Genomic DNA, 45,083 nt, shown 5'->3' on the forward strand with positions numbered 1-45,083 from the left:
ACTGTTATTCCAAACGTGTGGTCGGGTGGGCCATCGCCGACCACATGCGTGCCGAGCTCGTCGAAACCGCGTTGCGCAACGCCGCCGCCACGACCCTGATCCGGCCCGGCGCTACCTGGCACTCAGATCGGGGCAGCGTCTATACCTCCGGCTCGTTCCGAACCCTTGTCAAGGACTTGGGCATGCGTTCTTCCATGGGCCGCACCGGGGTGTGCTGGGACAATGCCGCCGCGGAATCGTTTTTCTCAGCACTGAAAAACGAGCGAGTCCACCGCACGGTCTACGCCACAAAAGAGCAGGCCCGCAAGGACGTTATCCGCTACATTGAAGGGTTCTATAACAGCCGGCGGCGGCATTCCGCCCTCGATTACCAGTACCCCAACGATGTCCATTACAGTTACCAGCAGCCGCACCAGGCAGCGTAAGAGAAAACACTAACTCCGCTGTCCGAAATTCACGCAGCAGCCCAGAGACAGGGCACTCTTGACTGCTTTGGCTGCTGCTGTAATAGCGTGCAGTAGCCTATTTGCTTTGGTAGAGGGGTCTTTTTCGCCAGCAAGGAGTTCTTCGTAGAATTCCTCTGTGGGCCCTGCGACAACCAGGGCGCCGGAGAAGAAGCTTAGCCCGGTGTATGCCGCGGTTATAACTTCTGTCCCATGGGAACGTGCGAGATCAATCAGTTCATCGACTTTGCCAGCCTTCACGTCGTCGGTGGGGTACCCGTGGCTACTGGGCTGGTGGATGACCAATTTGGTTACCTCTAGTTCTTCGAAGACACCGAAGAGGCCGTTGATATGGTCGTCGTCCGGATGGGTGCAGACCATGAGGTCGATGCGCGATGCTGCGTAGTAGCGCCTGACATGGGCGCCTATTGCAGCGCTCGTTTCGTGAAAACCACCATCGATAAGCATCACCCGCTCAGTTGCTGTCCCGGGATCCGTGAAATGGCAAAGGATTGCATCTCCGGTGTCGGTTTTGTCTCCAACGGGGAGGAAATCAATTTCTATCATATTTTGACCTAGCCTTTCGTGTCGCGCTGTCGCGCTAACGGGATTGCTGAAGGTTTAGTCGACAGCTGGGTTTGATGGCTTCTTAATCGGCGGTGGCCACATTGTTTATAGTCTCGGAATATCTTCGCGATTAAGTTTCCCCTTTTGCGTTCGGTAAGGACTTGAAAAGAAGAGTTCAGCACCGCGCCACGCATTAAGGAGCACGCATAACGGCCCACTCCGGGCAAGGGGAGTGGGCCGTTATAACCTATTAGTTAGACGTTAGGACTCTTCGGGGGCGCCCTGGCGATCGATCCCAAGACATGAGCCAGTCCTCGACGGCAGCTTTAACTCGAAGAGGTCCGGCTGCCGTTTCGACTACTGGCACTGGGAAACCTTCAAGTGTCGAGAGCTGTCTTGCTCGTTGCCGGGAAACATTCGCCATGTGGGCAATTTCTATGTACCCGACAAGCTCTGGAAACGTAGGCGTACCACTCTCTGTTTGGCGTGTTCTTTCGTCCATCACATCTATCTTGCTCACATGCAGACCGCCCAAAAGTGAGTGGACAGGTTCTAGCACATCATTGAGGGAGGCCACGGCTTCCTGGGCGCTGTGCGCTTGCAACGAAAAACTTATACCACCTGTCAGTCGATCCCTAGAGATGACGAAGAGCGCTTGATACTTTTCTAGGGCATCTAGAACGTCAAACTCAACGTCTTCGGCCAGAGCAAGCGAAAAAATGAAGTCAACCTCTACAAACCATCTGGACTTGGTCATACCAACTCTCCTTTCTCCATCTAGTTAAGAACTTGCTTTCAAACGAGTCGCTTTCAAATCTAGCGGATAGTTCATCATTACAGCTCCTTAATTCGTTTCTACGAAATGTGTACCTAGGATCGATAGGAAGGTGTCATTTTGGGAAACCAGCGTCTTGCCCTATGTTGGTTTCCCCAAATGAGACTTTACCTTCGCAGTTTCACAAACCCTGACTCGCGGAGCCGAATCATAATATCGTTAGAAATTGGAGCGTCCGGATCCAGGTCGGTAACGACAATCGCTAAATCAGTAGCGGCATTACCGGGCGGCAGAATCGTCCATCCTCTATTAGATACTTTGACTACGAATCCTTGCGCTTCGAGTTCGTTGCGAAGGCCTCTGTTGAATGGTGGGTTCATCAGAAACCTCCTATGTAGCCTAGGTAGCACTTTTTAGTTGTAAAACGTCCGGCGCGGACGTCCTAGTCCAAGCTTACTGGCATCCCTTGTCAACGACAAGGGATGCTCTGGGAGTCATGTGGGGGCTGCGACCTCGGAAACCGAACGCTTACGGTGAATCATGAGCAAGGTGGAGGGCGGAAACTACGGTCAAGGCTGCTGCCGCCATGAAATAGACTGCAGATTCTGAGATTAGTGTGACCGGATGTGCTGCGACGCACCTTGATTAGGTAGTCAGGGGAGGAAGCTAGCAGTAGATGCCGGTCCTGCGACTGACCGCAGTTTGTTTCGGGAGACGGAATTCTTCTATCCACAGAGCCTTCGAGCTAGGTGGGCAACTTTTGTCTTCATGCCAGTTCAGGGCTGCAAAATCTGCTCAGTCTCTCTGGTCAGTTCAGGAAGAGATTCAATGATTGCATCTATTTGGCCAACGAGTGCTTCGGCGCTCTCACCGTTCGACCAGTGGATCAGGTGCGTTTGGGGACTATTGCGAAGTTGAGAACCGCCAGCAAGTACTTCCGGTGGTATTTCAGCCATGGAAACCACAATCAAGTCAGTAAGTACTTCTCTGGCTAGAGCCAACTCAAAAAAATCCAGAACGCGGTTGAGGCTTGCCGGGCGAAGGTAATCCCAAGATTTGAACTCGACCATGATCCTGCGGCCCTTGAGACTCAGTAATGCGTCGGGCCTCGTAAAATGACCTGGGCGAATTTGCAGGCGTGGCATGATCTCCAGCTCACCCAAACGTGTCCAGCGACCCTCTAATGCTCTCAATCCGGCACTGTCGTATTCGGCTGCCAAAGCAGCGTTCGAGGCTGCCGGTGAGTTGGTTACATCCGCAAGATTTCGGAACGATCGAGCTTCAGTCTTTATGTCTCGAGGTGGGGCGTCCGACTGAAGACCGTCTTCTCCTCCTGGAAGATAGTGATTTGACACACCGGAAACTGCGTCACGCTGGAAGCGCTCGGTTGCCATCTTGGATAGCGATACCAACAGATCTGCCGCGAGAGCAGGCGCGATTCTTTCTTGCTTTGGGTCCTTCGGGATAACTCGGTCAGTGACCCACTCGAACTTTTCCCACCAAGACTCGGCCGCGGTCTTCACTCGTTCAGCGCGAAGACCCCGGTTGAAAGTGAGCGCGGCTATCACTGCTGCCAACACAGCAGCCCAGCCAGCGGCCGCAGGGCTGGTCGCGAACGCTTGTCCGAAGTCTTCCCAGTCTTGGCCGCTCTTCCATTGCAAAGCCGCCGGAATCACGATCAACATGAAGCTCACCACTACGGTAACCATCCCGATCAGAACCACTAGGGACCAGATCGTCCGACGTAAAGCGATGCTTCTCGACCAAACGGCGCGAAAAGCCTTCCGGTTCTTCTGCCATAAGCCGGCGATTGGGCTTATGACAGTGACGTGTGAGTCACTTGCCGTTTTTGTCTCGTTGTGGTCGGAACTGGCCCGCTCTGCAGTCATCTGTGGAGTATAGGGGAAATACGAAGTCAGCTTTATATCGAACTAAAAGTTATTAATTTGGGTCAAGGTGGTCGTCCTGGAATCATCCGGCTGCGCTCTGAAAAGTGTTGACGTCAGTCGAGTTCGAGCTGTTCAGAAGCAGCCCCCAAAAATCCCTGCTACCTGAGATATGTCAGGAGCAGCGTTAGGCTCTCAACAGAAAAATCAGGAGTTATATAGGTCCAGATCGAGTTCCTCTTGGACGCCACCTTCACCGGGAAACGCGCGGCGAAAGTGGCGAAGGAAGGTATCCCAGTTTGGGGAGATTCGCATGAGGGCAATGACTTGAGCTAAGTGCATCTCCAAATGTCGATTCCCAATGTCCTCTGTCAGCAACTGATGGTGTCGATAAGCGCGGTGGCCAGCATCGTCAATCACAGGGTTCTTCCGACGGAGTTCTTCTACAACACCGGGAGGAAGCTTGTCGTAGACCAGCTGGGCGGTGAACTGTCCGACCGCCTTCGGCCTGGCTACTGACAAAGGCTTGTAGGTCCAGCCCCTTAACCGGAACAAATGACGATAGAACTCATCGGGAAACTTCTTCGTCCAGGGAATCAGCTCAGGAGAGATGTAGGCGGCAAGGATCTGACTAAGCTCATCCCGATCTCGCTCGTCCTGGTAACCCGTAGCTTCGTCAACGAGTGCAATGATGCCTACAGCAGCGAAAGCTCGAATCAGCAGGTCCGCGTATCTTGCATACCGGTGTTCCTGCTCCGTGACCAGCATTTGGGCATCTCGCGCACTGAGGATTGCTTCCGCCACCTTCAACAAGACGGTCGCTTCATAGCCGGCCGAAACCTTCTGCGATTTCGCGGAAGTCTGGTACTGAATCGGATTGGCAAGTGCCGCCTTCAGATCCTCGGTGAGGAATGGGCGCAATGTCGAGTGCGTGGAGATTCGTTCGATCCCCTGTCCTCGCCCCTTCATGCCGATGGACTTGGTCATCGATCTACCCGATATAACACGGGTTTTATCGTCCAATACGTAGCACTGAATCACTTCTCCACCTACGGGAAGGGCCCCTCGGTGAGTAGCCACTGGGTTCTCTGTCATGGGAATCTCTTCTCTGAAACGATGAGGTTCATCGACGCAAGGAATCGCGCGTCGGTGTGTCTTGCTATCTGTATTAAGCGGCTCATTCGGCATGCCGTGTTCTTGTTTATGGAAAGGGTTGCAGCCAAGTTGCGCGCAGTCGATTGTGTGTAATCCTCTGAAAGAACGATGACAACAGCGGCCAGCCATTTTCGTAGGTCCACGCGTGTCCCGGATAGGAATGTGCCCGTCGTGACGCTGTAGGAAGAGTTGCAGTAATTGCAGTGATGTCGCCCTTCCTTAGGCAATGGGGTGCTGCGCTGTGATGTGCAGTATGGACAGGTAGCGCCATCTGGCCACCTAGTAACTTCTAAGTGATCGAAAAATGAGGTCGCTGTCGGGAATCGACTGTTTACGTCTGCAAGGACCTTATTCACAACTTCAACCATACGAGACCAGTCCACCATCTGACCTACCGTGAACTAGTACAAGGCACTTTTGCCCTACCGCAAACTGGGACAAATGGATACTAAAATGACGCTTCATGGATCAAGGCCCGGCCAGGGTAGTGAAGGCCCTGTTTGGATGGTTAGGCTGCCGCCGTTAGGTGTGACTGTTAACTCAGAATGGCGGCTTTTTCACAACTCGGTTTGGCGGTTTTACGTGCCGTTTGAGGATCTTTGACTGACTCGGGCCGGATCGCGAAGGTAGGGTGCAGCTATGAGCGCCCCAACTGAACGAACCCATCTCCTTGACCCGAATCCCAGCGTGATAACTGACTTGATCGAAAAGGTAGTGGGCCAGCCGTGGCCGGAACATGAAGATCAGTTCAACACATATTTCAAAGGGATTGGTTGTACCCCGGGACGGGCTTTAAAGCACGAGGAAGACTTGCCCGAATCGATGTCGGGCGTGCTGATCATGCCGGCTGCAGGCATGGAAAGCGGATCGTGGTGTGCGCTCGATAGCAAGCTCTTTAGTCTGAACTTCACGTTCTATCCCGGGATGGTTGAAGAGCTAGCAGCATCAGATGTGGGCGGACGTCTTGTCTATGAGCGTCTCAACAGTGCGTACGGAATAACCGACCGAATTCCCCAGGGTGATGGTAATTGGTCGGCCGCATGGACGATGCGCGAGACGTCAATTGACCTACACGCTCACGTCAATCAGGCGCCAATGATGCAGCTTGGTCTAAGCCACAGCGCGCTAACTGCGATTCATGACAAGCAGTACATCGATCGACGCGGATACTAGCCAAGATGCGCTCGAAAGAATCTGACTGACGCGCCGAACGCGATTGATAGCGAGCTGCACTATTAGGCCTGGCTGTGAGTCGCAACGCTGAGTGGCATGTTCTACTTCGCGTTCAGCTCCCGTGACCGGCGGTAGAAAGTTGCGCGGGACATGCCGAGGTCGCGGGCGACCTGCGCGGCCGGCTCACCACTATCGACGAGTCTGAGAGCGTTTCGGATTTTGCTGTCACTGATCAGGCGTGGCCTTCCTCCTAGATCTTTCCCGGCTTCCCGCCGTTTCCCGATCGAGTCGACGATCCGCTCTCGCTTGATGTCGTGTTCCATCTGCGCCAGCGCCGCCATGATCGTGAACAACATTGAGCCCATCGGGGTGGACGTATCAACGTCGCCGCCGCCGAGGTTCAACACCCGAAGACCGGCTTCCCGGCCGCGGAGCTCCTGGGCGAAGTCGAGCATGTTCTGCGTCGATCGTCCCAACCTGTCCAGGGTCGTCACTACTAGCGTGTCCTTGGCCTCCAACGCAGTGAGTGCCCGATCAAACTGGGGTCTCATCGCCCGCGCACCGGACACCCCGTGGTCAACGTATAAGTCATCACGCCGCACGCCGGCCGCGATCAAGTCTGCCTCCTGCCGATCCGTCGACTGAGGCCGAGTTGAGACTCGTGCGTATCCAATCAGCTTCGCCACATCACTCCAGGTGTCTCGTATCTAAGGGTTCCTACCATGATCCGAGCATACGGTTTCGAGGCATAGATATGAGAATTTCGGACCCCGAAGATTCCGGTAACGCCGACCGAACAGGGAGTTGCGCGAAGAGACGCCTCGTATCTCTAGGCTTACAAGACGTCAAACCGCCAAACGAAGCTGTGAAAAAGCCGCCATTCTGAGCTAACAGTCACAGCCGGGGGAGTGGCGGAAAGGTATCGCGGTGAAGGACCGACATACGGGCATGGCCTCGCTGGCCTCGCCTGCTGAGCCTGGCACATTGATCGCCCGGGACTCGGTGCCGGGTGAAGTCGGGGCACGGGCCGGATGGGCGATTCCGCGTGAGGCTCGAAGGTGGGAACCACTATGAACTGGGTTGCCTCGGCTTTCCCGGTGTTCATGGGACTGATGGCAAACTGTGGAAGGCTTTACTTCACCAAACGAAGGGACCAACACGCATGAATACGCCGAACTGGGTGGAGCACGTGGTGTGGTGGCAGGTCTACCCGCTGGGCTTTACCGGAGCCGAAAAGTCGGCCCACCAGACGCCGGACCAGGCCGATGAGCGCCACGCAGACGGCGGGGATTCGACTCCCGCGCGGCGCGGTCTGATACACCTAGTGGCCTGGCTCGATTACATCGTGGAGATGGGCGCTTCCGGTCTTGCCCTCGGCCGGTACTCGCTTCTGAAACGCACGGCTACGACACCACGGACTACTACCGCATCGATCCCCGGCTCGGCAACGATGCCGACTTCGATGAACTGGTGGCGCAGGCCCACGCACACGGGATCCGGGTACTCCTCGACGGCGTTTTCAACCATACCGGCCGATCCTTTGCCCCCTTCAGCCATACGCTTGAGCAGGGTCCGGGGGCGACGACGGCGGGCTGGTTCAGCCTCTCCTGGCCGGACAACTGGGTGCCGGGCATCGAACCCGGGTATAAAGACTTTGAAGGACATCACCACCTTGTGGCACTGAACCATGAAGAGCCCGCTGTAGCGGATTTCGTGGCCGATGTGATGAAGCACTGGCTGCGCCGAGGCGCCGACGGATGGCGCCTCGACGCCGCCTACGCGGTGCCGTCGTCGTTCTGGGCTAGTGTCCTTGATGATGTCCGCTCGGAGTTCCCGGATGCTTATTTCGTGGGGGAGTATATCCACGGTGATTATCCGGCGGATGTCCGTGCCGGGCACCTGGATTCAGTCACCCAGTACGAACTGTGGAAGGCGATCTGGAGTTCGCTTGCGGAAGCGAACTTCTATGAGCTGTCCGCCGCGTTGGAGCGCCACAACAGCTTCCTGGACACCTTTGCGCCGCTGACCTTCATCGGCAACCATGACGTCACACGCATAGCGAGCCGGCTTGCGCCGTCGGGCCGGCTGGCCCATGCACTGGTGCTGCTGTTTACCCTGCCGGGCACGCCCGCGATCTACCACGGGGATGAGCAGGGCTACCGGGGCATCAAGGAGGAACGCGCCGGGGGCGACGACGACATCCGCCCCTCCTTCCCCGCTTCCCCGGCCGACCTCTCAGACGTCGGGCAACCGATCTATACCCTGCACAGGGAACTGATCGGGCTGCGGCGCCGGAACCATTGGGTGCACGCATCCCGGACCCGGGTGCATACGCTCAGCAATGAAGAGCTGGTCTACGAGGTGCACGACGACGGTCATGCCCTGTTCGTGGCAATGAATCTCAAGGACACCTCGGTCACGCTGGAGGTTCCGGCTGCAGCGCGCGACGTTCTGGCCGGCGGAGGCGGGCTGGACGTCCCGGGGGGTTGGCTGACCCTACCTCCGAAGGGGTGGGCCATTTTGGGCCTGGCTGACGCTTAGAAGTTTGCCCCCATATGGGGGCACGGTGATGAGTTCGCCAGCACCGATCACCCGAACTTCTTCCATTGCCCTTCGGAGATCACCTCGACGGAACCATCAAGGACTTGGATGGCGGTCTGTTCGTCGATGGCATAGGCCGGGCATCCTAGGTCGGCGGCCCAGAGGGCAGCGTGGGCAGGTGTGTTGGTCGGGAAAGCATTTAGGTGCGGGAAGATCGAAAAGTCCACCACCCCCAGAGCGCGATCATCCGGTGCGGACGGCCACTCGACGAAGTCTTCGCCGATCCGGGGCGTCATCACCATGCTCCCAGCGCTCACACCTACCCACACAGTGTCGGGAAACGATGGCAGCATGTCGACCAGTCCAGACTCCCGCATCCAATGGGACAGGTACGCCGCGTCGCCGCCGTCGACCAATATTGCGTCGGCTTCCCGAAGCCAAGGGACCCATCGCTCTTCGCCGATGGTAGGCAACGCAGTGAGCTCGAGAACTCCGAGGGAAGCCCAACCCAGGCCGGACAAGTGACGGAAGTCGGGCTCGGCGGCCAGCAGGGCCCGCACCGATGCCGGTCCACACATCGGGTGCCCCCACTGCGCGGTCGGGATGATCAAGGCGTGGCACCGGCTGATCGGCTCGTCCACGCTTTCCGCGCTCGATAAGGCTGGCCCTATCTGTCGCTATGCCGGCTGGACAGGGTGAGCCACAACCGGTGCGTAGTAATAACCACTGCCAGCCACCCGAGTCCCAGGGTCGCAGCGACCACCACGTCGGTCACCCAGTGGTGGCCCAGATAGACCCGGGTGGCGGCCATCAGGAAGGTGAACAGCAGCGCGGCAGCAACGATGAGGGCCCGGGTTCGCTTGCGGTGTTCGCTCAGGACCAGCAGGTAGGCGATGATCCCGGTGATCACCATGGCGTTCAGCGTGTGCCCGCTGGGGAAGGAAGGCGACGATTCGTACGGGGGAACAGCGAACTCCAGGGGCGGACGTAACCGTCCAATCGCGTTCTTTCCCAGGACAGTCATCAGGAGGGAACCGGCGGCAGCGACTGCCACGAGGATCAGCGGGGTGACCGACCGTCGTCGGAAGCAAAGCGCGGCAATGGCTGCGGCGGTGAGGATCGGCATCGCAATCGGTCCGCCCAGGAACGTGAACCCGGTGGCCAGGGCCACCAATGCCGGATTGCGCAGTTGCACCGACGCATCCAAAGCTGGCTGATCAATGATGGCTATGCCGTCCGTCTCGGCAACCGCCTCATACACTTCGGCTGATGCGACGGCGAGCGAAACCGCGAGCCCGCCACCGACCACCAGGATCAGCAACATCGCCCAGTGCGGCCCGATCCAGCCGGCCAGGACGCGGACCCACCGGACCAGGAAGCGCCCCACGGGCGTGGTCCAGCGGGTGTAATCCTTGCCGCCGGTGAAACTGTCCTTCTCGGGTGTCATTTCTCGACTTTAGCGCGACAGCGGGGCCTAGGCTGGTGTCATGAGTGAACACCAATCGATGCGTGACCTCCTCCGCGGGGTCCCCGCGTTCCCCGACTCCCTGCCCGCCTTTGACCCGTCCGCTGCACCGGGTTCGCCGACCGACCTGTTCCTTGAGTGGCTGGCCGCGGCAGTCGAGGACGGCGTGGCAGCGCCGCACGCTCTCACGCTCGGCACCGTGGACCGGGACGGGATCCCGGACGCCCGGGTGGTGATCCTGAAGGACGTCGACGACAACGGTTTCTCCTTTGCTACCAGCAGCGACAGTCCCAAGGGCCGGCAACTGGAAGGCGCACCGGCTGCGGCGTTGACCCTGTTCTGGCCGACGGTGGGCCGGCAGATCCGTATCCGGGGCTCTGTTCGCCCGGCGGGCACGGAGGAGAACGACGCCGACTTCCGCCGCCGCCATCCCGTAGCCCGGGCGTTGGTGCTCGCCGGCGAGCAGAGCAGCGTCCTGCGCTCCCGGGACGAACTGGACGACGCCGTCGCAACCCAGGTGCAACGACTGGAAGGGGACGGTCCGACACCCGGTTCGACCACGTGGACCGTGTACACGGTGTCCCCGGACAGCGTCGAGTTCTGGCAGGCCGACCCGGAACGCCGCCACCTGCGGCTCCGGTACGCCCGGGACGGTGCTGGCTGGTCCCGTACATTGCTCTGGCCCTAGGCTGACCTCGCCGGGCCATGCCCGGTGAGGATTCGGCCCGGCACGGACCCGGACACGGCAACGGGCTGGCGAAAACGCCATCTCCCGCTGTTCACTGACGTTTCCACCGCCGGTCATCTGGCCGTCACCGGCTCCCCACCCGGGACTGTCACCGTTGTGGCGTGAGGATCGTGATTGTTGCCGAGACATTCCTGCCCGCCGTCAACGGGGTCACCCACTCCGTCCAAAAGATGCTCGAGCACTTCGCCGCCCGCGGCGACGAGGTGCTGGTGATCGCCCCCTCAGGCGCGGGTGCCGCCGAGGAGCCAATCGGCGGCCGAACGGTGCGCGTCCACCGGCTGCCAGCGGTTCCCCTGGCGGGCTACGGCACTGTCCGGGTCGCCCTGGGCGGGGTCGCCAGGGTGCGGAACATCCTCGCCGACTTTGCACCCGACATCATTCATCTGGCGTCACCGTTCGAGCTGGGATGGCGTGCCACCCGGGCTGCAGAGCAACTCGGGATCCCGGTGGTCGCGGTCTACCAGACTGATGTTCCCGGGTATGCGGCACGGTACGGTGTACCGTTCCTGACCAACTGGGCGTGGCAGCGGGTTCAGAACATCCACGAGGGCGCCGCCCGCACCCTTGCACCCTCCACCGCGGCCGTGAACCAACTGCAGGGCCACGGCATCCCCCGGGTTCAGTTGTGGCGCCGGGGTGTCGATACGGGCCGGTTCCATCCCGGCCGGCGCGACGAGGAACTCCGGACACGACTTGCCCCGGGCGGAGAACGGCTGATCGGCTACGTGGGCCGGCTCGCGGCGGAAAAACAGGTTGAGGACCTGAGGGTCCTCGCTGACATCGAGAACACCCGGCTGGTGATCATTGGTGATGGTCCTTTACGGAGCACCCTCGAAGAGGCGCTCCCGAACGCCGTCTTTACCGGTTTCCTGGGTGGCGGAGAGTTGGCGACGGCGGTGGCCAGCCTCGACCTCTTCGTGCATCCCGGTGAACTGGAAACGTTCTGCCAGACCATCCAGGAGGCAATGGCCTCAGGCGTCCCGGTGGTGGCCACCGGTAAGGGCGGACCAGTGGATCTGGTGGATGTTTCCCGCACCGGGTGGCTTTACCGGCCGGGCGACCTGGACCAGCTGCGCCGCCAGGTGGTGGACCTGATCGGCGACGACGCCAAGCGTCTCGCCTTCGCCGAAGCCGCCTTCGCGAGCGTCCAGGGCCGCACCTGGCCGGTGCTCTGCGAACTGCTCATTCAGCACTACGAGGAGGTCCTGGTTGAACACGCCCTACTGCGCCTCTGAGCCCGAAGCACCCGCCGTTGCCCCTCACCTCGGGGCCGCTGGCCCTACATGAGCGGGCGCACGCTACGGTACGTCGCCCTGGGTGATTCCTTCACCGAGGGGGTCGGAGACCCGAACAAGCACCTGCCCAACGGGGTGCGCGGCTGGGCCGACCGGGTCGCCGAGAAGCTGGCCAAGGACCAGCCGGGCTGGGAGTACGCGAACCTGGCCGTACGCAGCAAACGACTGCGCCACATCGCCGCCGAACAGCTGGAGCGGGCCGTGGACCTGCACCCCACCCTGATCACCCTCTACGCCGGGGGCAACGACATCCTCGACGCGGGGACCTCCGTGCCGCAACTCCTGGCCGACTACGAGGAGCTGGTGGCGCCCCTGGCCGCCACCGGAGCCCGGCTGCTGCTTTTCACCGGGTACGACGTCGAGGTGACACCCGCCCTCCGGCTTCTTCGGAAGCGGCACCAGCTCTATAACGACGGCGTCCGGCGGATCGCTGACGCCTATGGCGCGGACCTGGTGGACTATTGGACCTTCAGCGCCTACCAGGACCGGCGGATGTGGGGCCCGGACCGGCTGCACATGTCCAAGGCCGGCCACAGGTACATGGCCTCGCAGGTGCTGGACCTCTTGGCAGTCCCGCACTCGGTGAAGCTGGCGGACTGGGACCCGCCGGTCCCGAAGACGTTCAGGGAATGGGAGCGCGAGCAGCGGCGGTGGATCCACGACTGGGTGCTCCCCCTGGCCGGCCGCAAGATCCGGCGGGTCACCCTGGGCGACAACCTCCCGTCGCGGTGGCCGAACCCGGTGGTGGTGCCGCCGAAGGGTGGCCTCCGCCGGCTGGTCAGGGATGAGGGTCTACCGACGACGGCGCCGGTAAGGTAACCGTCCGGGCTAGCTCACCAGCCCGGCCCCGACGATCAGCAGGATTGTCGCGAACACCGCACCCGAGACGATCAGGGTCACCATTGTGTATCCGAGGATGTCCCGCATCTTCAACCCGGCGATGGCCAGCAGCGGCAGCGCCCAGAACGGCTGGATCATGTTGGTCCACTGGTCACCGTAGGACACCGCCATGATCGCGATCGCTGGGTCCACGCCCAGGCGTTCAGCGGCGTCGAGCATGATCGGTGCCTGGACCGCGAACTGGCCACCACCGGAGGGCACGAAGAAGTTCACGAGACCGGCGGACAGGAGCGCGAACAAGCCAAACGTCGTCGGGCTGGCGATACTCACAATCGCGTCGGAGACCAGGTTGATGAGCCCCGTCGTCGTCATTATCCCCATGATCCCCGCGTACAGGGGGAACTGGAGCAGGATCTCACCGACGTTGGAAGCGGCGTTCTTGGTGAGGGCGATGAGCTCGAACGGGCTGCGGACCAGCAGGAACAGCAGGGCGAGGAAGGTCCAGTTGACGATGTCCAGGGTGGCGGTGCCGCCCTGCACGTAGTGGACCACCAGGTAGGCGACCAGCGCCACGCCCACCAGGGTGGTGAGGATCCGGCTGGCGTCGATGCGGTCGGCGGGGGTGACAACCTCGTCGTCGAGCTTCACATCGTCGGACCGGCGGGCGTCGACCTCCAGTTCGGTGATCTGATCCCCGGCACGCGGTGAGACGAGCGCCAGCGCGGCGGCCACCAGGATGATCGTGGCAATGGCGGCGGTGATGTTCCACCAGGAGAAGGTGGTCTCGGTGATGGGAATGGTGCGCCCCAGCTGCTCCGCGATGAAGGAGCCTTCGGTGGCGGCGGTCAGCGGGCCGGATCCCGAGTACCCCATGTGCCACACCACGAAGCCGGAGAAACCGGCGGCGACGAGCATCGGGAAGTGCAGGGCCATTCCGCGCTCGCGGGCCTGCGCGGCGACCTCCTTCGCGAGCAGACCACCGACGACGAGACCGAGCCCCCAGGTGATCAGGGACGCGGCGGCAGCAACCACAAACACGAAGACGTACGCCTGCAGTGGGCTTCGGGGGATCCCGCCGAGGCGGGCCAGGAGTTTACGGACCGGGCCCGTGTGGGCGAGTGCGTGCCCCAGCAGCAGGATCAGCGCCATCTGGGTCATGAAGGCGAGCAGCCCGGCCAACCCGTCGCCCCAGCCGGTGAGGACGTCCACGGGGCCGGCGTCGGTGAAGACCAGCGCGGCGAGGGCAACCACCAGGCTGAGGACCACCGCGAACACCAGGGCGCTGGGCAGGAAACGTTCAACCACCGAGTTGATCGGCCGCATGGCCGCCGACACTGCTGATGTCTGCTGTTTTGAGGGGGGACCAGAGGGTGCCATGGTGGTGTTCTCCTGTGAAGTGACGTCGTTGTCGGTTCGGTGGGGGCCCCGATCCGGCATCAACGTTACTTCACCGGGAACCGCAACGGACCAATGTGTACGACAATGGTGTGCACAGCACGATCCCCACCACCTGCCGTGAAAGGTAAGTCGTTGATCAAAGAGATTGCCGTTTTCAGTGGACAAGCAAGCGGGGGATTCGCGGCGGAGATCTGCGGGCACCTGGGTGTGCCGTTGCTCCCCTCCCGGTTGCAGCGTTTCGCCAACGACTGCCTGGAGGTGCAGCTGCTGGAGAACTGCCGGGAACGGGACGTGTTCATTGTCCAGCCGCTGGTCAAACCGGTGCAGGAAAACCTGATGGAGCTGCTGATGATGATCGATGCGGCCCGCGGTGCCTCCGCCGGGCGCATTACCGCGGTGATGCCCCACTACTCCTACGCCCGCTCCGACAAGAAGGACGCCCCGCGCATCTCGATCGGCGGCAAGCTGGTGGCTGACCTGCTGACCACCGCGGGTGCTTCGCGGGTGCTCACCATGACCCTGCACGCCCCGCAGGTGCAGGCCTTTTTCGGGGTGCCCGTCGATCAGTTGCACGCCCTGCGCGAACTCGCCGCGCACTTCCAGGACCTGGACCTGAGCAACACCATCGTGGTGTCGCCGGACCTGGGTAACGCCAAGGCCGCGACGGCGTTCTCCCGCCTTCTGGGCACCCCCGTCGCGGCGGGCGCGAAGGAACGGTTCGAGAACGACAGGGTGCAGATCACGTCGATCATCGGCGATGTGCGGGACAAGGACATCGTGGTGCTCGACGACGAGATCGCCAACGGGAGCACCGTCCTGGAACTGCTGGACCACCTGGCCAAGATGGGCGCTCGGAAGGCGCGGGTGGTGTGCACCCACGGTATTTTCTCCAACGGGGCGGTGGAACGCATCGCCGAGCGCGACGACGTCATCGAGGTCCTCTGCACCGACACGGTCCCGATCGGGGCCGAGAAGTCCCATCCGAAGCTGAAGGTGATTTCGGTGGCCAATGCCTTCGCCGAGGCGATCCGCCGGATTCACACCGGCGAGTCGGTGAGCGAGCTCTTCCAGGGGTAGGGCATCAACGTCTAGAAGCCAGCGTCTGGCCGCCGGTCCTCCCGAACGGCTGGCGGTCCTGGCCGAGGATTGCTCCGGCGTGCGGAGACTAGGTGGCCGTCGCCAGTCGGCGGCGCAGCTCGGCTGCTGCGTCGCTGGGTGGGGCGCCCTCGGGAAGCGGTCCCCGACCCCAGAGCCAGAGCAGCAGCTCCGTTGGTTTTCCACTGATTTGGGCGTCTGCCCGATCGCTGACCAGCCGCTCCAGTGTTACCACCGCGGGGTTGATCGTCACCGTCCAGGCGAGCCCCGCGGTCCGCAGGGTGACCGTCAAGCCGGTGGCGCCGTCGTCGGGCTTGCTGCGCACCAGCATGACGGTGAGCACCTCATCGATCCCGTCGACGGCGAGGTCCGGGTCGATCGGCGATGCGGTACCCAGCGCCGATTCGAGGTCGTAACGGTGGATGGAGGTCTCGTGGGCCAGCCGGCGGATCCAGAAGCCAACACTCTGATCGTCCTTGACCCAGGTGAACGCCGGATCGCCCGGTGCGTGGGTATCGAACTGCTCCATCAGGCGGGCGTAGCACTGTCGCAGCGCGTGAACCGGCTCCAACTGGGCAAGCTCGGCGGGTGGCCAGGTGCCGGCTGGCTTGGCAGCGGTCCTGATGGACTCGGCCTTATGCAGGTAGACCATCGCGGTGTGCCGGATCAGATCCTCGCCGGACCAGCCGGGACACGCCGGCACCTGCGCGGTGAGCGCGGCGGCCGCCACCTCGACCATCCGTGCATGATCACGGTCCAACAGCGCGCGGTATCGATCGAAGGACAGGGCATACGGGTACGGTGCGGTCATTACCCGAGTCTAGATACCCCACGGTCCTCAGCCCCGGAGGCGGTGACCTTGCCGTTCACGCCGGGCAGGCTCAAGGCATGTTACTGGCCGGTAATGTAGGGGTATGCATCTTCTGCTTCGGACCCTGCTGACCCTGTTCATCTCCCGGCGCCGCCCGCGCCTCAGCATCTGGGGAGAGTCGTCGTTGCCCCTGCGGGTGCTGCCCACCGACATCGACATTGCGATGCATGTCAACAACGGCATGTATTTCTCGCTGATGGATCTGGGCCGCTTCGACCTGATGATCCGCAGCGGCACCTGGTCCCAGATGCGCCGACGGGGCTGGAGCCCGGTGGCCAACGGCGAAACCATCAGCTTCCGCAAATCCCTGACACTGGGGCAGCGCTATACGATCGAGACCCGGATCGTCGGGTTCGACGAGCGGGCCATCTACTTTGAGCAGCGCATGGTCAGCGCCGGCGAGATCTACGCGAAGGCAGTCATCGCCACCCGCCTGGTCTCCAGGAGCGGTCCGGTCAGCAACGAGGACATCTTCGCCGCCTTCGGCGAGCCGCCAGCGGATCTGGTGCTCCCCGAGTGGATTCATGAGTGGCGGCTCAACAACTCCCTCCCCAGCACCCGCCGTCCCGCACCCCACAGCTGGGTCCGCTAGCGGTTGCCCGCCGTCGCCGCGCTGGGGGCGGCAGCTGGAAGGAGCTGCAGCAGCCGGGCCGCGACGCTGATCGCGATCACGGCAGGCGCTTTGCCAGCGATGTCTTGTAGTCCGATGGGGCAGCTGATGCGCGCGATCGTCTCGCCCGCATGGCCCTCGGTCTGCAGCCGCGCCCGGAAACGTGACCATTTGGCGCTGGACCCGATCAGACCGACCGAGCCCAGGTCGCTGCGGTGCAGGGCCGCGTCGCACAGCAGGAAGTCCTCGGCGTGGTCATGGGTCATGATGAGCACATGGGCCCCGGCGGGCAGGGTTCCCAGCACCGAATCCGGCACGGGACTATGCACGGGGTGGACGTCGGCGACCCCGCCGAGTACGTCGGCGAGCCGGCCGGGGCTGGCCTGGTCCGCCCGGCTATCCACCAGGTACAGGTGGACGGGCAGCCGGGACAGAATGCGCGCCAGCTCGTGGCCCACGTGACCCACACCGAATACCGCCACGGTGGGCCGGGGCAGGAACGGTTCGAGGAGGACCTCGACGACGCCGCCGCAGCACTGCTTCCCGTGCTGGGTGACAGCGCGCTCATTGAGTGTGAAGGTGAGGTTCTCGGGGGTGGTGGCGCCGCCGTCGAGCATGGCACGGGCACGGTCGATCACGGTGGCCTCCAGATTGCCGCCGCCGATGCTGTCCCACGATTCGCGTGCCCCCACCAGCATTTTCGCCCCGGCCTCCCGTGGAGCGTGGCCGCGTACCCCGGTGACCGTGGCGAGCACTCCGGGCTGATCCGTCGAGCGGAGACGCTGCAGCGCTTCCAACCAGTCCATGTCAGTCAATGTAGCTCAGCCGATCCGTCCCAGTCAGTCACCCTGGATTCCACCCTGGTGCGCTGGCTCGGGGATTGGCAGGAACGGTCGATCATCCTGCGCGCCGGTGGTTCCGCCGTCGCGCGCTGCCTGCGCGTCCCGGGCCTGCGTGAGCGCCCAGAAGACCGCCTCCGGAGTAGCCGGGCTGGCCAGTTGGGCCTCCCGACCGCCCGGCCCAAACGCCGCTGCCGCGAGGCGGAGCGCCTCCCGGACGCTGAAGGCGAGCATCAGCGGTGGTTCGCCGACTGCCTTTGACCCGTAGACCACCCCATCCTCGGTGGCCCGCTCGAAGAGGTGCACGTTGAACTCCTCGGGCATTTCGGAGAAACTGGGCAGCTTGTAGGTGCTCGCCGATTGGGTGGCCAGCCGACCCCGATCCGGCCCGTCGGACACATCCCAGCGCAGATCCTCGAGGGTCAGCCAGCCGGCACCCTGCACAAAACCACCCTCGATCTGTCCCACGTCGATGAGCGGTGACAGGCTGTCGCCGACGTCGTGCACAATGTCGGTGCGCAACTGGCGGTAGGCCCCGGTGAACCCGTCGACCTCAACCTCGGAGGCAGCCGCCCCGTAACTGAAGTACTTGAACGGTTCGCCCTGCATGCGCGAGATGTCCCAGTGCAGACCCTCGGTCCGGTAATATCCGGCGGCGGAGAGGGAAACCCGTTGGAAGTACGCGTCGCGGGCCAGGTCCGCGAAACTGATCTCCCGGTCGGTGAAACCGATGCCGGTGACCACGCCCTTTACGAAGCGGACGTCGTCGGGGTGGATATTTAGTTTCCGCGCGGCCACCTCGGCTAGACGGTCACGGATCTGCTCACAGGCGTTCTTCACCGCCCCGCCGTTCAGGTCAGCGCCCGAACTGGCGGCGGTTGCCGACGTATTGGGGACCTTGTCGGTGCGGGTGGGGGCCAGCCGGACCAGTGCCAGCGGCACGCCGAGTGCCGTCGCCGCCACCTGGCGCATCTTCGTGTGCAGCCCCTGCCCCATCTCGGTGCCACCGTGGTTGATGAGGATTGACCCGTCCTTGTAGACGTGGACCAGCGCGCCGGCCTGGTTGAACGCGGTGAGGTTGAAGGAGATGCCGAATTTGACGGGTGTGACGGCCAGGGCACGCCGGAGGTGCGGGTGGCTGGCGTTGAATTCCCTGATTTTCTCCTGCCGGCGGACGACGTCGGCGCTGTCGTGGAGTTGCTGCCAGATGGCCTGCAGCCGTTCGGCGTGCCGGACGGGCTGGCCATAGGGGGTGGTCTGCCCCGGAACGTACAGGTTCCGCTTCCGAAGCTCACCGGGTTCGACGCCGAGGAGCGGCGCGCAGCGTCCCAGGATGTCCTCGATGACGAACATGCCCTGGGGGCCGCCGAATCCGCGGAACGCGGTCTGGGAGGTCTTGTTGGTCCTGGCCACCCGGCCATGCACCTCCACGTTGGGAATCCAGTAGGAGTTGTCGATGTGGCACAGCGCCCGGGCGAGGACTGGCTCCGACAGGTCAAGGCTCCACCCGCCGTCGCTGGTCAGCGTGGCTTTGAGCGCCTGGATCCGGCCCTCCTCATCGAAGCCGGCCTCCCAGCGGGCATGGAACGGGTGCCGCTTGCCGGAAAGGGTGATGTCCTGGGTCCGGTTGAGCCGCAGCCTCACCGGGCGGCCGGTCAGGGTGGCGCCCAGCGCGGCAATGGCCGCGAAACCGTGGGGCTGCATTTCCTTCCCACCGAACCCGCCGCCCATCCGCAGGCACTGCACCGTCACCTCGTGGCTCTGCATACCGAGGACGTGGGCGACGATTTCCTGCGTCTCGGAGGGATGCTGGGTGCTGCAGTGAACAAAAACCTGCCCGCCCTCGTCGACGTACACGAAGGAAGCATGGGTCTCCAGGTAGAAGTGTTCCTGGCCGCCGAACTCGATGTCACCACTGAACCGGTGCGCGGAGGCGGCCAGTGCGGCATCCGCCTCGCCCCGGCTCAGCGTCGGCTGGTTGCCCTGGAAACTCTCGGCCCCGATGGCTTCGGTCAGGGTCAGGAGGGACGGCAGCGGCCGGTACTGGACCTGCACCGCCTCGGCTCCGAGGCGGGCTGCCTCAAGAGTTTCCCCCAACACCCAGCACACCGCGTGGCCATAGAACATGACCTCGGTGGGAAAGAGCGGTTCGTCGTGTTTGATGCCGGCGTCGTTGATTCCGGGCACGTCCGCCGCCGTCAGGACCCGGACCACCCCGGGAACCGTGAGCGCCACGTCGGTGGTCAGCGACTCGACCAGGGCGTGGGCGTGCGGTGCCTGCACGGGCCAGGCGTGCAACACGTTCGCGCTGCGGACCACGAGGTCATCGGTGTAGAGCGCCTCCCCAGTGACGTGGAGGTCTGCACTTTCATGGGAGACGGACTGGCCCACCACAGGATCGACGGGGCGGCTCGCGAGGGACCTCACCGGGCCACCTCCGGCGTGGCGTCCTGCGTCCGCGCGAAGAACCTGAGCAGTGACTGCTCGAGCATGGCGGAACGGTACCGGGCGCTGGCCCGCAGATCGTCGATCGGGGTCCCCTCAGTGGCCAGAATGGCGGCGGCGGCAGCGACGTTTGACTGGGTCCACGGGTGACCCTGCAGTGCTTCCTCGGTCCGGCGGGCGCGAATCGGCGTGGCTGCGATCCCGCCGACCCCAATCCGGATCGAGGATACGACGCCACCATCCAGATCGGCGGCGAAGCCGATGGCAACGCTTGAAATGTCGTCGAAGCGGCGCTTGGAAATCTTGTAGAAGGCGCTCTGTTCGGCGAGGGGGAGCGGGATCCGCACCGCGCGCACCAACTCACCGGCCTCCCTGACGCTCTGCCGGTATCCGGTGTAGTACTCGCTCAGCGGCACCTCCCGGTCGCCGTCCGCCGACGCCAGGACGACGACGGCGTCCAGCGCCAGCAGCACCGGCGCCGAATCGCCGATGGGGGAACCCGTCGCCAGGTTGCCGCCGAAGGTCGCCGCGTTGCGGATGAGCCGGGACGCGAACCGTGGAAACAGTTGGTCCAGGAGGGGGACCCGCCCGTTCAGCCCACGCTCCACTTCGGAGAGGGTGAGGGCTGCGCCGATCTCGATGCTGTCGGCGCCGACGGTGAGGGTGCGCAGGGGCTCAAGCCGGTCGATGGCCAGCACGAGCGCGGGCCGGGAGTGCCGCAGGTTGATCTCCACGCCCAGATCGGTGCTGCCGGACACCAGCTTCGCTTCGGGATCCTTCGCGAGGAGCCGGAACAGGTCAGCCATGGTGTGTGGCCGCACGAATTCTGCACCGTCAACGGCGCTGTGGGTGGGACGGGCCGCCGGCGCCGGGCTGTCCTGGCGGAGCAGCAGTGGATCTGATTGGTCGGGGGTGCTGAGCGCAAAAGCTGCGTCACGGATGGGCCGGTAGCCGGTGCAGCGGCAAAGGTTTCCGCTCAGCGCGTGCAGGTCGAACCCGTTGGGGCCCGTCTCGTGGTCGGTGGTGTGTTCCTCGCCGACGGCGGAGGTTCCGGTGTCGGACGTCTCCTGCGGGGCCTGTCCCTCTGCAACCGGGTCAACAGCTCCACCGGACTCACCGGCGGTGCTGACGGTGCGTTCGGGGCGGTAGTACTCCGCCGCCATGGAGCAGACAAAGCCGGGGGTGCAGTAGCCGCACTGGGATCCTCCCCGTTCCGCCATTTCCTGCTGGACCGGGTGCATTTGTCTCGCGGCGCGGGCTCCGGGCGCGCTGCCGAGTCCCTCGGCCGTCACAATTTCCTGGCCGTCGAAGGCCAGCGCAGGGGGCAGGCACGCGTTGACCGAGGTCCAGCGGCTGCCGTCGGGGCCGTCCGGGCGGGCAACCATTACCGCGCAGGCACCGCATTCGCCCTCCGCGCAGCCTTCCTTGGAACCGGTCAAACCACCGTCCCGCAGCCAGTCGAGCAGATTGGTGTGCGGGCTGACGCCGTCGCACGTCCGAACCTGACCATTGACCGTAACCTCTATCCGTTCCATCCCGTTCCTCACCATTTCCCCTGCTGTACCTCATGAATCGTTCTGCCCGGTGCGTGGCCCATCATGAGCTTGCCGCCATCGTAGTGGTCGCCGTCGTCGAACATGCCGGGGCTAGCAGAATCCAGGGGTGTCGGCCCAGACGGCTGATTCACTGGCTGCGCCTTCACGCTCAACCGTCGCCTCAATCAGGCCATAGGGACGGTCGGCGGCGAAGAAGACCTCGTTCGGATTCTCCAGTCCGAACGGGGCCAGATCCACCAGGAAGTGGTGCTTGTTCGGCAGGGACATCCTGACTTCCTGGATTTCCGGGTGCGCCTCAAGGACCTTCTTGCCCATCTGGAACATGGTCTGTTGCAGGGCCAGCGAGTGCGTCTGGGCGAACGTGTCCAGGAGGATCCCGCGCACACTGTCGTAGGCGGCGTCGAAATCTATACCGGCGGTGGCTCCGGGGGTGTACCTCCACTTGGCGGTGACGTCCGTGGCGAGGATGCGGTCAGTCGTTTCGGGCAGGGTGGTGTAGCGGTCACGGGGGAACCCGTGGAATTCGGATCCGGTGGACTTCAGGACTGTCAGGCCCTGGATTCCGGCGACGATGTGCTGATGCCTGCCCTCGACCAGCAGGAGGGCGGTCCTGGTTTCTGAGGTGTTGCGGGAAAAGGCGTGGTTGTGGTCGTTGATCCGGTCCCACCGGTATTGCTCCGCTGACCACCGCCCGCCGGTTACCCAGTCAAAACTTGTGGTGAAGTGGGCGCCGAGACGCAGGAGGAAGGCTTCCGGTGAGCCGACGCCTTCCTTCGCGAATGCGTACACCGTGTTTTTCTGGGTGTCGGTCGCGACCACCTGCGAATTGTCGCCGTCGGTGTAGGCGGCCTCGAAATCGCCGTGCAGCTGCGAGGTGACATTGAGGTCCTCGATGGTGTGGCGATCGGTGTCCCGGGTGATCCGGACCAGACGCACCTCGGCTTTCCCGTACTGGTTGCGCCCCAGGACGATGCGTCCGGTGTCAGCGGAATCAGTAGCGGGGGTGTGAACGGTGTCCTGGTGGCTCGTTGCAGTCATGGTTAGCTCCCTCGATACGTTGAATAGGCGAATGGGCTCAGGAGTAGCGGTACGTGGTAGTGCTCGGTTGAGGTGACGCTGAACGTCAGGGTCACCTCAGGGAAGAAGGTCCCGGTGCCGGTACTGCCGAAGTATTCGCCGGTGGCGAAGGTGATCCGGTAGGTTCCGGGGTCCACCTGTTCCGGGCCCAAAGACCGGATCCGGCCGTCGGCATCGGTGGTTCCCGCCGCCACCGGGTCCCACCCGGTGGCGGATTGTGCAGACAGCTGCGCGGTGATGCCCTGCGCGGGACGGCCGGTTCCGGTGTCAAGGACGTGGGTGGTGATATGGCTCGGGGTCATGATGTGACGAGACCTTCCAGGCGGATGAGGGCGATTTCCCTGAGCTGCTCGGCAACCACCGGCAACTCGTTCTCGGGCGTATGGTTCAGCCGGGATTGCAGGTGGGTCAGGATCTCCTCGGCGTTGCGGCGGGCAGCACGGATCAGGAACACCCGGCCAAACTTCGCTTCGTACTCCCGGTTGCCGGCGAGCAACTGTTCAACTGTGTCGGCTGAATTGTCGACGCCGGACTGCTCGCGGCGGGACAGCTCATTTTCCGCGGAGGCGCCCTGGGCGCGTTCCCCGATCCGGGGATGGTGCTGCAGCGCCCGGTCCAGCTCCGCCTCGGTCCAGGCGGGTGCCGCGTCGGCGGCATGGGCCAGAAGGTCGGCACGCGTGGCATAGGGGCGGGCTTCGACGATGGCGGTGATCCAGCGGGGCACATCCGCACACGGACCAAGGAAGGCGGCAGCAGCTGTGGGAGGGGCCGAATTGAAGTCGCTCAGGCGCATGGGTGTCAGCTTTCGTCGTTGTCCACTGCAGCGCTGAACACCCTTGACCATCGACGAATCGACTTGATTCGATGTTTCTGCAGTGCGGAATACCTATTTCACGAAAGTGTAATCCCTGTCACGCCGGATGTGTCAAGCATTCGCTGGCACATCCTTCGCCGGGTCGCTCTGGTAGGTCAGAGGATAATCTGACGGTTGACATCCTTGTACAGCAGATAGCGGAAGTTGGTGGGTCCGCCGGCATAGCAAGCCTGCGGGCAGAAGGCCCGCAGGGACATGTAGTCACCTTCCTGGACCTCCACCCAGTCCCCGTTCAGCCGGTACACCGCCTTGCCCTCCAGCACGTACAGTCCGTGCTCCATGACGTGCGTTTCCGCGAAGGGAATGGACGCACCCGGCTCGAAGGTGACCACGTTGATGTGCATGTCGTACGCGAGGTCCTGGACATCGAGCATGCGGGTGGTGCGCCACTTGTTGTCGGTGTCCGGCATTGCACCCGGTTCGATGTCGCGCTCATTACCGACGACGGCCCGGGCCGTGTGACCGGCCAGGGGCTCATAGCGCTTCCTGATCCACTGGAACTTCGCCAGGTCAGCTCCACGGTTCTCCGCCTGCCAGTGAGACCCGGCGGGCAGGTAGGCGAACCCTCCGGGCGTCAGCGTGTGCGCCACGCCGTCGATGGTGACGGCGAGCTCCCCGGCGAGGAGGAAGACAAACGACTCGACCTCCCGCTGGGGTTCGGGTGCACCCGAACCGCCGCCAGGGGCGACCTCCATCAGGTACTGGGCGAACGTCGTCGCGCCGCCAGCCACCGGACGGTTGAGGATCCATGCACGGGTGCCCGTCCATTCGGGGAGGACACTGGTGACAATGTCCCGCAAGACTCCCCGGGGGATGACGGTGTATGCCTCGGTCACAATGGCGCGGTCCGTGAGCAAGGCCGACTGTGGGGGCAGCCCGGTCTGCGGAGCGTAGTAGGTGGGATCAGTCATTATTCTCCTTGGCGGTGGGCATCAACCCGGACTGGGCCAGCGCTGCGAGTTGGTGCGCTGAAAGACTGACTGCAGCGTCGATTTCCTGCGGATCAACGGCACCGCAGAGAAGCCCCCGCTGCAGGAAACGGGCAAGGGCACGCGCGGTGGCAGGTTCATCGAGCACCGTGCTCTCCAGCCGGTGTGCGTAGTTCCGCAGGCGTGCGGCGGCGGCATCGAACCCACGCCGGTAAAACAGGTAGGTCGCGGCGAAGCGGCTGGGAAGCTGGGCCGGGTGCAGGTCCCAGCCCTGGTAGTACCCGCGTTCCAGGGATCGTTGCACCAGGGCCGAATGCAGTTTCCAGGCACTGAGGACATTTTCGTCCGAGCCCAGCGGCAGGATGTTCGTCGAGCCGTCGGATAACCGCACGCCGGTGCCCGCGACGGCCACCTGCATGACCTGCTTGGCGAAATCGGCCGCGGGATGATCCATGGCCTGGTATGCCGCGGCGATCTCCAGCGATGCGCTGTAGTCGTAGGTGCCATAGTGCAGCGCCGATACACGTCCGTTGCCCACCTGCAACAGTTTCGCGACGGGCACTGTGCCGTCTGCGGCGAGGATCAGCTGCGGGGTCTCCACTTGGACTTCAAACCGCAGCCGGCCCGCCGGGAGGGCGTGGAACTGTTCGAGCTTCTCACAGGCGTAGACCATCCCCTCGACCTGGGCCGCGGTGCTGACCTTGGGCAGGGTGAGGATCAACCCCTCTGGCAGGCCGCCGCGTTCCATCAGCCGGGCGACAAAGAGGTCGAGGGTCCTCAGTCCTCTGGCCCGGGTGGATTCCTCAAGACTCTTGAACCTGATGCCAATGAACGGCGGGCTGGTCCCATCGTTGACGGCGGCAGCCACCAGGTCGGCGACCCGCAGCGTATCGCCGTCTTCCTCCGCATCAGCACGCAGCCCGTACCCGTCCTCGAAATCCAGCCGGAGGTCTTCGATCGGTTCGCTGTGGAGCTTGGCGGTGACCCGGGCGCTGATCTGGTCGATTAGGGTGACCGGCAGGCCAATCGTGGCGCACAGCGCCTCCATGCCGCCCTGCGCGCGAAGGGCAGCGAGCGCCCCAGCACCCCACTCCGCAACCAGGGTTCCGGTGAACCGGTCGGCTGGCACGTAGACCGTGTGGACGGGCTGGCGGGTGCCGTCATCCCCCGGGTAGTTTTCGGACAGCAGCCGGTCGGTGGACTGCAGGACGGTGTCGATTGCCGTGTAGTCGGCAGCGCTCAGCGTGGGCTCGGTCATCGGCTCACCCACGTCCCGGCAGGGAAGCTGAGGGAATTATTCACCGGATCTCCTCGCGACGATTTCGCCTGATGGATACCACTGCCTACTGAGTGGAAGCATCTGTCTAGGTGAATGTAGCAGCACCGGGTACGTTGATGGGTCAGACGGACGTCAGGAGACAGCATGCCCCACGCCACCGAAACGCGCTCACCGGGAGGAACGCAGCCACACTTTGACCTGGTGATCCGGGGCGAGCGCATCATGACGCCCGCTGGCGAGCTCCCCCGCGAGGTCGGAATCCTGGACGGGCGGGTCAGCGCGGTCGAACCCCTCGGAAGTGGCCTGTCGGGCAACGAGATCGTCGAACTGACCAGCACCGAAGTGCTCCTTCCCGGTCTCGTAGACACTCACGTCCACGTCAACGAGCCCGGCAGGACCGAGTGGGAGGGATTCGCCTCCGCCACCCGGGCCGCGGCTGCCGGCGGTGTCACCACCATCATCGACATGCCGCTGAACTCCCTTCCACCGACTACCAGCCCCGGGGCCCTCCATACCAAGCAGGACGTCGCGAAGGACCAGGCGTTCATTGACGTGGGGTTCTGGGGAGGGGCAGTTCCCGGGAACACCGACGCCCTGCGGCCACTGCACGACGAGGGGGTTTTCGGGTTCAAGTGTTTCCTGCTGCACTCGGGGGTGGACGAGTTCCCCGCCCTCGACCCCGCGGAAATGGAGCAGGACATGGCGGTCCTGGCGGGTTTCGACTCGGTCATGATCGTGCACGCGGAGGACGCGGGAGCGATCGAGCGGGCGCCCTCGGCGGCAGGAACGGCCTACGGGAACTTCCTGGCCTCCCGGCCCCGCGGGGCCGAGAACGTAGCCATCGCCGAGGTGATTGAGCGGGCCGGTCGCACGGGTGCACGCGCGCACATCCTGCACCTGTCATCCTCGGATGCCCTACCGTTGATTGCCGCGGCGAAGCGGGACGGCGTCCGACTGACGGTCGAGACGTGCCCCCATTACCTGACCCTCACGGCCGAAGAGATCCCCGATGGCGCCACCGCCTACAAATGCTGCCCACCCATCCGGGAAGCGAGCAACCGCGAGCTGCTCTGGGCAGGCCTGCGGGACGGCACCATTGACTGCATCGTCTCCGATCACTCACCGAGCACCCTCGATCTGAAGGACCTCAAGAACGGTGACTTCGCGGTGGCGTGGGGAGGGGTCTCCTCGCTGCAACTGGGCCTTTCCCTGATCTGGACGGAGGCGCGGCAAAGGGGCATCGACCTTCACCAGGTCAGCGACTGGATGTCCGCCCGGCCGGCGCAGCTGGCACGGCTCACCACGAAGGGGCGCCTCGCGGTCGGCTATGACGCGGACCTCGCGATTTTCGCGCCCGACGACGTGTTTGTCGTCGACCCGGGGAAGCTGCACCACAAGAACCCCATCACCCCGTACGCCGGGAAGCAGCTCTCGGGTGTCGTGCGCCGAACCTTCCTCCGCGGCCGGGTCATCGACTTTTCGACTCCGTCCGGGCGGCTCCTCCGCAACGGCCTGGCATAGCGCCCGAGCGCCCCGGCGCCCCGTTGGCCGGAAGCGCGGGGCGCGTTAGTGTCAGCGGTAATTCCGGTGCAGGTTGGGCCGGGTTGACGGTCCCTCCGGCCGGGGCGCAATCCACGGTCCGGTGCCCTCGGACTGGTCGATGATCCCCTTCTCCAGCCAGGTGTAGGTGCCGTCGAGGACCTGCCGGGACAAACGGCGGTCGGAAGAGTCGGTGTTGTTCCACAGGTCGGTAAAGAGTCGCCCGATCCGACCCCGGGACTGCAGGCAGAACGCGTCTGCCAGCTGATAGGCGGTGCGGCCCTCGTCCGGATCCTCCGAGCGGAGCAGCTCAGCGCGCGTGCAGACCGCCGCCATCGCAAAAAGCTCGGCACCGATGTCGACAATCCTGCCGAGGAACACCTGCTTGTGCTCCAGCCCGGCCTGCCACCGGCCCATCCCGAGGAAGGTGTTGCGCGCCAGACGCCGGGAGGACCGTTCCGCAAAGCGCAGATGTTTGGCCAGGCTCCCGAAGTCACCATAGGCCGCAGGATTCAGGCCTTGGCCCGCCACCAGCTTGGGCAGCCAGCGGGCGTAGAACCCGCTCGCCCCGACCGCGGCTCTCGCCTTTGCGGCCAGGTCAGCGTCCGACGACGCCAGATCACCGGCCGCCGACAGGTGAGCATCGACTGCCTCCCGGGCAATGAGCAGGTGCATGATTTCGGTGGATCCTTCGAAGATCCGGTTGATCCGCAGGTCCCGTAGCAGCTGCTCGGCGGCCACCGCACGCTCCCCGCGGGCCCGCAGCGAGTCGGCGGTCTCGTAACCCCGCCCGCCACGGATCTGGACCAGTTCGTCGGCCACCTTGCACGCCATTTCACTCGACCACAGCTTCGCCAGGGCTGCCTCAATCCGGACGTCCACCTGGTTGCTGTCGGCGAGTGCTGCGGAGAGCTCGAAGACCGCCTCCAGGGCGAAGGCGGTCGCGCCGATGAACGCGATTTTCTGGCCGACGGCCTCGTGCTGTCCTACCGGGCGCCCCCATTGCACCCGGGCGTTGGACCATTCGCGGGCGATCTTCAGCGACCACTTGCCCGACGCGGCGCAGATGGCCGGAATCGAGAGTCTGCCGGTGTTCAGCGTGGTGAGAGCAATTTTCAGGCCTTGGCCCTCTCTCCCCAGCCGGTTGGCGGCCGGTACCCTGACGTTGTCGAACCGGGTGACCCCGTTTTCGATGCCTTTGAGCCCCATGAAGGTGTTCCGGTTTTCGACGGTGATGCCGGGGGAGTCGGCTTCCACCACGAAGGCGGAGATGCCGCCCTTCCCGCCGTCGTGCGCCGGGACCTTCGCCATCACCACCACCAGTTCCGCGATGACGCCGTTGGTGGTCCAGAGTTTGCTGCCGTTGAGGACGTAGGTGTCGCCGTCGAGCGTTGCGGTGACGCCCATCCGGGCGGGGTCGGAGCCGACGTCGGCCTCGGTCAGGAGGAAGGCCGTCACCGCGCCGGCGGCGCAACGCGGCAGATACTGCTGCTTTTGTTCAGGGGTGCCGAAGATCTTCACCGGCTCGGGCACCCCTATCGACTGGTGCGCCGAGATGAGCGCCCCGATGCTGGGGTGGACTGAGCTCAGCAGCATCAACGCCCGACCGTAGTAGGTCAGGGACAGTCCGAGACCGCCGTATTCCCGTGGGATCTTCATCCCGAAGACGCCGAGGGCGGCGAACCCGCTGAGGTACTCGTCCGGAATCTGCGCGTCGCGTTCAATGCGACCGCCGTCCAGGGTGGCGGCGTAGCTGGTCAGGTCCCGCAGGAACGCTTCGCCGCGCTCCCGGTCTGCGGTGGTGGACACCTGGTGCGGATGGATCAGCCGCAGGTCGAAGTTGCCCAGGTACAGGCCTTTCGCGAAGCTGGGCCGGGTCCACCCAGTTTCGCGGGCTGCCTCCGCCACCTCCCGCGCCCTGCGCTCGGTGACCGGCGGGCCACCAGTGTCCGGCGCAACCGGCGGGGTCGCGTCGGGGAGTAACTGGTCTGACTGTGGCTGCGTTTCGGCGCTCATGGCTGACCCCTCTGCTCAGCTGGGTCGCCGCGGGTCGGTGACCCAGTGGAGCTGTGCCCTTATGCTACTCCCGGGTAGCTTCATTCCGTCCGGAAATCGGTGAATTCCCCGGCCGGCTCGCTATACGATTCGACGACGTTCTCCACCCTGCCCGGGGCGCCCGTGGAGTTGAGCCACCCGACCAGCGAGCGGATGGCGGTCTCCGGCCCTTCGGCGACAATCAGCACCGACCCGTCCGGCCGGTTTGAGGCGACCCCGGTCAGGTTCAACTGGCGGGCCTTTTCGCGGGTGTAGTAGCGGAATCCCACCCCCTGGACGGTTCCGCTGATGGTGGCGGTGAGCCGGGTCCGCTGCTGGTCATCCATCACTCCAGCGTAGCGAACCGCCCTCCGACCCCCTAGATTTGAGGGTATGCCTGCAACAGAAGAATCCCGTTCGTCCACCCCGCCCGAGCCCGACCTGCTGCACCGCCTCGCCGAAGCTCACCACGTGGGCACAGCCTTCCGTGGCTGGGACGGCGCCGAGAAGAGCGTCAGCCCGCAGACCCTCACGAAAGTGCTCACAGCACTCGGCGTGGCTTGCGAGACCGGGGACGATGCCGCCCGATCGCTGAGCGAGTCCGAGACCTCGCCGTGGCGACGGACCCTTCCCCCTGTCGTCGTTGGCAGGGAATCCGTGGCACAGGATGTCCCGGTCACCGTGCCCGCCGGAACGACGCCCACCCTTCGGGTGTTGCTTGAGGACGGTGGGCAGCGGGACCTGGCCCTGGCCGACGTGCCCACGGAGCACTCGGAGGTCGACGGCGTTGCCCGCCAGCGCCTGCACTTCGCCCTTCCAGCGGACCTGCCCCTCGGCTGGCACACCCTGCACGCCGGACCTGCGGATGACGGCGAGGCTGCGCAGTGCACGCTGGTCATCACCCCGCAACGGCTGGACACCACCGCACGCCTGACCCGGACCTGGGGGCTCATGGCGCAGCTGTATTCGGTGCGGTCCCAGGACTCCTGGGGTGTCGGGGATATCGCCGATCTGGGGGCGCTGGCCGCGTTCTCGGCCAGCCGTGGCGCCGGTTTCGTGCTGATCAACCCGCTGCACGCCGCGGAGCCCGCGCCCCCGGTCGAGCCATCCCCGTACCTGCCCTCGACCCGGCGGTTCTTCAATCCGCTCTACCTGCGGGTGGAGGATGTGCCGGAGTTCACCGCGCTTGCCCCCGAGCAGCGCCAGGCCGTTGAAGAGCAGGCTGCCGCACTGAAACAAGCCAACCAGAACGCGGAGATCCTTGACCGTGACAGCAGCTACGCCGCTAAGTTGAGTGCCCTGGAAGCCATCCACCGGGTACCGCTCAACGCCGAGCGGCAGCACAGCTTTGACGAGTTCCTTGGCCAGGAAGGGCCGGGGCTGGACAGCTTCGCCCTGTGGTGCGCGCTCGCCGAGACGCTTGCCCCGGGGGCTGCCGCGTGGGATGACCCCGACTACATTGATGCGCAGCGCATCGAACTCGCCGACCGGATCCGGTTCCACCTGTGGTTGCAGTGGCTCTGCGACGAACAGCTTGCGGCCGCACAGCACGGCGCCCTCGACGCGGGGATGACCATCGGGATCATTCACGACCTGGCGGTAGGAGTGCACGCCCACGGATCCGATGCCTGGTCGCTGCGGGGCGTCCTGGCCGATGGGATCAGCGTCGGCGCGCCACCGGACATGTTCAATCAGCAGGGCCAGGACTGGAGCCAGCCGCCCTGGCACCCGGGCCGTCTCGCCGAGTCTGGGTACGCGGCGTACCGGGACATGCTGCGCACCGTCCTCAAACACGCCGGCGGCATTCGCGTGGACCACATCCTCGGGCTGTTTCGCCTCTGGTGGATCCCCGCGGGCGGCGCCTCGGGCGACGGGACCTACGTCTACTACGACCACGAGGCCCTCATCGGCATCCTCGCCCTCGAAGCGCAACGGGCGGGCGCCGTCGTCATCGGCGAGGATCTCGGCGTGTTTGAGCCCGGGGTGCAGGACTACCTGGCCGAGCGCGGGATCCTCGGGACCTCGATCCTGTGGTTCGAGCACGACGACGACGGCCCCCGCCGGCCCGAAAGCTACCGTCAGGCGTGCCTCACGTCCGTCACCACTCACGACCTGCCGCCTACCGCCGGCTACCTGGCCGGTGAGCACGTTGACCTGCGCGAGTCGCTGGGCCTGCTGAACCGTCCCGTCGAGGAGGAGCGGGCTGCCGATCAGGTGGCCCAGGAATCGGTGCTGTCCCTGGTGCGGTCAGTGATCGGACCGACAGCTGAGGGGTCAGCAGCCACTGTGGAGAAAACCGTCGAAGCGTTGCACCAGTTCATCGTGCGGACACCGTCGGTCCTGTTGGGTGTCGCGTTGACCGATGCGGTGGGGGAACGACGCACCCAGAACCAGCCGGGCACCAAGGACGAGTACCCCAACTGGCGGATCCCGCTCGCCGGTCCGGAGGGCCAGTCGGTGCTGATCGAGGACCTGGCCGGCAGCGAACGGTTTGCTGCCCTGGCCCGGGTGATGGCTGGCTGATTCGCGCGGCACTCAGATACCCGGCGGGCGTCGGGGAGATCTATGCTGTACCCATGGTCTCAGCCGAATCATGCTTCCTCTCGCACCCGCCCTGTCACCCGCTGGAGTACCGAAGGGTCCGTTGTGGGTGAGCTCCCGCCGGACGGGATCGACGGGATCGGCGCAACCCTGGCCCTGGGGGCCGACAGCATCCTGCGTCTGAGGTGGGAGAGGGGAATCTCTATCGCCGAGGAGGACGCCCGCCGCGCGATGGACCGGGTGAATGATCTCTGCGCCGGCGCACGCCACCCGATGCTCGTTGACATGGCCACAACCAAGGCAGTCAGCCGGGGAGCGCGAACGGTGTTTGGGTTGCCCTGCTCTGCCTCGCGAATCGCTCTCCTGGGCGCCTCCCAGGTGGATAAGGTCATCGCCAACTTCATTCTTGGGGTGAGCTCGCTCCCGTGCCCCACAAAATTCTTCACCTCCGAACCGGCCGCGCTCGTCTGGCTGAAGGAGGGGTGAATGGCGGAAGAGTTTGTGGACAAGCGGCTCGACGCCCTGGTGGAGGGGATTGTCCGGCTCTCCTCCGGGGACTTGTCAGCCAGGATGGAAGTTTCACCCGCCCGAGACTCAATGGACGCCGTCATCAGCGGCGTGAACCTCCTGGCCGAGGAACTCGAAGTTTTCTACGAAGAACTGGAGCAGCGGGTCCGTGACCGGACCGCAAGCTTGCACGCGGCGCAGGTTGAGTTAGAACGGATGGCTATGTATGACAGTCTCACCGGTCTCCCGAATCGAACCCTGCTGCGCCGACGGATTGACGACGAAACGCTGCCCGCCGCCGTAAGGTCGCAACCCGCCGCCTTGATCCTGCTGGATCTTGACGCTTTCAAGGCTGTGAACGATAGCCTTGGCCACTCTGCCGGCGACCAGGTGCTGATCGAAGTGGGACGCCGTCTTGAGTCGACCGTCCGGGAAACCGATACCGTTGCACGGCTGGGCGGCGACGAGTTTGCAATCTTGTTGCCGCAAACCACCGACGAGATTGCCTGCGACATCGCTGAGCGCATCCTTCATGCGTTGCGGCCGGCGATGATCGTCGCCGAAACCAGCATCCACATCCTTGCGAGTATCGGTGTCCGGTGCGGTGAAGCTGGACAGTCGGGCGAAGACATGATGCGCGACGCGGATACCGCCATGTATGTGGCGAAAAACCTCGGCCGCAGCAACGTCCAGGTGTTTCATCCGGCCATGCTGCATGCCACGCACGAGCGTTTCACCATTCTTGAGGAGCTGCGTCAGGCCATTCCAGCAGGCCAGCTCCGAGTTTATTACCAGCCGCTGGTCTCACTCCGGAACTCCACGATTATTGGTGCGGAGGCTCTGGTGCGCTGGGAGCACCCGGACCGTGGGCTGCTGTATCCGGATAACTTCATTGGGATAGCTGAGGAAAGTGGACTGGTCGTCGATATCGGCGGATGGATGATCGACGCCGTCGCTGCTCAGCTCGGAAACTGGGGGGATGTTCTGGATGGCCGGGATTTCGCCGTCCGAATTAACCTGTCCACCGCTGAAAGCAGGGCCCCCGGTCTGGCTGATCTGATCGACCGGGCCCTCGCCGAACATGCTGTTCCCACCGATCGATTTATCGTCGAGATTACTGAGACTTCCCTGATGACCGATCCGGAAGCGAGCTCCGCGAACTTGCTCGAGTTGCGGGAGCTTGGCGTCGGTGTCGAAATCGACGACTTTGGTACCGGCTACTCATCCATCAGCTACCTCAGGAAACTTCCCGCCCAGGCGGTGAAGATGGACAGCTCGCTGATCGAAGACATCGCCACGGATCCGCGGCAGCGAAAGTTCATTGCCGCCGTCCTGCAACTGATCGAGGCGGCCGGGCTCATTTCCATCGCGGAGGGAGTCGAAACAGCTGACCAGTCGCGGATCCTGACCGAGCTGGGGTGCTGCTACGGGCAGGGCTACTTCTTCGGCAGGCCGATGCTGGCCGCGGACATGGCGGCAGTCATTACGGGTGGATTGGGGGCCACAGCCGGCGGCGGTGACCCGGAGGCGGATCGGGCCATCGGCAACCTCAGGGCATAGTCTAGGCGGGTGCCATCCCTGAAGAAGTACCTCCTGCTGCCCTCCATCATCAGGCTGTCCTCACGGGTGCCCAGGAACCGGAACACGGCCTGGGAGGGCTATTGGGGGAGGATCCAGAAGACCGGCTCCGGTGGTGACGTGCTGTGGGACGCCGGCAACGACCATGAGTTCGCCAGCTATCTCCCGGCACTACAACGGACCCTGAACCCCGACCTGCCCGTGGTCGATGTGGGATGCGGCCATGGCAGCTTCACCCGCCTGCTGGCGGGTCACTTCCCGCGGGCCTTCGGCGTCGACGTCGCACCCGGCGCGGTTGCGCGGGCCCGGGACCAAAACACCGACCTGCCCAGCGTGGAATTCCGCACCCTCGACTGCACGGTGGCCAGTGCGGGGGAGCTGCTGGCCTCTGAGCTGGGTGACTGCAACGTGTTTGTCCGCGGGGTTTTCCACGTCCTCGACCCCGGGGCGCGGACTGCCCTGGCCGCGAACCTGCTACCGCTGGTGGGTCGGCGGGGGCGTGTTTTCCTCGTCGAAACGAACTTCCGCGGCAATGCCCTGGACTACATCTCGCGGCTAGGCGCCTCGCCCCGCAGTATTCCCCGGCCGCTGAAACTGGCGATCTCCGGCCTGCCGAAGCCGGGCCACTTTGGGCCTCTGGAACGGCTGGCAGCCTTCGACGACGACGGGTGGACGGTGCTCGAGGACGGGGCGGTCACCATCGATGCGGCGGACATGACGACGAAGGGCCAGCCGGAGCAGATCCCCGGGTACTACGCCGTGCTGGCGCCACGGGGCTGATCCCCGCGCTGTGGGGCCGGCACCCGCTGTTCAACGGACACTGTGATCTTCGTCTACCCTTAGAAAGTTGAACTTTGAACATTTGAACGTAGCGTCCGTGGCTGCCGCCCTGGCTGCACCCCACGCTCTCCGTGACGAAGGAGTACTAGATGAGCTGGCTTGCCCGTGAACACACCATTGCCCCGCCCGGGTTTAACCGTTGGCTGATTCCCCCCGCAGCGTTGGCGGTGCACTTGTGTATCGGCCAGGCCTACGCAACCAGCGTGTACAAGACCGCACTGGTTGAGCACTTCGACGCGAGCCTGACCCAGATCGGTGTGATCTTCTCGATCGCCATCGTGATGCTTGGTCTCTCCGCCGCCGTGATGGGCACCTGGGTGGACAAAAACGGTCCACGCATGGCCATGTTTACCTCGGCCCTGTTCTGGACCAGCGGTTTCCTCATCGGTTCGCTCGGCATCTTCACCAACCAGTTGTGGCTGGTCTACGTGGGCTACGGGTTCATCGGTGGCATCGGCCTGGGTATCGGCTACATCTCGCCAGTTTCCACCCTGATCAAATGGTTCCCGGACAGGCCAGGACTGGCCACCGGCATGGCCATCATGGGCTTCGGTGGCGGCGCGCTGATCGCCAGCCCCCTCTCCACCCAGCTGTTGCGGATGTACGACCCGAACTCGAGTGCCGAGGGCTGGGTTGCCAGCGGCGAAGCGGTTGGCTTCCTCTTCCTCACACTCGCTGCCGTCTACCTCGTGCACATGATGTTCGGGGCGTTCACCATCAAGGTTCCCGCAGCGGACTGGAAGCCGGACGGCTTCGACCCCTCAACGGTCAAAACCAAGGCACTGGTCACCTCCGATAACGTCTCGGCCAAGAACTCCATCAAGACCAAGCAGTTCTGGCTGGTCTGGACTGTGCTTTTCTGCAATGTGACCGCTGGCATCGGCATCCTCGAGCAGGCATCCCCGATGATCCAGGACTTCTTCCGCGAAGCAGACGGCTCAACAGCTGTGACTGTCGCGGTGGCCGGTGGGTTCGTCGGTCTGCTCTCGATCGGCAACATGGCGGGACGCTTCATCTGGTCCTCCACCTCGGACATCATCGGCCGCAAGAAGATCTACATGATCTACTTGGGCGTCGGCGCCATCCTGTACACCACGCTGGCTCTTGCCGGTGCAGGTACCACCATCCTCTTCGTGTTCCTGGCCTTCTTCATCATCTCGTTCTACGGCGGTGGATTCGCGACCGTACCGGCTTACCTGCGAGACCTCTTCGGGACCTACCAGGTTGGTGCCATCCACGGTCGACTGCTGACCGCCTGGTCCGCAGCCGGTATCGCCGGACCCCTGATCATCAATGGTTTCCTTGACGCCCAGGGCACCCCCGGCGAGCTCACTGCCGCTGCTTACCAGCCGGCACTGCTGACCATGGTGGGTCTGTTGATCATCGGCTTCATCGCCAACCTGATGATCAAGCCGGTCGACTCGAAGTTCCATGAACCAAAGGAGAAGCCCGATTCCGGGACGTCCACCAAAGAACCAGCAATGGAGGCATGAGATGAAGGCAGTCAGTACCACGTTCGTATGGGCCCTTGTGGTCGTACCCCTGGCGTATGGAATCGCTCAAACTATGACCCGCGTCTGGGCACTGTTCGGCGGCTAACGCTGGGCTCCTAACGGCACCGCATACGACGGCGGCCCCCACCCTCGCAGGGTGGGGGCCGCCGTCGTTAACGCGTTGCCAGCCAGACGTCGAAAGTTACCAGCGGGGGTGGATCGCTTCGCGGAAATGCCGGTCATAGATCTTGCTGACACCCTTGTTGAGTTCCGCGCCGAGAGCGCCGGTGTCGGCGGCCGCGGCGTTGGCGCGTGCCTGCTCCACAGTGCGGGCGCCCGGGATCACGCTGGTGACGCCGTCCTGCGCAATAATCCAGGCGATGGCCGCCTGAGCGGTGATGACGCCGTCGGGAACCAGTTCCCCAAACTCCTTCACCGCGTTGAGGCCGGTGCTGAAGTCGACACCGGAGAACGTCTCGCCCACATCGAAGGCTGACCCTGTGCGGTTGTAGTTCCGGTGGTCGTTCTCGGCGAACGTCGTGTCCTTCGAGTACTTGCCCGAGAGAAGACCCGAGGCCAGGGGGACTCGCGCGATGACGCCGACATCCGCGGCCTTCGCTGCGGGCAGCACCTCGTCCAGCGGCTTGAGCCGGAACGCGTTGAGGATGATCTGGATGGTGGCGATATTGCCGTGCTTCAGGGCTGCCATGGCCTCGTCGGTGCGTTCAACGCTGACGCCGTAGTTGCGGATGGCGCCCTCGCTGACCAGGGTGTCCAGGGCATCGTAGACTTCCGCGTCCGAGTACACGGACGACGGCGGGCAGTGCAGCTGCACCAGGTCGAGGGTGTCCACGCGAAGGTTGGTACGCGACCGGTCGATCCACTGGCGGAAGTTCGCCAGCGTGTAGTTCTCCGGCTGTTGTTCCACCCGGCGGCCCATCTTGGTGGCGACGGTGATGTCCAGCCCGGGGTTGTCCGCCAGGAAGGCGCCGATGGTCTGTTCGCTGCGTCCATCGCCGTACACATCGGCGGTGTCGAAGAAGTTGATACCCGCGTCGACTGCGGCGTGGAGGATTGCGGTGGCGTCCTTCGGATCGACGTCCCCCCAATCAGCGCCGAGCTGCCAGGTTCCCAGCCCTACGGTCGAAACGGAGCGTGCGGTTTTGCCTAGAGTTCGTTGTTCCATGCTTCGACTCTAGTAGCCCGGCCAATCCCGCAAACACGCCGGGCGCAATCCCGGTTTCCAGGGGTGGGGATCTGTGTAGCTCCCGCCCTCTGGCACGCACCTGCTCCCTGGCGTAGCCTGAGGGCCATGGCGAGAATAGTGGTTGTCGGGGGTACTGGCCTGGTGGGTCACCACGTGGTGGACGAATGCGTCAGGCGCGGCCACCAGACGCGGTCAGTCGGCCGGCACCTTCCTGCCCACCACTCGTCCCGGTGGGTGTCCGGGGCCACGTACCTCCAGGCTGATGTGACAACCGGAGAGGGGTTGGCCGCCGCAATGGAGGAGGCCGACGTCCTGATCGATGTTCTCGACGGACATGTCGGCAAGGGGTTACGCGCGCTCGACGACGGCGCACTGAACCTGCTTGCAGCCGCCCGCGGGGGCGGGGTGCGCCATGCGGTACTGCTTTCGATCGTCAACGCGGATCGCGCGGCGTTCTCGTACTATCGTTCGAAGGTGCGGCAGGAGAAGATCTACCAGAACTCGGCCGTCTCCTCAGTCGTCGTGCGCGCCACCCAGTTCCACAATTTTGTGGCCGGCGTGTTTGACGCCGGAGGCAAGGTAGGCGTGCTGCCGGTCCTGAAAGGGGCTGCGTTTCAGCCGGTCTCTGTCCAGGATGTGGCGGGCGCCCTCGCCGACGCAGCAACTCACGAGCCTGCTCCCACCGGGGTCATCAACGTCGGCGGCCCGCAGGTGCTCGACATGGCCGAGCTCGCCCGGATCTACCGTGACGTGACCGGAACCACCAGCCGGCAGGTCGCCATCCCCCTGCCCGGTGCACTGGGCAGATTCTTCAGTAGCGGCGACAATCTGGCCCCCGACAACCCGGTTGACGGACTCACCTTCGAGGACTGGCTCCGTCACCGGTCTGCTTAAGGCTGCCCCTGGCTCAAGGTTCCCCCTGACCTAGGCTGCCCCCGACTTGAGACTGCTCCCCACGCAGAATCGCCGGTTAGAGCAAGATCCGCCGCTTGCAAGCGGCGAACCTGACCCTAACCGGCGATTCTGGTGCTGTGGTGCTTGGACGCTGTAGTGCGGGCGGCGTGTCTTAGACCGCCGAGGACCGCACGGTCGCCGCGACGGGTTCCTTGGCGGGGTACGACGGCGGGTTTACTCCGGCCATCTCCTCCATCACCCGAACCACCTGGCAGCTGTAGCCGAATTCGTTGTCGTACCAGACGTAGAGCACCAGGTTGGTGCCGTTCGCGATGGTCGCCAGCCCGTCGACAATCCCCGCCCGGCGCGAGCCGACAAAGTCGGTGGAAACGACGTCGGGCGAGTCTATGTAGTCCACCTGCTTGCGCAGATCGGAGTGCAGCGAGGTTTCGCGGAGGTAGGTGTTGACCTCGTCCTTGCTGGTGCCGTCGGCCAGGGTGAGGTTGAGGATGGCGATCGAGACGTCGGGGGTCGGCACGCGGATGGAGCTGCCCGTCAGTTTGCCCTCGAGCTCGGGCAGGGCCTTGGCGACGGCCTTCGCGGCGCCTGTCTCGGTGATGACCATGTTCAACGCCGCCGAGCGGCCGCGCCGGTCACCCTGATGGAAGTTGTCGATCAGGTTCTGGTCGTTGGTGAAGGAGTGGACCGTCTCCACATGCCCGTGCACCACGCCGAACCGGTCGTTGATGGCCTTCAGCACCGGGGTGATGGCGTTCGTGGTGCACGAGGCGGCGGTGACGATCTGGTCCGTGGGCAGGATCGTGTTGTGGTTGATGCCGTGCACAATGTTCTTCAGCGCGCCCTTACCCGGGGCGGTGAGGAGCACGCGGGCGATGCCCTTGCTCTGCAGGTGCTTCGACAGCCCCTCCTCGTCGCGCCAGCGTCCGGTGTTGTCGACCAGCAGCGCGTCCTTGATGCCGTAGGCGGTGTAGTCGACGGTGGACGGATCGTTCGAGTAGATGACCTGGATGTGGACACCGTTCGCGGTGATCGTGTTGGCGTCCTCGTCAATCCGGATGGTGCCTTCGAAGCTGCCGTGCACCGAGTCGCGGCGGAGCAGGCTTGCCCGCTTCATCAGGTCATTGTCGGCGCCCTTGCGGACCACGATGGCGCGCAGCCGCAGACCGTGCCCGCCGCCGGCCTTTTCGATCAGGAGCCGGGCCACCAGCCGGCCGATCCGGCCAAACCCGTAGAGGACGACGTCGGTGCTGGTGCGCTCGTCGGCCCCCCGCTTGTCGACGACGTCGGCCAGTTCCACCCGCAGGAAGTCCTCCAGGGAGGCCCCGCCGCCGTCGGCCTTGAACTTCTGGGTGAGCCGGGCGATATCGATGGCCGCGGCACCGAGGTCCAGGTCCACCAGGGTGCGCAGCAGCGGTGCGGTTTCCTCCAGGAACAGCTCTTCCTTGCTGATCCTGCGGGCAAACCGGTGGGCTTTGAGGATGTTCATCGCCGACTTGTTGATGAGGCTCCGGCCGTGAATGCTGATCACCACATTGTTCTCGCGGTACAGCCGCCCGATGACGGGGATCATTCCCTCGGCGAGAGCCTCTCGGCTCATCCATGTGTCAAGGCATTCCGATGGGTCGCGATGCACTGTCTGTCCCTTCCTGCCGCTGGGTGTTCCAGCGCTGTGTCCGGCCAGTCGCCTTGTCGGGCTAACCCGGGTTACGGGTGCTGGCCCAGTCGCGCGGTCCGCCCGGACGACGGTGTCGGGGGCTTCGGTGGTGCGCGGGTGGTATCCCCAGAATATCGTCCCCGTGGCGTTTGGCGATAAACGGTCACGACGTCGCAACGCGGGCGAAACAGCGGGCCTGCATGCTGGAGGTATGAAGCGACATCTCACCCATGCAGCGACTGCCGACCTGATCTGCGATTTGTGTAGTCAACTTCCCGAACCGGGAAAGACCCGGGTGACGCTCGCCAACGTGGCGGTGATGCTTCCCATCGAACTGCTGGTGCACGCCGCGGTGGTCAACACCGACCTGCCGTACCTGGCCAAGGTGCTGGTGCTGGCGGTGACTGCCACGGCCCTGGTGATCTTTGTGGCCGACCCGGCAGCGGCCCGGCTGCTGCGTTCCTTCCTGCACGCGCCGGCGATCCGGCGTCGCCGTCGGCTCGATACAGCGGCAGCCCTGTGGCGGGCGCGCGTCCTGGTGCGGGATGAGCCGGGAGCGTTGGAGCGGATCACCCGCAGGCTGGCCCGGCTCGACATCAACATTCTCAGCATCCATGTGCACCCCGCCGAGCTGGGCACCCTGGACGAGTTTGTGCTGTCCGCCCCCGGCGGCCTCCGTGAGGACGACATTCTGGGGATACTGCACGACGCCGGTGGGCGGGCTGCCAGTATCTGGCCGACGACGGCACTCGCCCTCGCTGATGGGCAGACGAAGGCGTTGACCCTCGCTGCCCGGCTGACCCGGGACCCCAGCGAGCTGCGGCATGTGGTGGCCGAGTTGCTGTCGGCGGAGGTCGTGCACCCCGGCGAGGTGCCGTCGTCGTCGGCGGACCGGACGATCCTGAAGATCCCGACCGCCTGGCACGGGCCGCTCCTGTTCCGGCGGGCGGGCGAGCCGTTCACCCTGGCGGAATCCGCACGGGCGCACCGCCTCGCGGAGATCGCCGAAAGCGTGGAACGCGCACCGGTCTGGTGACGTCTGTCTGCCGACACAGATAGCCGCTGCCGGGCGGTTGTGAGCAATACTGTCTCCATGGATCAGACCAACTCGGTGACCTTGCGTTTTCTGGCCGCGCCCACAGACCTCGGGCACAGCGGGTCCGTCGACGCCGGGACGGTGCTGGAGTGGGTGGACAAGGCCGCCTACGCCGCGGCGGTCGGGTGGGCGAAGAGCTACTGTGTCACCGCGTATGTCGGCAACATCCACTTCTCCGACCCTGTCAACGTGGGCGACATGGTGGAGGTCGAAGCGACCATCGTGTACACCGGGAGGTCGTCGCTGCACATCCAGACGGTAGTGTCCTCGGGCGACGTCAAGGGCAGCGGTGCCACCATGCGCAGCCGGTGCCTGGTGATCTTCGTGGCGGTCGGCGAGGACGGCAAACCGCTCCCGGTCCCACCGTACGAGCCGTCAACGCCTGAGGAGATCAGCCGCCGCGACGCGGCCGTGGCCAGGATTGCTGTCCGCGAAGAGATCGTCGAGGCGATGCGCGGGCAGGTCTATACCGATGAAGGAACGGCCGAGAAAGTCATCCTGCGGTTCCTCGCCGCGCCCACCGACGTGAATTGGGGCGGAAAGGTGCACGGCGGCACAGTGATGGACTGGATCGACGAGGCCGCCTACGTCTGCTCCGCACGGTATTGCGGGCAGGACACCGTGGCGGTGTTCTCCGGTGGGGTGCGGTTTTACCGTCCGCTGCTGATCGGCGACGTGGTCGAGGTGGAGGCCCGGCTGGTCTACACCGGAAACAAGGGCATGCACATTGCTGTTCATGTCAGGTCCGGGAAGCCCACGGAGGATGAGATGCACCTGACGACGTACTGTCTGACGGTCATGGTGGCGCGGGATGAGACTGGCACGGCTGTGGCGGTACCGGGGTGGATCCCCCGGTCGGAGGAGGACCGCCGGCTGGAGGCTCATGCGCGGGAGCTACTGGAAATCCGTGGCAGGGCGCCGGGTAACCGGCTCCCAAACCATCTCACGGGTTAGGGGCAGGGCTTCCACGTTTTCCCGCCGGGCGCGTAGCAGCGGGGCCCGGTATAACCCGGGTACGGCTCTTGAACGGCCGGGGGAGGTTGTACAACCGGGGGCGATGGTTGCGGGGCAGACGGAACGTAGGGCTGTGGCGCCGGGGGAACATAGGGGGCCGGGAGATTCCGGACACGCTCGCGCTCGGCTTCGGCAAGCCTCTCAGCTTCCGCAGCAGCGGCAGCCTCAGCCGCCATCCGTTCTGTCTCCGCCCGCGCCGCCGCCTCTTGGCGTTCCCGATCGGCGGCGGCTTCAGCCACCCGCTTCTTCTCCGCCGCAGCTTCAGCCACCCACTTCTTCTCCGCCGCAGCTTCAGCCACCCGCTTCTTCTCTGCAGCAGCTTCTCTCGCTTCGGCAGCCTTCGCCTTCTCAGCAGCTGCCTTCGCCGAAGCTTCCTCCGATTCCAACGTCTTGACCTTGGACTCAAGAGCGACGAGTTGGGATTCACCTGAGTCAATCGTGGATGCGAGCCCGGCAAGAAGCGTCACCCCGGCAGCGGTTGAGTGTGCAAGCCAGCGCAGGGAGTCCTCGCCCGCTTCCAGCGCGGCATGCAACGTTTTTGCTGCTGCCAGTGCGGCGGCCAGTGCGCCGACGGTCGTTGCCACGGCCGCGGCAGTTTCGCCGACCGGTTCTTCCATCGCTTCGGCGATAGTCGCCGTCACCTGCTCTATTTCGGCCGGAACGGTGCATTCCACGGCAGGATCGTAGAGACCCGCCTCGTTGGCGGTTGCCTCAGCCTGCGCTTCCTTGACGACGTCGAAGTACTTGCTGTTCGGTTCGAACAGGACCGCAACACCGAATCCCTGACGGGCAATCTCGGCATTGACCAACGTGCCATTCTCCACAGCCACTGCAGCAAGGACACGGTCGTACTGGTCAGTTTTCTCCACATCGAAGTCCAAACCCACCGGGGTGCCAGGTGGAAGCATGCTCTCCAGGAAGGCGGTCGCCTCCGGGCCGAGACATTCAACCGCTTTGTCTGGGTGTTTGGTCTCGGGGGTATCCACGTTGAGGAGCCGGACCCTTTGGTCCTCGCCGTCGAAGTTGATGATCAAGGTGTCGCCGTCAATGACGCGGACCACTTCGCCCGTCTGGGCATCCGAGCTGACTGAACCGCATCCTGATGCCCCAGCCACCACAGAAGCCGCCACAATTAACGCGGTGGGAAAGCGAAATCGCTTTCGCGCGAAAAATACCGACGACGGACTAAATTTCTGCATTGATTCCCCATATTGCTAAGGCCCGAAACGCGGATGGTGATTGATCATCCCGGAAAGCGGCTGATCAATCACCTTAGCTCCTTTCCACTGCTTTCCGACCCGCATCGACGCGGCTGGGCAGCCGTCCTATCCCTCCGGATGATGACCGGATCGTTCGACCTGGCTGAATGCCCCGGTGTAGCGAATGCAAGCGTCGGTATCAAGGAATCCTTTGACGAAAGGCGGGCTGTCTTGCTGGTGCGACAGAGAAGGTTGGTCAGTGGGTGGGGGTGAGGCCGACGAGCTCTGCGCTTTTGTCCCAGAGGTTGGCTGCGAGCTGGGTGTCGGCAGCTTGTGGGTTTGTTTTGGCGGGCTTTTGCTTTTCGTAGTATTCCCCGGATATCCAGTCGTGGCCGGGGGTTCCTTCGACGAGCCAGACGAGGAGTTCTGCGCCCTTTTCCGGGCTGATGAGGCCACTTAGCCGGCCTAGCGGTGTCTGGTAGATGAATCGCATGATGCTGGTGGTGTCGGAGGCGAAGTTCGTCCGGACGTTCCCTGGGTGGAAGGAAACCGCGGAGATGCCCTTGCCTCCGTAGCGGCGGTCAAGTTCCTTGGCGAAGAGGATGTTGGCGAGCTTCGCATCACCGTAGGCCTTGTTCGCGGAGTATTTCTTGTCGTTGTTGAGGTCATCGAGGTCAATGTTCCCGAAGATCCGGGCGCCGACACTCGCGGTGTTCACGATGACGGCGCTGCTCGAGGTGAGCCTGTCCATGAGGAGGTTGGTCAGCAGGAACGGTGCCAGATGGTTCACCTGCAGCGTTTTCTCGTACCCATCGGTGGTGCGGGTTTGATCTCCGAAGATGCCGCCGGCGTTGTTGACCAGGACGTCGATGCGCGGATAGGCGCTCTTGAGTGCGGCCGCCAGCGTGCGGACGTCTTCGAACTTCGTGAAGTCCGCGACGAAGTGGTCTGCACCCAGTTCCCGGGCCAGTGCTTTGGTCTTTTCTGCAGAGCGGCCGACAAGGGCGACAGTGTGCCCGTCAGCGACGAGCTTCCTGGCGGCAGCGGCTCCGATCCCATCGCTGGCGCCTGTGAGAACAATGGTCTTACCGGGCATGTGGTGTCTCCTTGAAGATGAATGTCGTGCTTGTGCGGTAGCGGTGTTTGTTAGGTGGCTCAGAGTGCCAGTGTAGGGAGTCCAGTGCAGGGCCGGATGGTCCCGTCCTCCCCTCTCCCTCGTGAGGCTTTACTTGAGGTTCGTATCGACGCTGGAATACTCTCATCCCTACCTTTGACAGATAGGAACCAGACCATGAACTCAGTCCAGCCTCGCCCCGTCGACCTATTGAGCGTGTGCGCATGACCGCTCCCCAGATCTATGTCAGTTTCCCCGGTACAGCCCGTGAAGCGCTGAGCTTCTACGCTGACGTCTTCGGTGGGGAACTCACTCTGCACACATACGAAGATTTCGGGCGCAGCGACGGACCCGGAAACGCTATCGCGCACGGGGTCCTGACCGGTGTGGTCGCCTCGGAAGTTGTCAAGGTGAATGGGGCCAGTGGGAGTTAGGCGGCTGCTTCTGTCTGGGTTTCCTGGGATGGTTTGTTGATCCATGCCGCGCCGGGG

42 protein-coding genes and 1 pseudogene are annotated in these 45,083 nt (G+C 64.0%); 19 read left to right on the plus strand and 24 right to left on the minus strand.

Features of this window, described 5'->3' with window-relative positions; all coding sequences use genetic code 11:
• Positions 1–425, plus strand: a 425-nt coding sequence (locus IWX64_RS14695; RefSeq protein WP_196867879.1) for a DDE-type integrase/transposase/recombinase, incomplete at its 5' end; no start/stop codon positions are given.
• A 9-nt stretch (positions 426–434) separates the two neighbouring features.
• Here the strand turns inward: IWX64_RS14695 and IWX64_RS14700 are convergent.
• The 5 genes from IWX64_RS14700 to IWX64_RS17340 form a co-directional block, all read right to left on the minus strand.
• The gene (locus IWX64_RS14700) at positions 435–1,010 is read right to left on the minus strand and encodes an MBL fold metallo-hydrolase (RefSeq protein WP_196867880.1); all 576 of its coding nucleotides are present in this window, start codon (positions 1,008–1,010) and stop codon (positions 435–437) included.
• Between the two features lie 250 nt (positions 1,011–1,260).
• Complete coding sequence (locus tag IWX64_RS14705) at positions 1,261–1,767, minus strand: hypothetical protein (protein WP_196867881.1); 507 nt, start codon at positions 1,765–1,767, stop codon at positions 1,261–1,263.
• Between the two features lie 794 nt (positions 1,768–2,561).
• Complete coding sequence (locus IWX64_RS14710) at positions 2,562–3,674, minus strand: hypothetical protein (protein ID WP_196867882.1); 1,113 nt, start codon at positions 3,672–3,674, stop codon at positions 2,562–2,564.
• A 204-nt stretch (positions 3,675–3,878) separates the two neighbouring features.
• On the minus strand, positions 3,879–4,658 hold the full coding sequence (locus IWX64_RS14715) for a P63C domain-containing protein (protein WP_196867883.1): 780 nt from the start codon (positions 4,656–4,658) through the stop codon (positions 3,879–3,881).
• Between the two features lie 104 nt (positions 4,659–4,762).
• Complete coding sequence (locus tag IWX64_RS17340) at positions 4,763–5,212, minus strand: transposase (RefSeq protein ID WP_442859065.1); 450 nt, start codon at positions 5,210–5,212, stop codon at positions 4,763–4,765.
• Positions 5,213–5,465: 253 nt separating this feature from the next.
• Between IWX64_RS17340 and IWX64_RS14725 the strand changes: the two genes are divergently transcribed.
• Positions 5,466–5,999: a hypothetical protein gene (locus IWX64_RS14725; protein WP_196867885.1), complete on the plus strand. Its 534-nt coding sequence runs from the start codon at positions 5,466–5,468 to the stop codon at positions 5,997–5,999.
• Between the two features lie 101 nt (positions 6,000–6,100).
• Here IWX64_RS14725 and IWX64_RS14730 read toward each other — a convergent pair whose 3' ends face one another.
• Positions 6,101–6,685, minus strand: coding sequence for a recombinase family protein (locus IWX64_RS14730; RefSeq protein ID WP_196867886.1), 585 nt, complete (start codon positions 6,683–6,685; stop codon positions 6,101–6,103).
• Positions 6,686–7,427: 742 nt separating this feature from the next.
• Between IWX64_RS14730 and IWX64_RS14735 the strand changes: the two genes are divergently transcribed.
• Positions 7,428–8,540 (plus strand): alpha-amylase family glycosyl hydrolase, encoded by a 1,113-nt coding sequence (locus IWX64_RS14735; protein WP_334683335.1) that lies wholly within the window; start codon positions 7,428–7,430, stop codon positions 8,538–8,540.
• A gap of 47 nt (positions 8,541–8,587) precedes the next feature.
• Here the strand turns inward: IWX64_RS14735 and IWX64_RS14740 are convergent, their stop codons facing one another.
• Together IWX64_RS14740 and IWX64_RS14745 are read right to left on the minus strand one after the other, a co-directional pair.
• Positions 8,588–9,181, minus strand: a complete 594-nt coding sequence (locus IWX64_RS14740) for a Type 1 glutamine amidotransferase-like domain-containing protein (RefSeq protein ID WP_334683333.1) — start codon at positions 9,179–9,181, stop codon at positions 8,588–8,590.
• 26 nt (positions 9,182–9,207) lie between these two features.
• Positions 9,208–9,987: a phosphatase PAP2 family protein gene (locus IWX64_RS14745; RefSeq protein ID WP_196867887.1), complete on the minus strand. Its 780-nt coding sequence runs from the start codon at positions 9,985–9,987 to the stop codon at positions 9,208–9,210.
• Between the two features lie 40 nt (positions 9,988–10,027).
• On the opposite strand from IWX64_RS14745, the gene IWX64_RS14750 reads away from it, so the two are divergent.
• The 3 genes from IWX64_RS14750 (at position 10,028) to IWX64_RS14760 (ending at position 12,867) form a co-directional block, all read left to right on the plus strand.
• Positions 10,028–10,693 (plus strand): pyridoxine/pyridoxamine 5'-phosphate oxidase, encoded by a 666-nt coding sequence (locus IWX64_RS14750; RefSeq protein WP_245345533.1) that lies wholly within the window; start codon positions 10,028–10,030, stop codon positions 10,691–10,693.
• 161 nt (positions 10,694–10,854) lie between these two features.
• Complete coding sequence (locus IWX64_RS14755; protein WP_196867888.1) at positions 10,855–11,988, plus strand: glycosyltransferase family 4 protein; 1,134 nt, start codon at positions 10,855–10,857, stop codon at positions 11,986–11,988.
• A 48-nt stretch (positions 11,989–12,036) separates the two neighbouring features.
• Positions 12,037–12,867: an SGNH/GDSL hydrolase family protein gene (locus IWX64_RS14760; RefSeq protein ID WP_196867889.1), complete on the plus strand. Its 831-nt coding sequence runs from the start codon at positions 12,037–12,039 to the stop codon at positions 12,865–12,867.
• Between the two features lie 9 nt (positions 12,868–12,876).
• Here IWX64_RS14760 and IWX64_RS14765 read toward each other — a convergent pair whose 3' ends face one another.
• The gene (locus IWX64_RS14765) at positions 12,877–14,265 is read right to left on the minus strand and encodes a short-chain fatty acid transporter (RefSeq protein WP_196867890.1); all 1,389 of its coding nucleotides are present in this window, start codon (positions 14,263–14,265) and stop codon (positions 12,877–12,879) included.
• A 156-nt stretch (positions 14,266–14,421) separates the two neighbouring features.
• Between IWX64_RS14765 and IWX64_RS14770 the strand changes: the two genes are divergently transcribed.
• The gene (locus IWX64_RS14770) at positions 14,422–15,363 is read left to right on the plus strand and encodes a ribose-phosphate diphosphokinase (protein WP_196867917.1); all 942 of its coding nucleotides are present in this window, start codon (positions 14,422–14,424) and stop codon (positions 15,361–15,363) included.
• Between the two features lie 88 nt (positions 15,364–15,451).
• Here the strand turns inward: IWX64_RS14770 and IWX64_RS14775 are convergent, their stop codons facing one another.
• On the minus strand, positions 15,452–16,192 hold the full coding sequence (locus IWX64_RS14775) for a maleylpyruvate isomerase family mycothiol-dependent enzyme (RefSeq protein ID WP_196867891.1): 741 nt from the start codon (positions 16,190–16,192) through the stop codon (positions 15,452–15,454).
• A 103-nt stretch (positions 16,193–16,295) separates the two neighbouring features.
• On the opposite strand from IWX64_RS14775, the gene IWX64_RS14780 reads away from it, so the two are divergent.
• Entirely contained in the window at positions 16,296–16,844 is a 549-nt protein-coding gene (locus IWX64_RS14780; protein WP_196867892.1) for an acyl-CoA thioesterase, read from the plus strand.
• Here the strand turns inward: IWX64_RS14780 and xdhC are convergent.
• From xdhC to IWX64_RS14820, 8 genes are all read right to left on the minus strand, one after another.
• Positions 16,841–17,668 carry a xanthine dehydrogenase accessory protein XdhC gene (xdhC, locus tag IWX64_RS14785; RefSeq protein ID WP_196867893.1) on the minus strand — a complete coding sequence of 276 codons (828 nt, stop codon included), beginning with the start codon at positions 17,666–17,668 and terminating at the stop codon, positions 16,841–16,843. The two genes, IWX64_RS14780 and xdhC, sit on opposite strands and share 4 nt — an antisense overlap.
• Before the next feature lie 33 nt (positions 17,669–17,701).
• Positions 17,702–20,128 (minus strand): xanthine dehydrogenase molybdopterin binding subunit, encoded by a 2,427-nt coding sequence (gene xdhB / locus IWX64_RS14790; RefSeq protein ID WP_196867894.1) that lies wholly within the window; start codon positions 20,126–20,128, stop codon positions 17,702–17,704.
• Complete coding sequence (locus IWX64_RS14795) at positions 20,125–21,681, minus strand: xanthine dehydrogenase small subunit (RefSeq protein WP_196867895.1); 1,557 nt, start codon at positions 21,679–21,681, stop codon at positions 20,125–20,127. Before IWX64_RS14795 ends, xdhB begins: the two co-directional genes overlap by 4 nt.
• Before the next feature lie 111 nt (positions 21,682–21,792).
• Entirely contained in the window at positions 21,793–22,740 is a 948-nt protein-coding gene (pucL, locus tag IWX64_RS14800) for a factor-independent urate hydroxylase (protein WP_196867896.1), read from the minus strand.
• 2 nt (positions 22,741–22,742) lie between these two features.
• On the minus strand, positions 22,743–23,081 hold the full coding sequence (gene uraH, locus IWX64_RS14805) for a hydroxyisourate hydrolase (protein WP_196867897.1): 339 nt from the start codon (positions 23,079–23,081) through the stop codon (positions 22,743–22,745).
• Entirely contained in the window at positions 23,078–23,572 is a 495-nt protein-coding gene (uraD, locus tag IWX64_RS14810; protein WP_196867898.1) for a 2-oxo-4-hydroxy-4-carboxy-5-ureidoimidazoline decarboxylase, read from the minus strand. The genes uraH and uraD overlap by 4 nt, the downstream gene beginning before the upstream one ends.
• Before the next feature lie 176 nt (positions 23,573–23,748).
• Positions 23,749–24,564 (minus strand): bifunctional allantoicase/(S)-ureidoglycine aminohydrolase, encoded by an 816-nt coding sequence (locus tag IWX64_RS14815; protein ID WP_196867899.1) that lies wholly within the window; start codon positions 24,562–24,564, stop codon positions 23,749–23,751.
• Positions 24,557–25,840 carry a DUF6986 family protein gene (locus tag IWX64_RS14820; protein WP_196867900.1) on the minus strand — a complete coding sequence of 428 codons (1,284 nt, stop codon included), beginning with the start codon at positions 25,838–25,840 and terminating at the stop codon, positions 24,557–24,559. The genes IWX64_RS14815 and IWX64_RS14820 overlap by 8 nt, the downstream gene beginning before the upstream one ends.
• 165 nt (positions 25,841–26,005) lie before the next feature.
• Here IWX64_RS14820 and allB point away from each other — a divergent pair, with 165 nt between their 5' ends.
• Positions 26,006–27,382 (plus strand): allantoinase AllB, encoded by a 1,377-nt coding sequence (allB, locus tag IWX64_RS14825; protein ID WP_196867901.1) that lies wholly within the window; start codon positions 26,006–26,008, stop codon positions 27,380–27,382.
• A gap of 51 nt (positions 27,383–27,433) precedes the next feature.
• Here allB and IWX64_RS14830 read toward each other — a convergent pair whose 3' ends face one another.
• Positions 27,434–29,416, minus strand: coding sequence for an acyl-CoA dehydrogenase family protein (locus IWX64_RS14830; protein ID WP_196867902.1), 1,983 nt, complete (start codon positions 29,414–29,416; stop codon positions 27,434–27,436).
• Positions 29,417–29,496: 80 nt separating this feature from the next.
• Positions 29,497–29,781, minus strand: a complete 285-nt coding sequence (locus IWX64_RS14835) for an acylphosphatase (RefSeq protein ID WP_196867903.1) — start codon at positions 29,779–29,781, stop codon at positions 29,497–29,499.
• Positions 29,782–29,827: 46 nt separating this feature from the next.
• Between IWX64_RS14835 and malQ the strand changes: the two genes are divergently transcribed.
• The 6 genes from malQ to IWX64_RS17345 all read left to right on the plus strand — a co-directional run bounded on the left by malQ (position 29,828) and on the right by IWX64_RS17345 (position 36,499).
• Complete coding sequence (gene malQ, locus IWX64_RS14840; protein ID WP_196867904.1) at positions 29,828–31,957, plus strand: 4-alpha-glucanotransferase; 2,130 nt, start codon at positions 29,828–29,830, stop codon at positions 31,955–31,957.
• A 123-nt stretch (positions 31,958–32,080) separates the two neighbouring features.
• Positions 32,081–32,461: a DUF7793 family protein gene (locus tag IWX64_RS14845; RefSeq protein WP_196867905.1), complete on the plus strand. Its 381-nt coding sequence runs from the start codon at positions 32,081–32,083 to the stop codon at positions 32,459–32,461.
• Positions 32,462–34,042 carry a putative bifunctional diguanylate cyclase/phosphodiesterase gene (locus IWX64_RS14850; RefSeq protein ID WP_334683334.1) on the plus strand — a complete coding sequence of 527 codons (1,581 nt, stop codon included), beginning with the start codon at positions 32,462–32,464 and terminating at the stop codon, positions 34,040–34,042.
• Between the two features lie 9 nt (positions 34,043–34,051).
• On the plus strand, positions 34,052–34,840 hold the full coding sequence (locus tag IWX64_RS14855) for a class I SAM-dependent methyltransferase (protein ID WP_196867906.1): 789 nt from the start codon (positions 34,052–34,054) through the stop codon (positions 34,838–34,840).
• A gap of 149 nt (positions 34,841–34,989) precedes the next feature.
• Positions 34,990–36,393: an OFA family MFS transporter gene (locus IWX64_RS14860; protein WP_196867907.1), complete on the plus strand. Its 1,404-nt coding sequence runs from the start codon at positions 34,990–34,992 to the stop codon at positions 36,391–36,393.
• A gap of 1 nt (position 36,394) precedes the next feature.
• Positions 36,395–36,499: an MFS transporter small subunit gene (locus IWX64_RS17345; RefSeq protein WP_442859066.1), complete on the plus strand. Its 105-nt coding sequence runs from the start codon at positions 36,395–36,397 to the stop codon at positions 36,497–36,499.
• 96 nt (positions 36,500–36,595) lie between these two features.
• Here the strand turns inward: IWX64_RS17345 and IWX64_RS14865 are convergent, their stop codons facing one another.
• Complete coding sequence (locus tag IWX64_RS14865) at positions 36,596–37,579, minus strand: aldo/keto reductase (protein WP_196867908.1); 984 nt, start codon at positions 37,577–37,579, stop codon at positions 36,596–36,598.
• Positions 37,580–37,705: 126 nt separating this feature from the next.
• Here IWX64_RS14865 and IWX64_RS14870 point away from each other — a divergent pair, with 126 nt between their 5' ends.
• Positions 37,706–38,494 (plus strand): SDR family oxidoreductase, encoded by a 789-nt coding sequence (locus IWX64_RS14870; protein WP_196867909.1) that lies wholly within the window; start codon positions 37,706–37,708, stop codon positions 38,492–38,494.
• A gap of 172 nt (positions 38,495–38,666) precedes the next feature.
• Here the strand turns inward: IWX64_RS14870 and IWX64_RS14875 are convergent, their stop codons facing one another.
• Positions 38,667–40,148, minus strand: coding sequence for a glyceraldehyde-3-phosphate dehydrogenase (locus tag IWX64_RS14875; protein WP_312883910.1), 1,482 nt, complete (start codon positions 40,146–40,148; stop codon positions 38,667–38,669).
• Between the two features lie 232 nt (positions 40,149–40,380).
• Here IWX64_RS14875 and IWX64_RS14880 point away from each other — a divergent pair, with 232 nt between their 5' ends.
• The gene (locus IWX64_RS14880; protein ID WP_196867911.1) at positions 40,381–41,205 is read left to right on the plus strand and encodes an ACT domain-containing protein; all 825 of its coding nucleotides are present in this window, start codon (positions 40,381–40,383) and stop codon (positions 41,203–41,205) included.
• 57 nt (positions 41,206–41,262) lie between these two features.
• A complete protein-coding gene (locus tag IWX64_RS14885; protein WP_196867912.1) occupies positions 41,263–42,219 on the plus strand; it encodes an acyl-CoA thioesterase in 957 nt (318 codons plus the stop codon).
• Here the strand turns inward: IWX64_RS14885 and IWX64_RS14890 are convergent.
• On the minus strand, positions 42,216–43,394 hold the full coding sequence (locus tag IWX64_RS14890) for a thermonuclease family protein (protein WP_196867913.1): 1,179 nt from the start codon (positions 43,392–43,394) through the stop codon (positions 42,216–42,218). The two genes, IWX64_RS14885 and IWX64_RS14890, sit on opposite strands and share 4 nt — an antisense overlap.
• Positions 43,395–43,734: 340 nt before the next feature.
• Positions 43,735–44,574, minus strand: a complete 840-nt coding sequence (locus IWX64_RS14895) for an SDR family NAD(P)-dependent oxidoreductase (protein WP_196867914.1) — start codon at positions 44,572–44,574, stop codon at positions 43,735–43,737.
• 242 nt (positions 44,575–44,816) lie between these two features.
• On the opposite strand from IWX64_RS14895, the pseudogene IWX64_RS14900 reads away from it, so the two are divergent.
• Positions 44,817–44,987, plus strand: a pseudogene (locus IWX64_RS14900) (VOC family protein); the annotation flags it as partial.
• Positions 44,988–45,083: the final 96 nt, after the last annotated feature.

The sequence above is a fragment of the Arthrobacter sp. CAN_A212 genome (genome assembly GCF_015752345.1).
Taxonomy (GTDB): domain Bacteria; phylum Actinomycetota; class Actinomycetes; order Actinomycetales; family Micrococcaceae; genus Arthrobacter_D.

Coding starts and splice junctions, on each gene's coding strand:
- IWX64_RS14700 (WP_196867880.1), bottom strand. CDS start 1,010: ATGATAGAAATTGATTTCCTCCCCGTTGGAGACAAAACCGACACCGGA.
- IWX64_RS14705 (WP_196867881.1), bottom strand. CDS start 1,767: ATGACCAAGTCCAGATGGTTTGTAGAGGTTGACTTCATTTTTTCGCTT.
- IWX64_RS14710 (WP_196867882.1), bottom strand. CDS start 3,674: ATGACTGCAGAGCGGGCCAGTTCCGACCACAACGAGACAAAAACGGCA.
- IWX64_RS14715 (WP_196867883.1), bottom strand. CDS start 4,658: ATGACCAAGTCCATCGGCATGAAGGGGCGAGGACAGGGGATCGAACGA.
- IWX64_RS17340 (WP_442859065.1), bottom strand. CDS start 5,212: ATGGTGGACTGGTCTCGTATGGTTGAAGTTGTGAATAAGGTCCTTGCA.
- IWX64_RS14725 (WP_196867885.1), top strand. CDS start 5,466: ATGAGCGCCCCAACTGAACGAACCCATCTCCTTGACCCGAATCCCAGC.
- IWX64_RS14745 (WP_196867887.1), bottom strand. CDS start 9,987: ATGACACCCGAGAAGGACAGTTTCACCGGCGGCAAGGATTACACCCGC.
- IWX64_RS14750 (WP_245345533.1), top strand. CDS start 10,028: ATGAGTGAACACCAATCGATGCGTGACCTCCTCCGCGGGGTCCCCGCG.
- IWX64_RS14760 (WP_196867889.1), top strand. CDS start 12,037: ATGAGCGGGCGCACGCTACGGTACGTCGCCCTGGGTGATTCCTTCACC.
- IWX64_RS14765 (WP_196867890.1), bottom strand. CDS start 14,265: ATGGCACCCTCTGGTCCCCCCTCAAAACAGCAGACATCAGCAGTGTCG.
- IWX64_RS14775 (WP_196867891.1), bottom strand. CDS start 16,192: ATGACCGCACCGTACCCGTATGCCCTGTCCTTCGATCGATACCGCGCG.
- IWX64_RS14780 (WP_196867892.1), top strand. CDS start 16,296: ATGCATCTTCTGCTTCGGACCCTGCTGACCCTGTTCATCTCCCGGCGC.
- xdhC (WP_196867893.1), bottom strand. CDS start 17,668: ATGGACTGGTTGGAAGCGCTGCAGCGTCTCCGCTCGACGGATCAGCCC.
- IWX64_RS14795 (WP_196867895.1), bottom strand. CDS start 21,681: ATGGAACGGATAGAGGTTACGGTCAATGGTCAGGTTCGGACGTGCGAC.
- pucL (WP_196867896.1), bottom strand. CDS start 22,740: ATGACTGCAACGAGCCACCAGGACACCGTTCACACCCCCGCTACTGAT.
- uraH (WP_196867897.1), bottom strand. CDS start 23,081: ATGACCCCGAGCCATATCACCACCCACGTCCTTGACACCGGAACCGGC.
- uraD (WP_196867898.1), bottom strand. CDS start 23,572: ATGCGCCTGAGCGACTTCAATTCGGCCCCTCCCACAGCTGCTGCCGCC.
- IWX64_RS14815 (WP_196867899.1), bottom strand. CDS start 24,564: ATGACTGATCCCACCTACTACGCTCCGCAGACCGGGCTGCCCCCACAG.
- IWX64_RS14820 (WP_196867900.1), bottom strand. CDS start 25,840: ATGACCGAGCCCACGCTGAGCGCTGCCGACTACACGGCAATCGACACC.
- allB (WP_196867901.1), top strand. CDS start 26,006: ATGCCCCACGCCACCGAAACGCGCTCACCGGGAGGAACGCAGCCACAC.
- IWX64_RS14830 (WP_196867902.1), bottom strand. CDS start 29,416: ATGAGCGCCGAAACGCAGCCACAGTCAGACCAGTTACTCCCCGACGCG.
- IWX64_RS14835 (WP_196867903.1), bottom strand. CDS start 29,781: ATGGATGACCAGCAGCGGACCCGGCTCACCGCCACCATCAGCGGAACC.
- malQ (WP_196867904.1), top strand. CDS start 29,828: ATGCCTGCAACAGAAGAATCCCGTTCGTCCACCCCGCCCGAGCCCGAC.
- IWX64_RS14850 (WP_334683334.1), top strand. CDS start 32,462: ATGGCGGAAGAGTTTGTGGACAAGCGGCTCGACGCCCTGGTGGAGGGG.
- IWX64_RS14860 (WP_196867907.1), top strand. CDS start 34,990: ATGAGCTGGCTTGCCCGTGAACACACCATTGCCCCGCCCGGGTTTAAC.
- IWX64_RS17345 (WP_442859066.1), top strand. CDS start 36,395: ATGAAGGCAGTCAGTACCACGTTCGTATGGGCCCTTGTGGTCGTACCC.
- IWX64_RS14865 (WP_196867908.1), bottom strand. CDS start 37,579: ATGGAACAACGAACTCTAGGCAAAACCGCACGCTCCGTTTCGACCGTA.
- IWX64_RS14870 (WP_196867909.1), top strand. CDS start 37,706: ATGGCGAGAATAGTGGTTGTCGGGGGTACTGGCCTGGTGGGTCACCAC.
- IWX64_RS14880 (WP_196867911.1), top strand. CDS start 40,381: ATGAAGCGACATCTCACCCATGCAGCGACTGCCGACCTGATCTGCGAT.
- IWX64_RS14885 (WP_196867912.1), top strand. CDS start 41,263: ATGGATCAGACCAACTCGGTGACCTTGCGTTTTCTGGCCGCGCCCACA.
- IWX64_RS14895 (WP_196867914.1), bottom strand. CDS start 44,574: ATGCCCGGTAAGACCATTGTTCTCACAGGCGCCAGCGATGGGATCGGA.